The organism is Thermorhabdus hydrogeniformans (genome assembly GCF_049310025.1).
Lineage (GTDB): Bacteria > Bacillota > Thermosediminibacteria > Thermosediminibacterales > Tepidanaerobacteraceae > JBJYKD01.
Genome location: NZ_JBJYKD010000007.1, coordinates 1 through 55,210, shown reverse-complemented (window position 1 = coordinate 55,210; position 55,210 = coordinate 1). Strand labels below are relative to the sequence as shown.

Here is a 55,210-nt window from a genome sequence, read left to right as displayed (position 1 = left end):
GAGGACCCTCTCGACGGTCTCCGGATCAATACCGTCCCGGTCATACTTGTTCAAGAAGGCTTCCACCTTACCGCGCCGGATTCCCCATCTATCGCATACAAATTCCACCATCTGCGCCGTGTCTTCCAGTGAAATTTTATCCGGTAAAAGCACCACGTTTATCCCGTCGCTTTCCCGGAGGGCCGCTTCCGTTGATGAAAAAAATACCCCGGCATTGGTGTCGACAATGATGTGTTCAAACTCGCCCCTGAGTGCCCCGATAATGGCGGAAAAATGCCGACCTTTAAATCTCTCAAATTCCTCCATCGGGATGCCCGTCAGAACCCGCAGGCCGCGTTTTTCCCGCATATACCCCTTCACGACATCCGCCGAAAGCACACCCCTCTCCGCTGCGTCGTATATACCCGCCAGGTCCTGCAATTCTATGTCCAAGACTTTATGTATGTGCGGCATACCTTCTTTGAAGTCGAGAAGCGCGACTTTTTCGGACCTTTTCGCAAGAGCCAGCGCCTGGGCTACCGCAAGAACGGTTTTTCCCACTCCTCCCCCGGCGCTCCACCAGGTAATAACTCTGCCTTTATCCGCCGTCAATTACAACACCTCTTTCTGTTCGCCCTTAAGCTTTTCTTTTATTTCCCGAAGATACTCTTTCGCCTTCTCCGGCGATGCCCTGGTGTCCTTTATTTCATCCAGCAGCTTTTGAGTCTCTTCCAGACGCCTCTTGTTTCTAATATCCAGAAACTTCTGATAATCAAATGTTTCCAGGTCCCATTTATTTCTCAAGGCCTCAACAACAAAGCCTTCCGGATTTTTAATTTCATTCCTTTCAAGTGAGTCTTTAAGATACATCACCGCTTTTTTGACGGCATCGGGACCATATTCTAAAACCAGCATGTTGAAAAACGAAAGCTTATCTCTCCCGGTCGCCTGCTGAAAGATTTTATTAATCTCAACAACAACCCCAGCCGAAGGCTGGGAATCTTTTTCGTTTTCTTCAATAACAACCCCGGCCTCGGGCCGGGTGTCTTTTCCACCTTTCGGCGGGTTGTTGTTATTTATATATTTTTCTGTTTGTATATTCTTCTGTTTGTGTTCTGAAAAATTTTCATATACCCCACTGAAAAATTTACAGATACTATCTGAAAAATTTTCAGATACCCCCCTATCTGAAATATTTTCAGATACCCCTTCAACTTCTAATTCCTCATTTTCTTCTTCAATCGGGTTAGCTGTATTATCTTTACTGTTCAGGATCTCTATAATTGCATCAAAAAGAGGAGAAAAATCGTAGTAGTTCGTATCTTTTCTGCCTGTCCTATCCAAACGATTTTGAAGAATAAGGTACCCTTTCTCAACTAACGAGTTTTTATAATTGTGCAAGGTCCTTTCGCTCACGCCTGTATATGCTGCCATTTTTCGCAAAGAAGGCCGCGGCAGTTCGGTGGTCCATTTATGCCTGAGAATCTGGGCCACAAACCAGCACTCGCCGACGCCGAGATTAAGTTCTCTCTGACAGGAGAATATGGCGTCCGGTATAGAAGCTATTCCGTTACGGGCTATTATTTCACCGAACCTTGAAAAGTAGCTATTGCCCATTATTAATCATCCTCAGTAATTTAATTACCAGCTGCTAAAAAGGCTGTATTGCCGATGATATTCGGCAGCAATTGGGTTTATCCAAATGCATTCTTTCCTTTTTTTGCCGTACATGGTTGTAGTTTCTATTATGTCTATGGACCAGCCGCTTAACACCCGGTCGTAAAGTTCATTGGGATATCCTGAAATGAAAGCCGGCCCCTTATGATTTTTAAGAGTTTCTAACAATTCCTCATGCTTTTCGGTTGTCATTTCGTTCTTGTACCGTTTACCGGCGGTCCTGGTTTGTATCATATATGGCGGATCGGCATATATAAGGACCTCCGGATAATTGTATTCCTTAATAAGCTTTACGGCATCCATATTTTCTATTTGAGCATATTTCAGCCGCCGTGTTATCTCTAATACAATCTGCGGCAGCTTTAAAAATTCGTTGTTGCGGCTTACCCGGAGACTTGCCCGTTTACTGTTGTTCCATCCCGGCCTTCGATATAAATCGGTTCCATAAGACTGCCAGCAGCGCACTAAAAAGCGGCGCGCATCTTCCAGAGGATCACCGGTTTGTTCGCAGCTCTGTTGGTATTCTTCCCGGGACCACGGCGTACACTCTATCAACCGTGCCAATTCTTCAGGACGGTCTCGTATAACACGAAATAGATTAACTACATTACTGTCTATGTCGTTTATTGTTTCTATACCGGCCGGCCTTTTTCTGAAAAACACCGCTCCGGAGCCAAAAAACGGCTCCAAATATACCTGATGCGGTGGAAAGTGCTGTATGATCCAGTCCGCTATGGACCATTTAGCCCCGGGATATCGCAAAACAGGATCCAAAATATCATCTCCTTTATGAACTCATTTGCTTCCTTTAAGCTGCAGGGTATAATCTTTAACAACATACATCCCAGCCCCCAGGGAAAAAATAAATAAATATAAAAAAAACAGCAGCAGAAGCTGTGCGATACTGTGGATAAGTAGAGCATCATGCGAGACTTATCCAAGGGCCTGTGGAGCTTGTGGACAAGTCGAGCCTGTGAGACTTGTCCACAAATCCATCAGGTCCGGCAGTATCCACAGCTAATCATCGATCTTTTTATCCAGAAAAACCACATTATCCGCCACCACTTCCGTAGTCCTGGACTTTTTTCCTTCTCCATTTTCCCATGTTTTTGTCTGTATCCTGCCGCAAACCCCTACCATCCTGCCTTTTTTCAAGTTGTCCCCGCATATTTCGGCCAGCTTTCTCCATGCCGTAACGGGTATAAAATCCGTTTCTTTTTCTCCTTCGCTGTTCTTATAATTCCTGTCCACGGCAAGCGTAAAAGCACATACTGAAATATCATTCACCTTCTTCAATTCAGGGTCTCTGGTCAGCCTTCCAACGAGCGTAACGTTATTGATCATATCTGTTCCTCCTTAACCTATTCTTGCGTTCCCTGTATTCTTCTTTAACATAAGACTCGCAGCCAAGATGGTAGTATTGGCCAAAATAAGGGCATTGACTGCATGTTATCTTCCCGACAGGCTCAACCGTTATTTTTACGGCCACCTTGCTGTGATAAACAGGCCCTATCGTTTTGTATAATGTCCGCAAAATAAATCTGTCAATATTCGGCTCTACAATAAAACCTTCCCCTATCCCGAGAACCAGGGTATCATTGTTATAATACTTCCGTAAAAATTCAACACCCCTTCCCTCCGTCCAGTCATTGTAAAAAGCAATCCTTTCGGCGGCTTTTAAACAATCAGGAGAAGCACTGTATCCGCACGGCCTTTCCGTATAACTTTTCCATAAACAATACAACTCCCCGGCAAGCTGCCTTGAGGGAGTTTTTAAAAACTGTCGTTCCTTCTCCTCAATTTCCCGTTCCAGCTCCGCAAGATGGATGTCACGTTCAATATCTGTCAAGGCATCGGACATAATACCGCTCCTTTCTTTATTTCCGCCTTGCGGCGGGTTGTTGTTTTTTATGAAGGATTTCCCAAAATGCCGCCAGACGAAAAGAGCTAGAAATTTTTTGGCAAAAAAACGGCTATAAAATCAAAACTGATTGTATTTATAAAGATTTATATGAAAATCCTGATATCATCGGACATAAATAACTTAAAGTCACTTTTAAATAAATACTCTGATGTTTTTATCGTTATATCCGAGCCTTTATCGGTATTCCAAATAAAATCAATCAAGCTTTTATCTTTAATGTCTCTATCTATGATCAAAATTCTATAATATTTACCATATCGGGAAAAAATTAAACCTTCTTCAATGTTCAAAAAAGAGATTAATCCATAAGGAAAAGTTCTCGCCCTTCTATGACATATGGCTTTTAGAGGATTATAATCATTTTTGATATCCACAAAAAACATAACCGGTTTTACGTTAAAATCAGAGAATCCCTTCTCTTTATCGTAGTAATTGTCTTTAAAAAACTTGAGATCATTGTTATCTATCAGTTCCAGATCAGGAACCTTATCCAAAAATTGACTATACAAACTGCTTTTAAACATTTTAATGCCTTCCCCATCCGAGAGAACAAGCACCCCATAAGTAAACATCTCGTAACTAAAAACCATTTCTGTTTCTTTAAGTTTAAAAGGAATTTTTAGATTCAGCAGGTCATGAACGCTCATTTGAGGCCTCTCCTTTCCCCCCTTCCGGCGGGTTGTTGTTTTAAGTCAAAATAAATGAGCCTTTTCCCATTATGAGGATTACAGGCTCAATTCTTCTTCCAGCAGCTTTTTAAGACTTTCATGTATTGTTTTTCCCATTCTTCCCCCCGGCTCATAATGCATTAGCGTTATTATTTCATTGGCCGCTCTCATATATTTCTGTTCCTTAAAGGCTTGTTTTATACTTGCCAGCGCCCTGGCAGCACATTGCTCATCAAATGTCCTTTTATAATAAAATAACGACCTTTCGTCTTTTGCAGGTTTATATCTTAAAAGTTCTTTGTAAAAAACGTATATTGCCTCTTTAGCCTGCAAGTTCTTCTCGTCTCCCTTGTCATTAAACCAGTCGTCATGCTTTTCCAATATAGAGAAAAGCCTCCTGTCCACTCCTATCACCTCTCGATTTTAATGTGCTTGCGCTGATACCCGGCGATAAGTAAACCTTCCCCTGTTTTTGCGTTGGCCGGAAGATTTGTCTGGTTTTATCATCTTTTGCAATATTCTTTGGGATAAAATCACATAATCCCTCAGAATTTCATTACAGCCGCATAGATCCATACTTTGAACCATTTTTGTTAAGTCGTAATCTTGCAAAATATCATAAATGCTGTTTAAATCCTTAATTAAGCCATGTTTCAAGGTTTAATACCTCCCTTAGATTTTGTATCTTAAAAGGACAAAATAAAAAAGCCTATCGGCTCCTATAGGCACACTTATAGTGTGGTCAATTACCTTGCGCTTTTGTCTACCTTTTTACTGATTCGTTTTAGCTGAGTATGAATGGACCTATAATCACATCCAATTATCTCAGCGATTTCTTTTGGGCTTTTACCTTGACGGCTTAATATGTATATTTGTTCTTGCTGCGGGCTTAAGCCAATCGGTAATCCTTTTTCTCCCTGGCGTTTAATCTTTTTTACGTTCCTCACGGCCTTCTGAAAAACATCAAATGCCGTTTTTGGTGATATACCCAAGATTTCGGCTATTTCTCGGTAGTTATACCGCTGCCGTAGCTCCGCAATTTCCCGTTGTCTGTCCGTCAAAAGCACCAGTTCATTCTCCGACAATGACCCGAATTCATACAGTACCTTGGTTTTCAGGACCCTCCTCGTATCCTCCAGGTCCCGTATCATACCGCCCATAATTTCCCTATCGGCAACGGTGCCCTGATAATCGTCAGCCTTCATCCTTTCACGCACCTTTTTCAAGGCCAAAGCCCCTTCTCTATACTGCTCCTCCATCTCAGACCAGCTGGCCCATCTTTTCTCCATCCTTCTTCTCCTTTCCCACCAAAATACTTAACTTCCATCCTTCAGGCACACTTTCAAGCCTCACAGGCTTAATCTGCATCAGTTTTTCTGCCAGGTTAAAAATCATGCTTTTATTTTTTACCGGAGCAAATTCAACCCATGAATTCATATCATGCCACCCCCTGTTTTAACCGCCGAAGCAGCGTAAGCGTTTGACACAGCGTTTTTTCACCGGGTTTTTAGCGGGCGTCCTGGTCTTTATTCTCCATATCCTTTTTTATCTCCATGGCTAAAATCCGGGCCAGGGCCAGCATATTAGGCCGGAGTATTCTTTCCAGTTGTTCCCGGGTCATGCCTTCCGGCGGCCCGGATTCCATTTCGATTATCTTTGGTATCATCTAAGTACCCCCTTCATAAGAACACTTGAAGGAAATTAATGTAAGATAGAGAATATATATTTTAGGCGGATTCGTCTTCTATTAGGTCCTTGACGCTCACATTTAAGGTTTTAGCGATTTTTTTTAATAAATTTAATGATGGGCTATAACGACCGTTTTCAAGTGCAGAAATATATTCTCTAGAAACTCCAACTGTATTTGCTAATTCTTTTTGAGTTAAACCTACTGACTCTCTCGTTTCTTTTATTCTTAGCAATGTATCACCCCACTTTGATTACTATTGTAAAGTATAACTTCGCTAAAATCAATTTATATGTAATGTCATAATTCACAATTTAAATTTAATTTCTCGATATTTCTTTAACTTTCTTTAAATATCTTGTCTTTTTTACACAATCCACTTATAATAAATGTGAAGTATAATATTACAAGTTTATTAAGAGGAGTAAGTATGGATATAGGAAAAAGATTAAAAGAAATAAGAAAATCTAAAACCATTACTATAACTGCTTTATCTAAAAAAATTGGTTTAACTCGTGAGTATTTAAGTAATATTGAGCGTAATATCAATACACCGTCCTTACAAACCCTCCAGAAAATCTGCGACGCGCTCGGCATAACGCTTGCCGAATTCTTTTCTGAAGAAGAACGTCAAATCCCTCCAGAAATATCCTCACTCATGAAAGAAGTTAAAAACCTTACACCTGAGCAGGCCGAACTTCTCGCAAGGTTTATACAGACTATGAAGGACCAGAAAGGAGAATAATAATGACAGAACGCGAACTCCTTGAACTTTTAGTAGATAAAGTAACCTCCATGGAGGAAAAAGTCCGGCGTGTAGAAGAATCTCAAATACGAATGGAGGATGAATTAGTTGCTAAGGTCAAAGCTCTTTTCGACGCCCGCGAAGTCCAGTTAGACGTAAACGACCGCGTTCTTGACTCTCTCTCCCGAATTGAAGGAAAGCTGGACCGGCTCTCCCTTAAGGTCGCTTATCATGACAGTATGTTAAAAGAGTTAAGTAAAGCTTGACAAATACAGTTCGTCTTTTGTCTCCATAGCCAGTTTCCGGGCCAGTGCCAGCATATTAGGCCGGGGTATTCTTTCCAGTTGTTCCCGGGTCATACCTTCCGGCGGCCGGGATTCCATTTCAACTATTTTAGGTATCATGGCTTCTTTTCTCCCTTTCAAAGTTATGCGGTTTGCTTAATTTTTGTTGAGCAGCTCTCAACATTTACTTCAAAAAAAATTTCCTTGATATCAGCTTCAAGTATCTTACTAATTTTAATGGCCTTTTCTAATGTCATTTTGATGTCACCATTTTCAAGTTGACAATAACCGCTTTTATCCTTGTATCCCAGTAGTTTAGCCATCTGTTCTTGTGTTAAACCTTTAGCTTTTCTAAGCTCTTTGAGTTTATGTAGATTCAATTTTATACCTCCTCTGTTGAATTCTGCTCAACTTCATCTATTATTATAGTAGAGTATAATTAAACTGTCAATAGATTTTCAATATAAATTGAAGTTTTTTAAACTATATTTACAGAAAAAATAGACAGGTTTATAATAAAATCAGTTTAGTAATTTTAAACATGAGGGTGTTGAAATGCCAACATTAGGCGAAAGAATAAAACAACTTAGACTTGAAAAAGAAATGACTCAGGAAGAATTCGGAAAATTATTCGGAGTAACAAAATATGCAGTTTCTTTATATGAAAGTGATAAAAGCACTCCTAATGATGAAATTAAGAAAAAAATAGCTGAATATTTTCAGGTTACTCTTGACTGGTTAATGGGAGTTTCCAATATTCGCAACCCTGCCGAGAAAATCACCGACTCCATCTCTGACGATCCAGAGCTGGCGAAGTTCTGGGATGAACTAAAGAATCGGGAGGATTTAAAATTACTCTTTAAACAGATTAAAGACATGCCTCCCGGCGATATCAAGAAGATAATCCGCATAATCAAGGCCATCGAAGATGAAGAAGCCGCACATGATGATTTATAAATTCGTTAATATTAGTCAAAGGAGGATTTCGATGGATAATGAAATGCTAAACCTTATGACAAAGCTGTATGCTGAAATGCAAAAAGGATTTAATCGAGTAGATGAAAGATTTAATCAGGTGAACCAAAGAATGGATCAGGTAAACCAAAGAATTGACGAGCTTGAAAAAATCGTACTTAAAATCGAAAAGGAGCATGGTGAGAAACTTTCAGCGCTATTCGACGGATACAAACAGAATAGTGATAAACTGGATCGAATCGAAGCCGAAGTATCAACACATGAGGAAATAATACTGCGCCGTATAAGATAGCAAAAGGAGGACGGCGGAATGTTTGAGCTTCTAGATGAGCCACTATTCAGGGCTTTAGTGGATGGTAATATACCATTTCATGAAGTTATGAATGCATTCGGGATACGGGTTACCATTGCAAACCTCCCGCCTGCTGTATATGGTTTTACATATATGAGCAAAAAGGGTAATTACCATTTGGCTCTTAACGGCAATATAAATTATGAAACTCAATGCAAAGTTTTTATTCATGAGATAAAGCATATTATAAATGATATACCAAAAGCAGGGTATGTTATCGGGCTGGACATGCAGCATGAATATTTCGAGATCGAAGCAGATAAAGTAGCAGAAAGTTGCAGTCGGTATAATGCTAAAGTCGGGTAGATGACAATGAGGTTAGAAAAGCTTGAACATCCCGAAAATGAGCCGCTGGTTGAGGATGCCGGAAGAGTTAGCAAAGTATAAGATGAATACCTATTGATACCAAATAAGTTTTTATTTAACCCCTACAGTAGCTATGAGCCATGCAACGTTTGTAATCCCCCTTACTAAAAACTATCTTAGAGTTCAGTGAAGAGGGGGAAATATGTCACTGAAAGAGATAAAAAAATTATCAGATAAAGTTTTACTCTATAAAGAATGGGAAGAAAGTTCGAGTGGTCATATGGAAATAACTTATTGGGTAAAAATTATTCCTGGATCTAATAGCGATTTTATTTTCGAAGAAGGCAAAAAAATAGAATATTTCATTCATCCCAAAACCAAAAAAAGCATTAGCCGATATGAGATCAGTTTGAAGGCTTTTATGGATTTTGTTAGACAACATGGTCAACGTATAACATAGCAATTAATTAAAATATTTATCTTTGTTTAGCTTATTTTTATTTTTTCTTGTTAAAAGAATATTATGTTTTATTTATTATTTATCAAGGATAGGTTTTTTATTTAGACGATGTTTACAGGAGGGAATTTTATGCCCAAATTTCAAGTATTAAGGATGTCACCTTTAGATATATTATTAGACGCTAAAAATCCACGATTTATCATCCCACCAGATACAAGTCAAGATAATATTAGACTTTATTTATTGGAATATGAAGAAGTAGCTTCTCTAGCAAAAAGTATTATAGATTACGGCGGTTTGATGCCAGGTGAAAGGGTTATAGTCTGCAAAGAAAATGATTATTATGTGGTTTTAGAGGGAAACCGAAGAATATGCGCTTGTCAACTACTTCTTAATCCTGACTTAATTCCGGATAAATTTAATAAAGACATACCGCGTATTACCCAAGAAACCCTTGATAATATATCACAAATCGAAGTTGATGCGGCTAATTCAAGGGAAGAAGCGCAAAGCACATTAGCTTTTAGGCATATTGAAGGAGCTAAGAAATGGTCTACAATTTCAAAATACAAATTCTTTACTAATTCATTCAATAATGGCAAATCTATTGATGAAATTTCCGAATTAACTAGAATTAAAGAATCTAAGGTAGAACAGGGAATAAAAGAATATAACCTTTTAATGTATGCTTTAGAATTACCTTTTTGGTCTGAGGAAGATAAATCAAAATTAAATTTACAGGGAATAAAAGTCACGCCATATCTCCGCATTTTTGCAGCAAAAAATAAAGAATATAATATGACGGGAGCACAGTTATTGAAAATTAATTATGATGAAAACACTCTTAAACCAAAGTCTGACCTAAATGAGGATGTATTTAAAACCGCAATTTATTTAATTGCAAAAGCAGCATTTGTAGACAACAGTATTAATACGCGTAATGATTTTACTGATGTTCCTGGTTTAATTGATTTATTAAATGAAAATAATATAATTCCACAAAACGATAATAAAATTAATTCCGGGATGAAAAAGCCTAACGATATACCTAATGAATCAAATATTCCAAAAAATAACTCTTTTGATATTAAAGGTCCTAAAGATGATCAAATTAAGGACTCAGAACAATTGCCTAAGTCAAATAATCAAACAAAAGATAAAGAAAAAGATAAAGGCTCATCTCCTTCTCCACCTCGCTTTTTCGAAAATCTCACATGGGCAGGTGTAGATAAAAACGATCCCGAAAATACCGGTTTAATTGCTTGCGCGGATGAAATCAAAAGACTCTCTCAGTATGGGCACTATTCAAAATATCCAATTTCTACGGCAATGCTGTTACGATCACTGATAGAGCATACGCTTAAATATTATGCTAAAAAAACAGGTTTTTGGAAAAGAATTAAACCTAACCCCGATGACAAGGACCCAAAATTAGAATATATAATACAAATGTTTACGAAAAATAAGAGTAATCTTTTTTCTGATGAGGTCGAGAGAATATTTTCCACTGTGTTTGAAAATAACTCGTTAAAAGATTTTTTAGATTGCATTGTTCATCAAACCCAAAATACAAGAGCCACAAAAGAAATTCTTGAATCAATAGCAAAAGCAGGATTATTCGCCTTTATAAATGCCATTTTAAATTTATAATAGCCGCTGGCCAAATCTAAAACACTATGCTATAATGAACTTGGCAACATTTATAGCAGGTGATTTTTAATGGGAGTAATTTCTCCCCTCCGATATCCTGGGGGCAAACGCAAATTATTCAAATACATAAAGAATTTAATTGAATATAATAATCTACGCGGTTGCGTTTATGTAGAACCTTATGCTGGGGGTGCCGGCCTTGCACTGTCTTTACTTTTTAAAGACGTAGTCAATAACTTAATATTGAATGATATTGACAGATCTATTTACGCTTTTTGGTATTCCGTTTTATACCATACTGATGAATTATGCGACCTAATTTGGCAAACTCCCGTTAACATGGACCAATGGTATATACAAAAGGAAATTCAAAGAAATAAATATGCTCATAATTTGCTATCACTGGGTTTTTCAACTTTATTCTTAAATAGAGTTAATCGATCCGGCATTATTAAAGGAGGAGTTATTGGGGGGAAAAATCAATCCGGCAAGTATAAAATTGACTGTAGATTCAATAAAAAAGATTTAATTCATAGGATACAAAAAATAGCTAATTACAAAAGCAAAATACAAGTGCATAATCTAGATGCGATCGAATTTATAAATATTGTAGTTACAAACTTACCTATGAATTCTTTCATATTTTTAGACCCGCCCTATTATAAGAAAGGACCGGAATTATATGAAAATCATTATAAACACAACGATCACGTAAAATTAGCAGTAGAAATCACCACCAAGATTAAACAACCGTGGATTGTAACATATGATAACGTTGAAATTATTAGAGACCTTTATAAAGATTATAAGCAGAATGAGTTTGATTTAAATTATACAGCGAACTTAAAATATGCTGGGAAAGAAATAATGATATATAGTAATTCTGTAGTTCCTATTGATTTCAAGAAACGTGTTTTTAATTAGCGGGCAACCGCTTTTTTCTTTCAGCTTCTTATAGAACAAACGTTTATGAATCTAAAAATATACACAAAATGTTATTGAAAAGGAGTCTTTCTTATGAAAGAAATTCTTAATTTACGCAGTCCAAAATCACAAACCAGAAACATCAAGTATGCCGTGGCTCTCTGCCGGGTTTCCACCGAGGATCAGTTCACAAAAGGCCTTTCCATCCCGGAACAGCGCCAGCGAATTCAGAAGTGGGCGGACGAACATAACGTAACTATTTTAAAATGGGTTGAGCTCCACCATTCCGCTTACCGCGGGCTGGATGAAGAGCCTGAAGTTCTTGAACTCCTGGAGTTTGCAAAAAATAATGAAAGGGTATCTCTATTTCTGGTCGATGAAAAAAGCCGGTTTGCCCGCAGAAAATATCTTCGGGTCGTCTGGCAGGAAGAGTTGCGCCGGCACGGTGTAACGGTCATCGGAGTCAGCGAGCCGCTATATGACCGCAACTCAATCCACGGCATCTGGCTGGAAGGCATTTCTGAGACCAAAGACGAGGCCCGGAGTATCGAAACAGCCTATCATACCGTAAAAGGCATGACAAGAAACGCCGGCACCCGGGACCCTGAGACGGGTTACTGCTATAAAAACGGCGGAATCGCTCCGGATGGATACATAAATAAGCGGGTTATCAGGGGGAAAGATTCCAGAGGGAAAGACATTGTCAAACTTTTATGGGAAATAGACGAAGAAAGAGCCTGGATAATTCGACACATTGTGCTTGACCTCTGGTTGCGGCAGAAAATGCCCCTTAAACAAATAAGAGACCATTTAAACGGAAAAGGCGGAAAATATCTGAACAGATACGGGAAACCCTGGTCGGTTACGACCATTCGCGAAATATGTATGCGTGCACTGGAAGGAGTATATTCGGGCCTCTACTACTGGAACCGCACCGGTCGGGATCTTCGCGGAACCGGCCAGAAATGGAAGGATTCGGACGACTGGGTTGTCATAGAAAATGCCCATCCTTCAATAATTACTCCTGATGAATGGAAAGAACTAAAGGAGGTTATGGGACCATTGGTTGTAGAGAGAAAGAAAAATATAAAACCAACAAGAGCAGAGGACAGCCCATATCTGTTCTCAGGTGAAAACGCCGTCGGGGAGCCCATGTTTGTATGTCTCAACTGCGGCGGCTACATCAACAGTCAACAGGTAGCAAAAAACTATTATTACATATGCTCCAGCTATAAAAATAAAGGCCGGGCCGGCTGTGCCAAAGGTGTTGCCATCAGGAAGGAAGAACTAGAAACTAAAGTCCTGGCCGCAATAAAGGCTCACTTCACCCCCGCACGAATAAAGGTAATGGTAGAGGAGATAAATGAAATTATAAATGAAGAAAATAAAGACCTAGACCAGGCTGAAAAACATCTTCGCAAATCTATCACGGAAATAGAAAACTCCATAAACAATATTATGTCCGCCATACAGCAGGGAAAAGGATCCAAAGTTATCCCCTTACTTCTCGAACAGCTTGAAAAGCTCCAGGAGGAAAAACTGGCCCTGGAGGCGGAACTGCAGGAACTGCAGAAAGAATCGCCGGAAGCAAAAAGAATTGAGGAAGCCGCAATCCTTGCGAGGTTGCATAATTTAGAATCGGTTTTAGCGGCCTCTACGGCCACTAACAGGGAAAAAAGGATGGCCGTAAGGTATTTCATACGTCAATTGCGTTTTAACCCCGACACAGGCGAAGTATATATCTATTTCTGGCAGGACCCCACAGGACGGGACATAAAACGATTGAAGCTTGTTAAAACCCAAACTGAACAAAATAAAAAAGAAGATGTTCATCCATCTTCTTTTGAAAATATATCTGACAATTTTATGATTTTCGATGGTGCCGGGAACCGGAATCGAACCGGTATGGGTATTTCTACCCGCAGGATTTTAAGTCCTGTGCGTCTGCCTGTTCCGCCACCCCGGCATTCTAAATTTAATGATACAAATGGAGGCGGCACCCAGATTCGAACTGGGGATAAAGGTTTTGCAGACCTCTGCCTTACCACTTGGCTATGCCGCCTTATATACAAAATGGAGCGGAAGACGGGATTTGAACCCGCGACCCTCGCCTTGGCAAGGCGATGCTCTACCCCTGAGCCACTTCCGCACATTTATGGTGCCTTGGGGCGGAATCGAACCACCGACACGAGGATTTTCAGTCCTCTGCTCTACCGACTGAGCTACCAAGGCACTTTATATGGCGACCCAGAAGGGATTCGAACCCTCGACCTCCAACGTGACAGGCTGGCGTTCTAAACCAACTGAACTACTGGGCCGCGTATTTGGTGGGCGAAACAGGGCTCGAACCTGTGACCCCGTGCTTGTAAGGCACGTGCTCTCCCAGCTGAGCTATCCGCCCCTAAGACAATACTTAGTATACCTTAGAATATAACCGGTGTCAAAAATCATTAGATATTATTATCAGGATTTATTTGTTTTATTCGCTTTATATCTCATTATTTCTCCAATTATCTGGCCGCATTAATGAAAAGCTATGTCCAGCGCTGATTTTGCGCCTTTGCGTTGGTGATTGAACATTAAAACACAACCCTGCATTAATATCTGCAGGGTTTCCGCCTGTGACCCGGTGATTGAGCCGGGTATTAACTTCAATATCAAGGTCGTTTTTTACGCTTTACCCGCCCTTTATCTTTTTTTATCTTTCTTTATTCTGCCATCCTTTTTGTCCATTGTTTCTTCAGCAAGGTTAATCATTTTTCTAATCATGTTGCCGCCTATCTTCCCCACTTCCCGGGTGGTCATGTTCTCCCAGCCGCGTTTTTCAATGTCGTCATCCAGGTGAAGCTCTTCAGCCACCTCTTCCTTTAAACTTTCCAGTTCATCTTCTGCCTTGGGATTAACCGGTCTGTTGCGCCGGGGCATAGGTTGAATTCCCTCCTAGGTAAATATTTTAGGTCACCTTTAGTATTTGTATCCCAGGCTCAGATTTATGCAAAATAATATGCGCTATTTGCGGCGCCTTTCTAGTTCTTCCGCTATTTCCTTTAGTGAAATGCCGTCATAGCGCAATGCAATTAATAAATGAAATATCAGATCGGCAGTTTCGTATATGGTGTCGCTTTTGCTGCCGCTCATTGAGGCTATTATAACCTCCGAGGCCTCCTCACCAATCTTTTTTAATATTCTTTCCCTGCCCTCCTTATAAAGTTTCGCCACATAAGAACCCTCGGGCATCTCTCTAAATCGCGAATCGATAATATTTACCAGTTCTTCAAGAATCTTTATATGATTGTCCTGGCATATCGTTCCTGTTGAATCGGCTTCGGTTCGGAACCTCATATTTCCCACCTGCTCTTCTTTCACTGCAAGGCTCCGGAAAAAGCATGACCTGTGGCCGGTATGACATGCCGGGCCTTTAGGTTCCACCTTTAAAAGCAGAGCATCCTGATCGCAGTCATACATGATCCTTTTTACATCCTGGAAATTCCCACTGGTTTCACCCTTTTGCCATAGGGTTTTTCGCTCGCGGCTATAGAACCATGCTCTTCCCGTTTCTATGGTCCTGGCAAGCGCTTCCCTGTTCATATACGCCACCATCAATACTTCTCCGGTATTATCATCCTGGACCACCGCCGGGATTAAACCTTTTTCATCAAAATTTATCTCTTCAATGCCCATCATAGTCTTACTTCAATCCCTTCCGACCGTAAAAATTCTTTAACTTCCCTTATGCTGTAAACGCCGTAATGGAACACCGATGCGGCCAGGGCTGCATCGGCCATTCCTTTTGTAAAAACATCTAAGAAGTGTTCTAGTTTTCCGGCTCCTCCCGATGCTATCACCGGCACATTAACCATCCCCGCAACGGTCTTTGTGAGTTCCACATCATAACCGTCTTTTGTCCCATCTGCATCCATACTTGTGAGGAGTATTTCCCCGGCTCCGAGATTCACGGCTTTCTTTATCCATTCCAGGGCATCCATACCCGTGGCCGTCCGCCCGCCGTTGATGTAAACCTCCCATTTATCGCCGATTTTCCTGGTATCGCAGGCCAGGACTATGCATTGACTGCCGAAACGCTTTGCCCCTTCAAAAATCAATTCTGGGTTTTTGACAGCAGCAGTGTTCAGAGAGACCTTGTCGGCACCTGCCATGAGGATCTCCCGGATGTCTTCAATGCTCGAGATACCTCCGCCCACCGTGAAGGGTATGAAAATCTTTCTGGCGGCCCTTTTTACCATTTCTACGGTGGTCTTCCGACCTTCAGCCGATGCGGTTATATCCAGAAAAACAACCTCATCGGCTCCTTCCATGTCATAATAAGCAGCCAGTTCCACCGGATCTCCCGCATCGCGCAAATTAATGAAATTGGTCCCTTTGACCACCCTGCCGCCTCTTACGTCCAGACATGGTATAATCCTCTTTTTTAGCATGGCATATATCATCCTTCTTCATAATCAACTTTGCATCTTATCATCATGGAAACAAGGTATATTCACTCTTCAAATGTTTCTATAATTTTAGCCAGTTTCAAAACGCCGTTATAGAGGGCCTTTCCAATGACAACCCCCTCCAGGCCCTTTGTTTCGAACGGCCTCAATCTTTCTAAATCTTCCAATGAAGCAATTCCCCCTGAAGCGATAACAAGAAATCTTCCGACACTCAATATATTTTTAAGTCCTTCCATATCCGGCCCTGACATCATTCCATCTCTGGAAATATCAGTATATATCACTCGCTGTATCCCATATTCTGAAATCTTCGCCAAAAACTCCCGGAGGGTTACACCGGATGTCCGGGTCCATCCTCTGGTTGCAACCATATTTTTCCTGGCGTCAATTCCCACTGCAATCCTGCCGGGGCCAAAAATGGCAACAGCCTGACGAACCATAGAAGGTGATTCTATGACCGCCGAACCCAATACCAGGCGGTTTATCCCAGCATCCAAATACTTCCTAACCGTATCCATATCCCTGAGGCCCCCGCCCAATTGTATATTTGCCTTTACAGCCTCCCGAATTTCAAGGATAACGTCCATGTTTTGAGGGCTGCCAACTTTCGCGCCATCCAGGTCCACCACATGTATCCATTTGGCACCTTGCCTTTCCCATTTTTTTGCCACTTCTACCGGATTTTCGTAATACACCGTTTCCCTGGCAAAATCGCCCTGGACAAGCCTTACGCATTGGCCTCCCCTTATATCGATGGCAGGGTATATGATCATCTCGACATCTCTCCAAAATTCTTTAAGATTTGAAGGCCGAACCGGCTGCTTTTTTCAGGATGAAATTGAACCCCGTAAATATTTTCCTTTTCCACGCATGAGACAAATGGAGCACCGTAATCGGTGATACCTGTCGCCACGTCTTCCTCGGGGTCACAATAGTAAGAATGAACGAAATAAAAATCCGTGTTATCGGGTATACCCGAAAGAAGCTGGGAATTTTTTACCTTTTTCACGCCATTCCAGCCGATATGGGGAACTTTAAGCTTTATATATTTTTCGTCAAATTTCTTAACCGAACCCTTTATGAGATCGAGGCCTTTAAAATAACCGCCTTCGAAGCTCTCGCTGAATAAAAGCTGCATTCCGAGGCAGATGCCCAGAAATGGCATTCCAATTGCCACGGCTTCCTTGATAACATCCACCCAGGCCGATTCCGTAAGGTTTTTGATGGCATCCCCAAACGCCCCTACACCGGGCAGCACCAGCCCGTTTACATTTGTAAGGTCCTCGGGGCATTTCATCAATTTGACCCTAAAACCAAGTTCTTCAAAGGCCTTTTTTACGCTCATAAGGTTGCCCATCCCGTAATCTATGATGCCTATCACGGGTCAGCCCCCCTTTCAAATCACGTACTTCAGGCATCCAAAAGACGCCCTCAAGTTTTAAAACTCTTGTCCAAAAAGAGAAACACTCTTAATATACTACAACACTCCTTTGGTGGAAGGAATTCCATTTTCTCTTTCATCAAAGCTCACAGCATCCCTCAAAGACCTGCCGAAAGCCTTGAAAAGAGATTCTATAATGTGATGGGTATTTTCCCCCCGCACCACTTCCAAGTGAAGTGTGATACGCGCATTGTTTACAAAAGCCCCGAAAAATTCTTTCACCAGTTCCACGTCAAAATTACCCGTTCTCTCTTGAACAAATTCGGCTTTAAAAAAAAGAAAGGGCCTGCCGCTGATATCCACGCAAGAAAAGCCAAGAGCTTCATCCATTGGCACGTAAAAACTCCCGTACCGGCGGATACCCCGTTTTTCTCCAAGGGCTTTTAAAAATGCCTGTCCCAGGACTATCCCCGTGTCTTCCACCAGGTGGTGAAAGTCCACGTCAATATCCCCCGATGCCTTTACATCCAGATCGAACAGGGCATGGCGCGAAAAAAGGGTCAGCATGTGGTTGAAAAAACCCACCGGTGTATTTATCTTTGAACGGCCCACGCCATCGAGATTAATCCTGACCTCTATCTGGGTCTCTTCGGTCCTTCTCGAGGTTTCCGCAATCCTTTCCATGATTCACCTCTTTTTTATTATTTTATTAAATTTATAAATTTATCAAATTGATGAAATTTATATTGATGAGAATCCAATTTTTATTGCTTAAAAAATGTTTAACAATCTAACCTAAAATTTCTCTAAGGGCGGAAATGAGGGCCCTATTTTGTTCCGGAGTACCCACGCAAAACCGCAAAGTGTTTTCCAGTTTCTCCCCATTTAACCGCCTGGTAAGGATACCCCTTTCCAGCAGCTTTTTATACACCACATCCCTCGGCTTTTCGAACCTGCATAAAAAGAAATTGGTGGAACTTGAATAGGCTGTAACGCCAGCTATGCTGTCAAGATCTTTTTTCATTTCTTCCCGGGACTTTACCAGTTCGTCTCTCAAGTGCTCTACCCATTCCAGGCTCTTCAACATCTCCACTGCGGCAATCTGAGAAAAGAGGCTGACGTTGTAAGGGAGTTTTACTTTATAAAGCTGTTCAATGATGTCTTCGTCAGCTATGGCATAACCAACTCTCAGTCCCGCCAGTGAAAATACTTTTGAAAAAGTACGTATAACAACCACGTGGGGGTATTTAGACAGGCGGTTGACAAAGGTCTTGCCTCCAAATTCGTAGTAGGCTTCGTCAACAGCTACTATCCCGTTGAAATACTCTATTAGATCCAGGATTTTCTCTTCACTGAAATAATCACCGGTGGGATTATTGGGATAACACAAAAACATCATCTGAGGCCGGTCTTTGCTAAAACAACTCTTGATTCTGTCTACATCCAAATCCCAGATCCACCTGTTGTTCTTTTGCTCCAGCAATAATGGAACTTTTACCACTTTGGCCCCCGAAACGGTGGCAAAGATTTCATAACTTGAAAAGGCGGGAACCGGAATAATCACTTCCCGGCCCGGACCGGCAAAAGCAAAAACCAGATCGCTTATAATCTCGTCGGACCCGCTCCCCACAAAAATTTGGCCGGGCCGGACCCCCGTGTATTTTGCAAGCTCTTCACGAAGCTCATCACAACTGGGGTCGTAATAATAATTAAACCTTTCGCCTTTCAGCCTCCGCCATATGCGCTCCTTTATCTCCATTGGAATATCGTAGGGGCTTTCATTGGCGTCCAGCTTTATTTTGCATATCTCTTTTGAAGGTTTATATGGTTCAAGATCGATTATATCCGGCCTCACATATTTCAGCGGTGAATTCATTAAAATCTCTCCTTTTTCGCGCTTTCTATTTTTTCAATAAAGTCTGCAATCATGGAGGATTTCAATCGGTAACTGACCTGATTGGCAATAAGCCGTGCGCTTATCAAACAAATTTCCTCCTCTACCTTAAGGCGGTTTTCCCTGAGCGTGTTTCCGGTTGCAACTATATCCACGATGGCGTCGGAAAGCCCCAGCAAAGGTGCCAGTTCTACAGAACCGTTTAATTTAATAATTTCCACCGGCTGGGTTTTTTTTAAAAAGAAATTCTCCGCAATGCGAGGATATTTTGTGGCAACTTTATATATAGGCACCATGGGATCGCGGCCTTCGGGGGCAGCCACCACCATTCTGCACTGTGCCAACTCTAAATCCATAAGCTCAAATACATCTTTTTTATCCTCCAACAACACGTCTTTTCCTGCAATACCCAGGTCTGATACTCCGTGCTCCACAAACGTCGGTACATCCGCAGGTTTTGCCAGAATCAACCTCATGCCGCAATCTCTATATTCAAAAACCAGCTTTCGAGAATCCTCTCTTATATCATCGAAGTTCAAACCCATTTTCTTAAAAAGTCTCAGGGTCTCTTTTAAAATTCGCCCCTTCGACAGGGCTATAGTCAACAGATCCAATTTTACTCCCCTTTGCTGTTTCTTTTTCATTAAAATTATTATAACATAATATATTTACGCCGTCGTATTATCCTTTTTGCAAAATATTATTCTACCTTCCTGATTATTTTCACACAACAGGTTTTCCCGGTATTTTTCGGACGGTATGAGTTTTACCACGTATCCTTTTTCCCGCAATTCCTCGGCCTTTTTCAGCGCCTCTAAAAAACTCTGCCGGTCGTAAAAAAGGTAATAAGGCTTATATAAATCAAGGGCATCCTTTTTTAAAGTAGAAAGCAATGCCTCCTCCGCAAGGGCAAAACCCGTGGCAGGGCGCTTTCCGTTGAATTTATCCATCAGATTATCATAGCGTCCCCCACCACCCAGCGGAAAACCGCTACCCGGTGAATAAATTTCAAAGACTATACCGGTGTAATAGTCCATCCCTCTGGAAAGGCTCAGGTCAAAAGTAAACTTTATATCTTTGAAATTCCTCAACATCTCCGCCAGCGCGGTGAGCTCGTGAAGGGCATTCCGGCACTTATCGTTTAGGGCACAGCCATTCAAACTCAACAGCACCTCAGATCCCCCAAAAAACCTGCTTAAAGAAAGCAGAAGCTTTTTTACATGGGGACCGGCGGGTAATTCTTTTATTTTATTTTCCAGCAAAACAAAATTCTTATCGCACAGGGCCCGGACTATCTCCTGCCTCTCGCCCGCCTCAAGCCCCGTTTCATCGATCAAACCTTCCAAGAATTTCATGTGACCTATATTTATTACAAAATCCCTGATTCCTATTTCCTTTAATATGCATGAAGCCAGCAGAATTATCTCCACATCCGACTCGATACCGTCGACGCCTATAAGTTCGGCTCCGACCTGAAAAAATTCCTGATTGCGCCCTTTTCTCGGTTCTTGAGAGCGAAATACATTGGAAATATAACAAAACCTGAGAGGCAGGCGATGGTCACTGTAATGAGTCGCCACCATGCGGGCAATGGATGTGGTTATATCCGGTCTTAAGGCCAGCACCCCGCCCTGGCGGTCAAAAAATTTGAAAATCCTTTCGGAAAAACCGGGATTATTGCTTGAAAGAAAAGTCTCCAGGTATTCAAAAGACGGAGTTATTACCTCTTCATAACCCCATTTTTCAAAAATATCATATATTATTTTTTCAATTTGTCTCTTTCTGCGAACCATTGGCGGTAAGAAATCCTTGACCCCCGCGGGCCTTCGAAAAATGCTGTCCATATCTTCTTCACCACTTTAATATATTAAATTGTTAATGAATTAAATTGATAATATCATATTCTTTTTCCTGCGGTCAATCGTCTAAAACCGCCTGTGAGACGATTTTTACCTGATATTATGAGTCACATGCGGATTTTTCTCATATACTAACATTATCTGATAAATACTCGATTTACCTATATCCCCTCCGCAAAAGGTTCATCTAAAGACGTAAAAAAGTGCGCCCCTGTTTAACAAAGTATTTTTTTGATTTTGTCTAGATTGCTTTTCGATTGATTATAGAAACGGTTTCTGTTATAATGAAAATGAATTTTAACAGACAATAAAGAAGGGAGTTGTATTCATTGAAGGAAAAAGTAAAGGAAGTGCTTGAAAGAATTCGCCCCTCTTTGCAAGCCGACGGCGGAGATGTGGAACTGGTAGACGTTGATGAATCCGCCGGTATAGTCAAAGTAAAACTTACAGGTTCATGCTTCGGATGCCCTTTTGCCACCATGACCCTGAAAAACGGTATAGAGCAGGCTTTAAAAGAAGAGGTACCCGGGGTAAAAGAGGTGCAGCAAGTATAAAAAAGCAGCTAAAAAGCTGCTTTTTATTTATTATTATGGGCATTATTATGGACCGGTTTTGTCATACAAATGATAGGTTTCATTGACCGTTATTATAAACGCATTGCTTTCGTTCAGGTCTGCCATACCGTCATATTCTATGACAGTCAGGGAGGCATTGCTGATTTTAAACTTCCAGAAAAAATCATCTTTGAGGTTGAGTATGGATGCCAGTAATGCCCGGACGGGCCCCGCATGGGTGACAATTAATATGCGCTTGTCGACATGATTCCTCGCTATTTTTTTAATAAAATTAGAAGTTCTGAACAGTAGTTCAGACAGATTTTCTCCTCCGGGCGGCTTCGTGTGAAATGGATCCCGCCTCCATTTTTCTAACTCATCAGGCCATTTCCTCTCTATTTCATTGAAGGTAAGGCCCTCCCATATCCCGAAACACAATTCCCTCATTTCTTTGACCGGCTGGACACCGAGGCAGTGGGGGCGGGCTATTATTTCGGCTGTTTCCATGGCCCTTTGCAGGTCGCTCGAATATATGACATCTATTTTTTCCTTTTTTAATCTTTCGGACAGCTTCCTTGCCTGGAATCTGCCGGTATCGTTTAATGGTACATCGGATTGGCCCTGGTACTTGAATTCTTTGTTCCACATGGTTTCTCCATGTCTTACAATAAAAAACCTTGACAACTCCATCATCCTCTTTTAAACGATAAAATGGCATATATGAAAAGGGCAACCACTTCACTCACTTCATTAATGGCTCCATACGTATCTCCCGTCATTCCGCCCAGTTGTCTCACTGTATATACTATAAAGAAAAAAGCGCTCACAAAAACCGCAAGGGCTGCCATCAAGCCGTAAACACCGGCAACTAAAAAAACAGCCGTAAGCCCAATGGCACTGGATACTATAAAGTGCCGCGGGCTTTTATAGCTAAAAAAAACTTTACCGAGGCCTTTATCTCTTGCATAGGGGAAAAACACTATCGCCATTGTCATTATCCAGCGGCTTATAACGGGATAAGTAATAAGAGCTGAGCGAACGAATTCCTTTGAAAGTGAATTGATAAGCGAATACTTTAGTAAAATCAAAAGCGCAATGCCCAGAGCTCCGTAGGTGCCGATGCGGCTGTCTTTCATTGCTAAAAGTTTTTTCTCTCGGTCCCCTCCGCAGAAAAGCCCGTCCATGGTATCGGCAAACCCGTCAATGTGCATTCCACCGGTAATGATTGTAGCTGCCGTAACTATTAGAACTGAAATAACTTGACCCGATAAAAATTTATGCCCCACGGTATAAACTATTGTTAAAATTCCCCCGATAAAAGCCCCCACCAGAGGAAAGAAGGCGATCGACGAGCCCATTTTTCTTTCATCAAAGGCCACCTGCGGCAAGGGAATCCTGGTTAAAAACAACATGGCCACATAAAGTCCCATGAAACTTCTCCTTTATTCCCGGAGTATTATAAACATTCACACTTTTACCGTATTCTGGATTTGTAAAAACAGCATACCTGATGATAATAATTGTTCAAAAATTTAACTCAACAAGGAGAATGCTCATAAATGTTTGCATAATCTTATTATCGTTAATATATATCCGCCAATAGAGTTAATATACATCCACCAATAGATAAAGTTCTCCGACTATCAATGAAATAATTGAAGTTAAAATACTCAGAACCACAGTAGTTTTTATATCTTCCGGCATTATTTCTCTCAACTTTTCTCCCAAATAAGCTCTGAAATGCGGTCTGCCGAAATAGTAGTTTAAGCCGCCCAGCCTTACGCCCAGCACTCCGGCGGTTATCGACTCTGGAATCCCGCCGTTAGGGCTTTCGTGTTTTTTTGCATCCGAAAGGACCGTTTTCAGGCCTCGTCTTGCGTCCAGCCCCAGGATGGCTGCAGCCGCAAGCATCAAAATTCCCCCGATGCGGGCCGGTATGTAGTTCAAAAGATCATCGGCCCGGGCTGAAAACCATCCCATGTGCAGATATCTTTCATTTTTATATCCCACCATAGAGTCAAGGGTGCTGGCCGCTTTAAAAGCCATGGCCAGAGGCGGCCCTCCAATAAACGCATAAAACAAGGGCGAGATTATGCCGTCCACAGTATTTTCAGCGACGGTCTCCACAGTGGCCCTGCATATTTCGTCCACCGGGAGGTCCCGAGTGTCGCGGCCCACAATACCACTTAACAGTGCCCTTGCCTTTTCAATATTACCTTTTTTAAGTTCGCCGTATATCTTAAGGGCTTCGTCGGCAAGATTTCTTGCAGCAAGACACGTATAAAGCAACCAGGTTGAAACTGCATGCCCCAACCAGATGTTTAAATGGTAAGCATATTTTATCACAGAGAAAGTGATAATAAAAGCCGCAAGAGTGGTTACAAGCCACAGTATGATACCGGCGACTTTCAGGCCGGCGGGTGTCTTGAAAATCTGCCGGAGGGCTTTTTCCAGTACGCCAATCAATTTTCCCGTCAACACCACAGGATGGCTGGGCCGGCGGGGATCGCCAAGGATTAAATCCAGTAAAAATGCCACTAAAATAATTACTTCCATATTTAATACCTCTGGCAATTTTTATCTATTTTATTTAAGAACAGGATCGATTTGATGGCTGCGGGAGCAAATCATGAAATCTCTGAGAGCGGCGATCAGTTTTTCATTTGCCTCTCTGCCCTTAACCGCCACTCTGAAAAAGCTGTCGTTCAGAAATTCAAAATTGCTGCACTGCCTTATAAGAATACCCTGCCTCTTGAGGCTTTCAGCCAGCTGCGAGGCATTAAATCCACCCGTAATCCTTACAAAAATAAAATTCGCCTCGGGTCGAAAAGGTTCAAGTCCAGGAACCTTTCTCAATTCCTTCCAAAGCCATTCCTTTTCCTGGGAAATAAACTCCCTGGTCCTTTGTATGTAAGATTTGTCTTTTAAAACCGCGGCACCCACAAAACCCGCAAAAGTATTGATGTTCCAGGGGTCTTTAAACTGATACATCTTTTCGACAATCCGCCGGCAGGCCAGAGCAAAACCTATCCGGAGGCCCGGGAGGGCGAAAAACTTTGTAAGGGACTTAAGTATAATCAGGTTCTGATGAGTTTCTATCTGTTCAACCATGCTCTGACTTTTTTCTACAAAATCCATAAAGGCCTCGTCAATCAATAGGTAGGCTCCTCTGTTCTTCAATTCGTCCAGAATCATGGTCAATTCTTCTTTTGAGGTGAGTTTCCCCGTGGGATTATTGGGATTGCAAATTACCAGTACGGATTTTTCGGTAACCCGGTGCTTTATCCTATCGAATAAAGTCGGGGTCCATTTGAAATCATTTTCTGTCATATCTACCAGCTCGATTTTTATTTGCCTGCTTTTGCAGGTCAAGGCATATTCGGAAAAAGTTGGAGACGGTATGACGACTTTTGTCGGTCTTATGACATCCAGTATTATGTGCACCAGTTCTGCGGAACCGTTGCCCGGTATTAAATTTTCCGCATTTGTTCCATAATACTCAGCCGCGGCCTGTTTTAACTCATTTTGCTCTGTGTCGGGATAGTAAACGATGTCATCTATGTGATCTGTTATAATATTTCTCACGTAATCCGGAAACCCCAGGGGATTGATATTGGCACTGAAATCCAGGATGTCGCGGTACGCTATGTTGATTTCCCTTGCTGCTTTATAGACGTTGCCACCATGGAAACGGGTAATCATGATAACATCTCCCCTATGATGTATTGGAAACATGTTTTTGCTGCAAAACTTACAAAATGGCCGCATCACATTTATTATTCTTTCCGATCAACACTCTGGGTCCGGAGCTGTCGGTCTTGGTTCTTATAATCCTGTAATTTTTTCCGTGTTTTTTCATTATTTTATTTAACTCCGAAAAAAACTCTTTCGGCAATATATAATCTTTACGAAAAAAAACTCCTATCGCAGAACCGCTGTGAGCCACATTTACTCCAAGGGCATTGTATTTCTCCCCGATTTCTATGATATCAGACAAATGAGGTTTAAACAAAATCCTCTGGTGAGCCATGGCGCTTTTTATCATGGCATCCCCGAGAAGGCTTATATCATTCTTATCGAACGCATTTCTTGCAAGCTCGAGAGCTTCCCTTACCTGCGGTTCTTTTCTCATGTTCAATTCCTTTAAATCCTCACGATTATTGAATTTACGGGTATCCACCATCTCTCCGGTATCTATGATATAAACCTCTAAACCCGGAAGTTCGCCCAGCCTTTCGCGCCATTTCCCCTCGATATGATCAAAAATCATCACCCCGCCGTACATTATGCCGTCACTGGGTTCTATGGACAGGGCTATATCGGCAATAGCGGCAGGTGAAATTTTCTCACCCAGAGCCGCCGACACCGCAAGGCATGTGGCCGTTATATCGGCGGTGCTGGAAGATAAACCTATACCCCGGGGAATTTGCGAGTTAATGGCTAGGGTTACGGAAAAGTTGCCGGCCCCGAAATATTCCAGGGTTTTTTGGGCCGCCCGTCGGGCTTTAATATTATCAGTACTGTTATGGCGATTAATTGAATTGACAAAATGGCTTTTTTCAATTGAAAGCTCCACTGAAACTTCGGAATAAAGGGCTATGGGGCACGTTATCAAAAAATTCCGGGTTCCCAAGACCCCCTGCACAATTTCTCCGCAGCTTCCTGGACAACGGGCTTTACCTATCATAAAAACTCCTTCTTAACAAACCGCATTTTTTTGATTATTTTATCTTTAAAGGTATACCCGAAATCATAAAGAAGACCTCGTCGGCGGCGTTTGCCATCATCTGGTTAGTTTCCCCCAGCAAGTCCCTGTAAAGCCTGCCAAGAGGATATTCTGGCACAATGCCGAGACCCACTTCATTGGAGACAATTATGACCTCCTGCTTCATGCTTTTCGCCGCTTCTATTAATGACCGGACCTCCTTCAGAAGATCTTTTCTCAACCCTTCCCACAATTCGGGATTTTCTGCTTCTTCCAGGGGCAGCCAGTTGCACACCAGAAGGGCCAGACAATCTATCAACACAACTTTAAAATTCACGAATTTTTCGCCATTCTCTATCTCCCTTAAAGCCTTTGATACATACCTGGGCTCTTCAATGGTCTCCCAGTGGATGGGCCTTCTCTCCCGGTGCAGTGCTATTCTCCTGGCCATCTCCTCATCCAGTGCCTGGGCGGTGGCGACATAAACGACCTTCTGCCCCGATTCCATCGCCTTTTTCTCGGCAAACCGGCTCTTGCCGCTCCTGGCCCCCCCGGTGATAAAGGTGATTTTCACTTTTCTTCCCCTCTTTCCGATTATAGCCTGTAGTCTCTGTTTTTCTTCTTTAAGAGCAGGTAGAGAAAAAACGGCCCGCCGAACAGCGCAGTCAGTATTCCCACCGGCAATTCCGTAGGCGCAATCACCACCCTGGACAATGTATCGGCCAGCATGAGATAAAGGCCTCCTACAAGAGCCGAAAACCAGAAAAGTCTGCGGTGATCAGGTCCTATGGTAATCCTGGAGACGTGAGGAATAATCAAACCCACAAAACCGATGACCCCGCTCACCGCCACGGCCGAAGCCGTCAGAAGGGCCGCCGAGGTCAGGCTTATTTTCTTCAAGTGTTCGGTATCCACACCGGTAAAAAAGGCCGTATCTTCGCCCAGCTGCAGTATGTTTAAAGCCCGTAAATTTAACGCGCCAAGAGCCAAGCCTGCAATTCCATAAGGCAGATTCAAAAGCACTTCGCTCCACCCCTGGGATGAAAAACTGCCCAGCAGCCAGAAGTATATCTGGTGCAGTTTTTGGTCGCTGAAATACATGAAAAAAGACACCAGTGCTGAAATAAAGCTGCTAACGGCAATACCTGATAGCAGCAGGGTAAAGGAATAAGTTCTCCCACCAACGCCGGCTATGCTGTAAACTATAAAAATCGTCGCAAAAGCTCCAAGAAAGGCAAAAAATGGCACTGAGCCCACCCCGATAATTCTGAGGCCGGAAAAAAACATGATGGCAAGGGTAGCTCCCAGAGAAGCCCCGGCCGACGCCCCTATAACGTATGGGTCTGCCATGGGGTTTCTAAAAATACCCTGGTAAATGACTCCCGCTGCCGAAAGCTCCGCCCCGACCAAAAAGGAAAGTGCGATTCGCGGGAGTCTCAATTGCAGTATTATGGCTTCTTCGGATTTTGACCAGGACACAGGTATTCCAGGACCGATAAAAGGCAGGCGGTGAAGCAATATTTTTATAATCCGGCCGGGATCGATGTCAACCGAACCTGTCCGCAGCGAAAAAATGCCGCCTAAAATTATGGCGCTAATAACCATCATATATATCCTGCTATATCTAAAATCCATTTTTTTAGAAATTATGTTTTCTGCCAAATCCTGCCCACGAGACCTCCCGGTCATGCCATTGCCTCCAGTTATTTTTTAAACAGCTCGGGGTGAATAATTTCCGCAAACCGCTCAAGTCCGTCAACCAATCTGGGCGTAGCCCGCTGGACTATGTCTTCATCCACATAAAAGACTTTTTTGTTTTTTATGGCGCTGATATTTTCCCACCCCGGCCGCTTCAATATATCATCAGCCGATTGGCGGGTGGAACCGTGGTGCGAGAAAATTATAATATCGGGATTCTTGGCGATAATCATCTCCTGGCTGTACTGCGGGTACTGCTTATCCGCATCGGCGGCTATATTTTGCCCCCCCGCCTTCTCTATAATGTCATTGACAAAAGTGCCGGGTCCAGCAGTAGTGTATGGTGAAGGCCATACTTCGTAATACACTTTAAGCCGCTGTTTCTCGGCAAGGCCTGCCACCCTGCCCTCCACATTATTAATTCGGGCTTTTAAAGAACTTACCAGCTCCTTGGCCTGCACAAGTCTTCCGGTGGCTGTACCTATTATTTCAATACTGTTTAACATATCCTGGATATTCCCGGGATTGAGTACTATAACCGGCACATTGAGCTTTTCCAGTTGCTCCACCGGCTTTTGGTGCATCCCGGTGGCCAGAACCAGGTCCGGTTTAAGGGAAATCACCTTTTCCATATTGGGGTCCGCAAAACCGCCGATTTTTTCCTTTGTCTTGGCCTCATCGGGGTAATCGCAATAATCGGTAACCCCGACCACCTTTTCCCCAAGGCCCAGTGCAAAAAGGATCTCGGTATTGCTCGGAGCCAGGGATATGATCCTTTCCGGTAGCTTTTCTATCGTGACATCCCGGCCCATCTGGTCTTTTACCGTAAGCGGGTATACGGCCTCTTTATTATTATCCTGTGATGATATTTCCTCTGCTTTTTTCCCGCCGTTATTCAAACTGCCACATCCGGCGACCAAAGCCGCTACCAAAACTATTACAAATATGCATATGAGCGACCGTAAAACCTTATTTTTCATGATTGTAATCCAACGGCATTCCCCGCCGTTTTGATTTTTACCTCCTGATTTTAAGTTTTGGTTGAAATTTAAAATAAAATAACCCGGCCTTCCTTTGAAAAAACCGGGTTAACGCTTACCAGCATACGTACTCCCCCTTTCCTTCGAAGGCTCGTACCTGTTATCAACAGGCAGGTTTCCTGGCTTCCGGATCATCTTGCCTGCGCCTTCCCGGTTTCCCAGTGGCATTAGCAGTTCATCCCCGGTTACAGTGGCGGGACCGCTCAGGATTTTCACCTGATTCCCTTTTAACCTCGGCGGCACCTGTTGATGCAATAAATTTTACTCTATTATACTCCAAACCGCCCATTTTAACAAGTAGAGGATTTCCTCATAAATATAAGGAGCCTAATTCAAAGCCTTTTAGAATTCCCTAACCGGCATGGCCCTTTCTGAAGTACTTAAGAAATATGTCCCACGCCAGAAAAATAAATATTAGAAAAACCGCCACGGCGACCAATTTATACTCCAAAGGCAGCCCAAGGAGCAACCGCATATTGTCGTACATTTTTATATAAAATACAATCCAGAAAACGGCCCACAAAAAATCGCCAATCAAAGAAAAAAGCACGTATGAAAAAAAATCAATGCGAAACAGGCCAGCAGCCCATATGGCCGGTGTTCTGGTTATACCTATCCAGCGGCTGACCATATTCGTAAGACCACCATATCTGTTAAACCAGTTTTTTATTTTATATATATCCTCATCCTTTATCTTCAAAAATATGTTTAACCTTTTTATAATCGGCCTGCCCCCGTAATACACCAGATAATAGGCTAGGATGTTCCCCGATAAATTGCCTGCTGTAGCAATTATGATGACATTAATCAAAGACATCTTTTTTATTTTAACGAAGTAGGCCGCCGCCATGAAAAGTAACTGAACGGGCAGCGGCAATCCCGTCCCTTCAGCCAGCAAACTAAGATAAAGGCCGAAGTAACCGTATTTAATTATAAGCTCGCTGGCATACCCCCAGAGAGTGGACATGCATATCACCCAGAGCTAATTATACACAAACGAAGCCCAAGTTTAAATACACTTAATTTTTTATAAAAATCAAATCTTTCCTCAAAAACATATAGACCCGATTTTTATAATCGATAGCAAATTCGGTGATGTGTATTGCCCCAGGCAACAACATCACCGAATTTCTACTCTATAGACCCATAAACAACCTATCCTTTATACCTTTAAGCGCCCTGGCATGGCGGGATTCATCTTTCGCAGCTTCATCAAATACATCATGAGCTTCGTCGATATTATTTTGTTTTGCCAGGACGGCGGCTTCTCTTTTGGTGCGGTTGGAGTTTTGCTCACCATTTATGGCTTTTTCCAGGTTGTCCCTGGTGGTACCTACCTCCCCGTTTAACTCCGCAAATCGTGCAGCATGGGCTGCTTCTTCCCACGCAATGGTTTTGAATACCTCCGCCACCTCCGCAAATCCTTCTCTCTGAGCCTGACGGGCCGCTGCCAGGTACCAACCCACTTCCATACATTCACCCTGATAATTTTGGGTGACCGCTGCCTCCACCGCCGTCCCTTTTGTCGTTCCCAGTTGATTTTCAACAATTAAGTTTAGTTCCATCAGGCGTCCTCCTTTTATTAAATTCCAAATTAAAATTGAATAAAAATTTGTATCAATCTATGGTATAATTTTTATATTGGTTTGTCCCATTTTATTATGTTTTACTTCGCCATCTTTTTCATTAAATGCTCATTTTCACGGTTTGCTGAGCCGTAAAGCATTTCCCAACCATGAAGCTTGACTTTTTTTAAAAAGACCGGTTGTTTTGCGGCTTCAATTTTGAATCTTTTATAGAGAGAGGGATACTTCTCCGTATTTTTATGTCGTTGTCCCTTTCAATTTTAAACATTTTTTCCCCATAAGCTCACCTCAAGAATATTTTGTCCCAAAAAAACAATATTATTCCAGGATCTACAGAAAGGAGGAATTCGCCTTGATAGAGCTTTTTAATGTCACGAAAAGATATGGAAACAAGACGGCGGTTAACAATATATCTCTTTTCGTAAAAAGGGGTGAAATCCTGGGGCTGCTGGGGCCGAACGGGGCCGGTAAATCCACCACGATGAGACTCATAACGGGATACATTCATCCCAGTTCGGGCCTTGTAAGGGTCGCGGGATATGATGTGGCAAAACAGCCGGTAGCCGCTAAAAGGCATATCGGTTACTTGCCTGAAACCCCTCCCCTTTATAAAGAAATGACCGTCAGAGATTTTTTAAACTTTGCCGCCGAATTAAAAGGGTATAAAGGCAAAGATAAAAATTCCAGGATTATTAAGGCCATGGAAGAAGTTGGAATATCAGACGTCAAAAACCGCCTGATCGGTCACATTTCCCGGGGATACCGCCAGCGCGTAGGTCTCGCCCAGGCTCTGATAGGAGAACCGGAAGTCTTGATACTGGACGAACCCACGGTGGGTCTCGATCCTCAACAGATTATAGAAATTCGCCAGCTCATAAAGAACCTTGCCGGCAGGAGGACCGTCATTCTAAGTTCACATATCCTGCCTGAAGTAAGCAGTCTGTGCCACAGGGTGGCTATTATCAATAAGGGAAGGCTTATCGCAGAGGATACCCCGCAGAATTTAAGCCATGCCCTCATGGGTCGCCAGGAAATTAAACTGGAGGTAAAAGGGCCCCAGGATGAGGTTGTGGCAGCCCTCCAGAATATCCCCGGGGTTAATAGCGTCTCCGTCAAAACCGGTTTCGGCGGCGGGAATCACACCTATGTCGTCAGTGCCGAAAAGGAAAGGGATGTGCGGGAGTCTGTGTTTTATGCCATGGCTCAAAAAGGATTTCCCATACTGGAGATGAAATCCTCTTATATGTCTTTAGAAGATATCTTCCTGGAGCTGGTTACAGAAGAACCGGCTGCCGGACCCACAGGGGAGGTGCAAAAAGGATGAGAATTGTTTATGCCATTTTCAAAAAAGAAATGAATGGGTATCTCCTATCACCGCTGGCCTATGCGATTATAGCCGTTGTCCTGGGTCTGGCGGGGTATTTCTTCTCCGTAAATCTTTTCGTATCACGCATCGCGGACCTTACGGGACTCTTTATGAATCTTGCCGTCATTCTGATTTTTGCGTCTCCAATGCTTACGATGAAGCTGATGGCCGGTGAAGAGCAGGAGGGCACCATGGAGTTTCTTCTCACATCCCCCATTACCATACCTCAGCTGGTAATCGGGAAATACCTGGCTTCTCTGGGGCTGTTCTTGATACTCATAGTTATGACACTGATATTTCCGGGGATTTTGGTTTTCATTTCCACGCCGGACAAAGGTGTGATCCTGACTTCTTACCTGGGGTTTTTCCTTCTCGCAGCCATGTATCTTGCTGTTGGGATAATGTGTTCGTCTTTTACCGGCAGTCAGCTTATAGCCGGTATGTCCGGCTTCGGCATTTTGCTCATCATGTGGGTAATGGGCTGGCTCTCCGGAAATATGTCAGGCCCTTTGGAGAAGCTTGCCAGGAATATCTCCATACCCGAGCATTACGGGGATTTTTTGCGGGGAATTGTTGATACAACCCATATTACATACTTTCTGAGCATCATCGCATTTTCGCTTATCATATCGATGATCGGCGTTGCAAAAAAAACCTGGTCTTAGATAGGAGGTGCAAGATGAGGTTTAAAAAATTCTCCACTGCATTTATAGTTATCGCACTCCTTACCGCTCTCACAGGCGTAAATTATGCCGGTCAAAAGTTTCACCGGCGGTGGGATTTTACAAAACTCAAGCGCTTCACCCTTTCCGATAAAACCAGGGAAATCATTTCGGGCTTAAAAGAACCGGTAAAAATCACGGCTTTTATTGCGGAAGGCAGCGGTACGGGGAGTGACATAAAAAATCTATTAAAGGAATACGATTTTGCATCTGAAAAAATTAAAGTAGAATTTTTTGACCCCGAAAAGAACCCCGCCATGGCCAAAAAATACAATGTGCAGGATTATAATACCATTGTTGTGGAGGATCTGAAGCACCGGCGTATCATCAGCCCCTACAACCTCTACTCCCCCGGAAGCAAGCCATATTTAATGGATTTCAACGGCGAACAGGCGGTTACCCGTGCAATTCTGGATTTAAACCAGCAAACCCGAGGCGGTATATATTTTCTAAAAGGTCACGGTGAAGCCAGCCTGATATCGGATCTGGACAGATTCAATTCATATTTAAAGGGCGAGGGATATGTGACCAACCAGCTGGACCTGGCCGTCGAGGCCAAAATTCCCGGCGATGCAAGTCTCATCGTTGTTGCCGGGCCTCAAAAAGATATCGCCGATGAGGAAAGAAAAACCCTGGAAAACTATTTAAAAAACGGCGGTAAACTGTTAATTCTTTTTGGGCCCACCGATCCCGGTGTTTCTATGAACGGGTGGAAAAATTTACTTTCGTCGCTGGGATTAAAAGCTCACGATGATCTCGTCGTGGACCCGGCAAGATCTTTTTACTCGGACCCACTTACTCCGGTTCCCATGGCGGAATATCATCAAACTACTCAAATATTGCTGGATAAAAAACTAACGGTCATTTTCCCCTACAGCCGGAGCATGGAGCCTTTAAAAAATATGCCGCCAGGCCTTCAGGTAAGGTCGCTCCTGGTAACCAGCGACAGTGCTTTTGGAGAAACCGACCTGGCACAAAATCAGGTAAAGCCCGACAAGGACGACATAGCCGGACCTCTGCACCTTGCGTATGCCGTTTCAAAGCCTGCAAACTCCAACTCTAAAGAAGCGCCGGTGGAACCCAATACTTTAACGGCAGCCGATGAGGATACCGGCGAACCCGTAGCCGTGGTGGTGGGTAATGTCGCATTTTTAAGCCCCGAATCCCTGGGCCTCGCGGGCAATCTGGATTTTGCATCCGGCGCCATTGGCTGGCTTATGCAGAGCACCAATATGCTGAACATCCCCGCCAGGTCTGAGGAGCCGGCCTTTGTCAACCTGACGGGAGATATGGCGCGGATTATCTTTTACTCCACGGTTGTGGGCCTGCCGTCGATTATAGTAATAGTCGGGTTTATTATCTGGTGGAAGAGAAGAAATCTATAAATTTCAAGAGCCGGGCGTAAACCCCCGCTCTTTTATTAATTTGCCGGAACAGTGGAGGTTTATAAATGATTATTGCAAAATCCGCTCAAAGCATTTTAAGCATCATACTGATGATTTCAACAGGATACATTTTGACTGCCAGAGGATGGTTTGATGAAAATTCATCGGAACTGCTTGTTAAATTGGTGGTAAAGCTATCCTTCCCATTAATGCTGATACAGAATATTATGAGCAACTTCAATAAGGACAATCTCCTAAACGCTTCCAGGGGCCTTATTGTTCCTTTTTTATCGATGACGCTGTGTTATTTAATGGGCGCAGCCTTTTCACGGATTTTAAAAGTAAAAAAAGAGAGGCAGGGTGTTTTTAAATTAATGTTTTTCACCTCAAATACCATTTACATGGGATTACCGGTGAACATCGCGTTGTTCGGTGAAAAGAGTCTGCCTTACGCGCTGCTTTATTATATCGCCAACACAATCTTTTTCTGGACCCTGGGGATTTATATAATTGATCAGAATGGCAGTCAAAAATATTACAAAATTTTTTCGGTTGAATCCATAAAGAGAATCTTTTCCCCGTCATTAACGGCTTTCTTTTTGGCCACAGTTTTAATACTGCTGAATATAAAGCTTCCTCCATTTTTAATGGATACTTTTAAATACATGGGCAATTTGACCACCCCGCTCTCTATGCTCTTTATCGGAATAACAATTCGCTCTATAGATTTAAAGCAGGTACGATTTGACAGGGATATGGCCGGAGTACTTTTTGGCAGGTTTTTTGTTTCACCTCTAACCATTTTGCTCATATCTCTCGCTTTTCCCCTGCCGAAACTCATGAGAGATGTATTCATTATCCAGGCGTCTATGCCGGTTATGACAAATACCGCCATAATTACCAGAGCATATAATACCGACTATGAATACGCAGCAATCATGGTTACAATAACAACCATCGTCTCGGTCTTAATAATTCCTTTTTATATGCTGCTCTTAAACAACATATAATTAAAGTAAAAAGGCACTCCATCAAAGTGCCTGAATACAAATAATTATTGATATATTAATTAAAACTTTTGTATTTGTTTAATAACACCTTCCACCATCTGCCTTATTTCTGCCGGATCTTCCATGCTCAGGGCTTTTCGTGCGATTTGCTCTGCCTCGTCGTAGGTGAGCGAGCGTATTATTTTCTTAACCTGGGGAATTGAGGAGGCGCTCATCGAAAACTCGTCAAGCCCCATGCCGAGCAGTATGGGCGTAGCGGCGGCATCTCCCGCCATCTCTCCGCACATGCCTGTCCACTTGCCGGCCTTGTGAGAGGCGTCAATTACATTTTTTATCAGCCTGAGTACGGCCGGATGGAAGGGTTCGTATAAATTTGTTATGCGCTCATTCATTCGGTCTACGGCGAGGGTATACTGAATCAGGTCGTTGGTGCCAATGCTGAAAAAATCCACTTCCTTTGCCATAATATCTGCCGCCAGCGCCGCCGAAGGGATTTCCACCATTATGCCCACCTGAATGTTTTCGTCAAAGGGCACGCCCTCGGCTCTTAACTCCCTCCTTGCCTCATCAAGAACGGCGTTAGCCCTGCGAATTTCTTCAACCCTTGAAACCATCGGGTACATAATGCGTATATTGCCGTAATGACTGGCCCTCAAAATTGCCCGCAGCTGAGTTTTTAATATGTGAGGGCGGTCGAGGCACATGCGTATGGCCCGCCATCCAAGAAACGGATTCATCTCGTCGGGCATGTCCAAGTAAGGCAGTTTCTTATCCCCGCCGATATCAAGGGTCCTTATGATGATAGGCCGCGGCGCCATGGCTTCGGCCACCGCTCTGTAGGCCTCAAATTGCTCGTCTTCGGCGGGTAAGGACTCCCTGTCCATATATAAAAACTCTGTACGATACAGGCCGACCCCTTCAGCTCCATTTTCGAGAGCCCCTTTCACATCCTTTGGAGTACCGATATTGGCGGAAATCTCTACGCGCCTGGTTTTATCGCGGGTCTCCGCCGGGAGGTCTTTAAGCTGCTTTAACTCGTGCCGGTATTTGATGTAATCCCGTTTTAACCTCTCATATTCTCTTAAAGTGGCTTCATCCGGATTTATATATACAGTTCCTTTATTGCCATCGACTATGACACTGTCTCCGGTTTTGGCCAGCTCGGAAATGTTGGTGAGGCCTACCACAGCAGGGATTTCCAGAGATCGGGCCATAATGGCGGTATGAGAAGTGCGGCCTCCCATGTCTGTGGCAAAAGCCAGAACTTTGTCCTTATTCATCTGGGCCGTATCCGAAGGGGTAAGGTCTCTGGCAATGACAATGACTTCTTCAGATATGTCCGCCAGCGTTTCAATGGGGAGTCCGAGGATATTTTTTATAATTCTGCCTCCGACATCCCTGACATCGGCGGCCCTTTCCCGTAAATACTCGTCGTTCATATTTTTAAATATTTCAATATAAGCTTCCGTGACCTGGGAAACAGCGTTCTCCGCTTTTATTTTTTCGTTTTTTATTTTTGCCCTTATTTCGTCTAAAAACACCGGGTCTTCCAGTACCAGCAGGTGGGCTCCAAAAATTTCCGCTTTGCCCGAACCCAGTTCCCTTTCAGCCTTTTCTTTTATTTTTACCAGCTGGGCTCTGGATTTATTGATGGCTTCTTCCAGCCGTTTTATTTCCGCGTCGATTTTATCTTCTGCTATGTTGTTTCTGTCAATAACTGCCTTTTGTTCTTTTAAAACATAAGCCTTCCCTATCTGGATACCGGGAGATGCCGCAATTCCCTTGTACATAAATAACCCCCTCTAATCCTGTTCTTTTTTTATGATGTTTTCTACTTCCTTTGCAATGCGATAAGGTTTTGTTATAATTCGGATGGGCAGAGAAAGGATAAACTTTGTGATATCCCCTTCCAATTCTTTAGTCATTCTGTAAGGTTTTGTCAAAATTCTCTCTATAAAGTCCACTGCATATTTTTCCAGCAGCTTTTCTCTTTTAATCTCTATTTCACTGCCGCATTCGGTACATTTCACACTTTTCAGCGTATTTCCCACGTACTTCACCACATGGGGTGTATCCCTGTTGCAGTGAAGGCAAAAAAGTTCTGCTTCCATTTTGGAGGTCATCAAAATCCCCCCCCCCTTCTCTGGAGATGAACATCTCGAGCCAAGCATGTCTATCTCTTGTAGCTCAAACTTTAGTTCCAAATTACGACATTTTAATTATCTTATATTTATATTATCGCTAAATTAAAAAAGTATCAACCGGATTTTAAAAAAAAGGGGGGCGTTGCCCCCTTTTACAATATTCGCAGCTTTATTTTTGTCTAATCTACATCTTGTGTACCGGCACCCCCAGCAGGTCGAAGGCCGCCTCCATGAGCGTCTCCGAAAGGGTTGGGTGTGCGTGTATTGTATCGGCCAGTTCTTCGGCGGTGCATTCCAGCCTTATGGCCATGGCAGCCTCGGCGATGAGCTCCGTGGCGTTAGGGCCTATGATGTGAACTCCAAGTATTTCGTTCCATCTGGTATCGGATATTATTTTTACAAACCCCTGCCTCGCTCCTAGGGTCAGGGCTTTGCCGCTGGCCACAAAGGGGAACTTGCCTATTTTTATCTGTCCCTTGTAGATTTCCCTTGCCTCCTGTTCGGTCAGCCCCACCGATGCCATTTCCGGTTCGGTGTAGATGCAGCTGGGTACCGCCCTGTAGTCCATTTTTTTGTCTTCTCCCAGGGCGTTTTTCACGGCGGTTATGCCCTGGTGTGAGGCCACGTGGGCCAGCATGTATTTTCCCGTGACGTCACCTATGGCGTAGATGTTTTCGATGCTGGTCCTGAGGTGGTCGTCAACGGCGACTCCGTTTTTTTGGATATCAATGCCCAGGTCTTTGAAGGCTTCGATGTCAGCTTTCCTTCCTACGGCCATAAGGACTTTTTCCGAGGTGACGGATTTTATGCCTTCGCCTGTTTCGAAGGTGGTCTTGAGGTCGCCGCCGTTTTTTTCTATCGTGTGTACTTTTGCCCCGGTGTATATCCTTATGCCCTTTTTTTCAAGGATTTTTTTGAGTTCTGCCGCGACTTCCTGATCCTGGCGGGGGAGTATCCGGGGGAGCATTTCCACTATTGTCACTTGGGCTCCAAGGGTACTGTAAATATATCCCAGTTCCACACCGATAACCCCGCCTCCGATTATCAGGATGGATCCGGGAAGTTCCTGGAGGCACAGGGCTTCGTCGCTGGTTATTACTCCGGGAAGGTCACGGCCGGGTACGGGGATGTCCGCAGGAAGCGAGCCGGTGGCCAGTATGATTTTTTCTGCGGTTATGGTTTGTTCTGTTGCGTCGTAGGTTATCTTTACGGTGTTTTTGTCCAGAAGTTTTGCGGTTCCCCTGTAGGTGGCAACGCCGCTGGCCTTGAGGAGGTTTTCCACTCCTTTTGTAAGTGTCTTTACTATTGTGTCTTTGTTTTGCTGCATTACCCGCCAGTCGGTGTGAAAGTTGTCTACGTTTATGCCGAATTTTTTTGCCTCTTTGATCCAGGTAAGAAGGTTTGCGCTGTGGATTAGGGCCTTGGTGGGGATGCAGCCCCGGTTCAGGCATGTGCCGCCCAGTTTGTCTTTTTCTATGAGGGCTACTTTTGCCTTGTTTTTGCCGGCGTATATGGCGGCGACGTAACCCCCGGGGCCGCCGCCGATGATGGCTATGTCGTACTGCATGTAAAACAGCCTCCTTTACATCAGCATTTGCAGGGGTTCTTCCAGAATTTGTTTTATTCTCTGGAGGAATCTTGCTCCCTGGGCGCCGTCAATCACCCGGTGGTCGCACGATAATGTCAGGTTCATCATGGGCCGTATGACGATCGAGTCGTCAATTACAACGGGCTTTTTCATTATCTTGCCCACAGCCAGGATGGCGCTTTCGGGCTGGTTTATTATGGCTGCAAAGTTTTCTATGTCGTACATGCCAAGGTTGGTGATGGTGAATGTACCGCCATGGTAGTCGTCGGGCATGAGTTTTCCGGTCCTCGCTTTTTCTATAAGTTCTTTTGTTTCTCTGGCTATGCTGCCAAGGCCTTTTTTGTCGGCGTCTTTTACCACGGGGACTATCAGGCCGTTGTCCAGTGCCACGGCCAGGCCGATGTTTATTTCCTGTTTTATAATGATCTGTTCTTCTGTGAAGCTTGAGTTTATTACCGGGTTTTCTTTCAGGGCTACGGCCGCGGCTTTTATGAGGATGTCGCTGAAGGTGAGTTTTACTTTGTATTGTTTTTCTATGGCCGGTATGAGTTTTTCTCTGAGCTCTACGGCTTTGGTCATATCCACATCCAGTGAGAGGTAAATGTGAGGTGCGGTGGCCTTGCTCTTTGTCATTTTTTCGGCTATGATTTTTCTCATGCCGGTGACCGGTATGGTTTGTTTTATGGCGGCGAATGCGTGATCTTCCCTGATCTGCAGGCCTAAAAGGTCTTGTTTTGTTATCCTCTCTCCGGGGGCTTTTTCAATGGCGGTCAAATCGATTCCCTGTTCTCCGGCCATTTTCTTTGCCAGAGGCGTGGCTTTTATTTTCCGGCTTTCCATATAGTCTCTGACGTCTTTTTCGACTATGCGGCCGTCGGGGCCGGTGGGGGTGACTTTTGACAGGTCTATGTCGTTTTCTCTGGCGATGCGCTTTGCCGCCGGGGAGGCTTTTATTTTGCGCTCGATTTCCTCAGAGTCTTCTTGAGGTTGCTGTGTCTGCTCCCGCCTGGATGGCGACTGTTCGGAAGGTTCTGCAGCAGCGGGTTCAGCCGTATTTTCTTCTTTCGGCGGGGGAAGGGGTTCATCGGCAGCAGCTATTATGGCTATGTCCTGCCCCACGGGTACTACGGCCCCTTCGGGTACCAGAATTTTTCGCACTATGCCCGATGCGGGGGCTTCTTCTTCCAGGTTCACTTTGTCAGTCTGTATTTCCAGGAGCGCCTCACCTTTTTCTACGGCTTCTCCTTCGCTTTTGAGCCATTTTATGATGGTGCCCTCTTCCATGGTGAGGCCGAGTTTTGGCATTTTTACTATGGTGGCCATGGTAGCCCTCCTTTTCCTTAGTATCTATTTTATCTCAGTGTTTCTTTTATTCCTTTTATTATGTCTTCCACCTGGGGTACGGCGTGCTTCTCGAGGTTCGGGTTGTAGGGGATGGGTATGTCGAGGCCCGCCAGGCGCTTTATCGGGGCGTCCAGGTAGTCGAAAGCGGAGCTTCCTGCAATACCCGCGGCCACTTCCGCTCCCCAGCCGAAGCTTATGGGGTCGTCTTCCACTATTACCACCCGGCCGGTTTTTTTTACGGATTTTATGATTGTGTCCATGTCCAGGGGCTTCAGCGTCCTGGGGTCCACTATTTCCACGTCTACGCCTTCTTTTTCGAGTTCTTTTGCGGCCTCCAGGGCACGAATCACCATGATGGAGCCGGCTACCACGGTGACGTCTTTGCCTTTTCTTTTGATGTCTGCCCGGCCCAGGGGTATGATATAGTCTTCGTCGGGGACTTCGCCCTTCACCCTGTAGAGCAGTTTGTGTTCTGCAAATACCACCGGGTTGTCGTCTCTTATGGAGGCTTTTATGAGGCCCTTTACGTCATACGGAGTCGACGGCATTACGACTTTGAGCCCCGGAAAGTGGGCGAAGACCGCCGGGAAGCTCTGGGAGTGCTGGGCAGCGGCTCCTGTCCCGGAGCCCATGGGTCCCCTTATGACCATGGGAACTTTTGCCTTGCCGCCGAACATGTAGCGGTTTTTCGCCCCCTGGTTTACTATCTGGTCCATGGCGATGGTGAAAAAGTCGAAAAACATGATTTCGGCTACGGGCCTCATGCCGCAGAGGGCCGCTCCCACCGCGGCACCGGCTATGGCTGCTTCGGAGATGGGCGTGTCTTTTATTCTTTCTTCGCCGAATTCGTCAAAGAGGCCTTTGGTCACTCCAAAGGCGCCGCCGTAAAGGCCCACGTCTTCGCCCAGGATAAACACTCTCTCGTCTCTCAACATTTCTTCTCTTAAGCCCTCTCGCAGGGCTTCTATATACAGTTTTTCCGGCATTTTATCTCCTCCACATGGCAGTTTTTAAATTTTGTCTTTATGCGTAAACGCCGTCCATGATATCTTCCACTCTGGGTTCGGGGCTGTTTTTGGCGTATTCTATGGCCTCCTGGATGGCTTTTTCTACTTCCCTTTCTATTCTGTCCAGCTCTTCCGGTGTGGCCGTGCATTCCTGAACAAGTTTTGCCCTGTAGCGCTTTATGGGGCATTTTTGTTTCCATTCTTCTATTTCTTCCTTTGTCCTGTATACATTGGCGTCGCTCTTGGAGTGGCCCATCCAGCGGTAGGTCTTTGCTTCTACGATGGAGGGGCCTTCTCCTCTCCTTGCCCTGTCTACGGCTTTTTTTACGACTTCATATACCGCTTCCACATCGTTGCCGTCAACGACTTCGCCGGGTATTCCGTAAGCCGCCGCCCTGTCGGCTACGTTTTTTACCGCGCTTGCTTTGGCAAAGGGTACGGACATGCCGTAGAGGTTGTTTTCGCAGACGTAGACCACCGGCAGTTTCCACACGGAGGCCAGGTTCACCGATTCATGGAAGCACCCCTGGTTTGACGCACCGTCGCCGAAGAAGCATACCGTAACTTTGCCGTCTTTTTTCATTTTTGAGGCAAGAGCGGCGCCGGTGGCTATGGGGATTCCTCCGCCAACGATGCCGTTGGCACCCAGGTTGCCGCTTTCAAGGTCGGCTATGTGCATGGATCCCCCACGGCCGCGGCAATAGCCGGTCTCCTTACCCAGCAGCTCCGCAAACATCTGGGGGAGCTTGCCGCCTTTTGCAATGCAGTGGCCATGGCCCCTGTGAGTGCTGGTTATCATGTCGCCTTCTTCCAGAGCGGCTACGGCACCCACTGCAGAGGCTTCTTCGCCTACCGAAAGGTGGCAGGTGCCCCATATGAGGTTGGCCTTAAAAAGCCTGTCTACTTCCAGTTCAAAACACCTTATCTCATACATCTTCCGATACATCCACAATTTTTTCTCTTTCGTGAGTGACATGCAGATCATCTCCTTAAAAAGATTAAGGCTTGGCGAACATTTGTCATAAATTGTTTCATCTGATTATTTTAAGCAATTTTTATGCCAACTATTTCAGGCGAAAGCTAAGGGGCTTTTCCGCCCCCTGCACTTTATTTTCCTCTTTATATGCCATTATTTTATGAGCCTATCCTGCATCCTCCTGAGTTGCAGAATTAGCGAATTCTCATCCAATTCCACCATCTCATAAGTAATCGTCTGACCTTTTTTGACATCCCGCTTAAGAACGACCTTATCATTGACAAGGCCTATGGGGAGTGCGTTCTCCTTTTTGGCGTTTTCATACGTGTCGATTACTCCATAAACCGTGTAACCTCCGATACCGTCCAGGTGATCCCCTGCCTTCAGGTCCTTTTTGGCCACCGCCACCGTCTCGGAAACCGGTGCGCCTTTGGGAGCGATGGTAGGTTCATGGTAGATGTAAGCCCTGGCCGCTGATAACGGTGTTTCAATGCTGGTGAGATGATAGGGCCTGTAAAAAACGTAATTGGGTCCTTCCCCCATGGAGAGATAAGCCATCTCTTCCCTGACCGCCCGTAGCTTTGAAGTTACAATCACAAAAACCCCAGGTGCGATTCCGTTGACGTATTCTACAACCTGATAGCGGTCAAGAATACCTCCCTGTTCTTTTAAACTCAGTAATTTAGGCAATTCTTTGACAGTGGCTTTGGGGCCGATCATGCCCCTCTTTGTAGGCAAAAATCCCAGAGCATTGGAAACAGCGGTCATTTCTACCATTGTTTTTGTTCCATCCACAAAAGATGCCAGCATTTTTGGATTCATCTTCTGAGCCTGAGCCTTTTCTCTTACGGTGTCGGGATTGGCATCCAGATTCAAAGGGTTATTTTTGCCCTTTCCCGCCACCAGCACTTCAAATCCCATGGCGTCGGCAAAATCGTATAATTCTTTTATGGCACCGGGCTCATCGCCGGCAGAAACTGTGTATACCACTCCGGCGCTGTCGGCCATCTTTTTCAATATAGGGCCTACCGTCACGTCGGTTTCTACGTTTAACATGACAATATGTTTACCGTTATAGATGGATTCTAAAGCCAGCTGAGCACCTACTTCCGGCACGCCGGTGGCGTCTATCACCACATCAACCGGAAGCGTCTTTACAGCCACATCGATGTCATCGGTGATCACGTATTTGCCTCTGCTTATTGCCTCTTCAGCTTCCGACGGGGTCTCTGCCCTGGTTATATCATCGTGGGCTATCCCCGCCAAAATATACGCTTCCCTGGCTCTTTCTAGATTTATGTCGGAAATCACCACCGGGCGCAGACCTTTCATGCAGAACATCTGGCTGGTCATGCCCCTGCCCATCTGCCCTGCGCCCACCAGGCTTACATTTATTCTTTTACCGCTTTCCTCCAGTTGTTTTAGTTTTGTGTTTAAATTTAACATTTTTCCATCTCCCATATAAAGATTTTATAATGACAATATATATATCAAAAGCTTTATGGCTTTTGCACAGGATTTACCTATAATATATCTATCCTTAATATTTCTGCAATATATCTATCCTTCGATAATTATTTTCTCTCCAAGGTTTACTCGGGGAGGCTCGTCACCTTTAAGGTGAATATCCCCGGGCAACTCGGGCGAGGTCCTACCGTCAAACTTCAGACAGGTATGGCCCATTCTCCGGATGTTTTTATTGGCCACATCGCCCACGGCCGTCACGGTATACCGCCTGTCCCCTATGCTTAAATTGTCTCCCACTCTTACGTCTTCCAAAAGTTCTCCGCCGGTATGGAGTACGGAAATATCCTGAAGTTCCAGAGGAGCATTCTTGTTAAACAGTACCATAATTCTCTGACTCAAAAATTCTTCTACAAGTTCACCTATGGCCGTTACTGTAGCTTCATATTTTTTCATCTTTCCACTCCTTCAAGAGCTATGGCGCCTTGCGGCGCCATAGCTCGTTATTTTTTATTACATAACTATCCGGTATATAATCCAAAGCTGAACAGATAGGCAATTAAAACAGCTATTGGGCCGGTTATCAACCTTGAAATCAGTATGGCGCCAACGCCTACCTCTACCGTTTCAGGTTCTGCCTCTCCCAAACTGAGGCCCACGGGGATGAAGTCGCACCCCACCTGGGGGTTTATGGCAAATAAGGCCGGGAGGGCAAACTGTGGAGGTACATTGCCTTTGCCAATTTCAACCCCCACCAGTACCCCTACCACTTGGGCAATGACTGCACCGGGGCCAAGCAGCGGAGATAAAACCGGCAATGCACATATGACAGAAATTATCAGCAGGCCTGGAAGCGTGCCAGCCATGGGAGATATCCCGCGAGCTATCCATTCTCCAACGCCGGATTTTAATATAATACCTATCAGGGTGGCCACAAAAGCCATGAACGGGAGAATATTCTTTATTATCTGTTCGATGGTCTCACGGCCGGATTGATAGAATATGCCGACAACTCCACCCATACCCCGACCGATCCTCTCGATTATACCCGCCTTACGGCCGCTCCCGTTGTTGCTGAACTGCCTCGATACCTCTTTCGGTGAATCACCTGCGGCCGTGGTTGAAACGGCTTTTTCCGCTTCTTCTCCGGATTCCAGGGCTATATTTTCCACCTTCACGCCGGATACATAGATATCCTCTTTAATATACTGCGCCAGCGGTCCTACTTGACCCACCGGGGTTAGATTAATGGTTGGAATGCGCTTTTTCGGGTATACACCGCAGCGGGCAGTTCCTCCGCAATCAATAACGACACAACAAATCTGGTCTTCCGGCACCGATGATTTAAAGCCGTCAAAGGCTGTACCCCCGGTGAGCTCCGCTATTTTCTGAGCTACGGGGTCAATACCTCCCCCGGTCACGGATACGATTTTATCTTTCCCCTCGGTGGGTTTTATTACAAGCGGGCCTCCCCAGCCGCCGGGACCTTTTTCAATCTTTACGGCTCTGTATCCCATTTATATTTCCCCTCCTCTAACCAGATCTCTTTGTCTCATCATCCTGAGGGTAAGCCTCTCGGTGACAATACCCCGGATGAATATAACTATTAAACCAACTATAAAATACCTGATGGCCAGTTCACCCAGAGGCAGGCCCAGTTGTTGTATGCCCTGGGCTATGCCCATGTAGACAAAGAGTTCGGCTGGATTTGCATGGGGAAATAATCCCAGGATCGGGTGAACGAAGGATACGGCGGCATCGTAAAATGCAGGTTTATATTTTTCCGGCAAAAACCTTCCGAAGGTGTATGCCATGGGGTTGGTCAGGAAGAACACCGCCAGGAACGGCAGTACGGTATAGCGCAGCAAAGTATACTTGCCCGCAGTCCGTGCTATTCCGTTTATCCTCTCCTGGCCGACAAATTTGACAAGTGCGTTAACCGCGGTCATTAAAGTAATAAGAGTGGGCAGTATGCCGCCCGCAAGGCCTAAAAATGTTTTCCCACCTTCCTGGAATAGGCCTATGAAGGCCTGGGCGAAATTAGCCAATATTTCCACTTTTTTCTACCTCCATACTTGTTTAAAAATTTGACTCAAACCGTTATACAGCTTTCACCACCCGCTTTTTCTCGACACCTCCCCTCCATAGCATTTTATGAATGTTTGACACCGTCTCCCTCATATTGCTTTTTGAGAGAATCGGCGGCAATCAAAAGAGAATTTTGAGTGACTCTATCATAATCACCGGCGGTATGTGAAATTTCCCAGTAATATAAATCTTTTATACCTTTCAACGGTCTGAACCTCGCAAAAACTGAAATTCCTGACATTCTCTGGGCGTCGACTATTCTCCCCCGCCTGTCAGCCGCAAGAATAACTATGGCTCCCGCCCCCAGCCTGCCTTTAACTGTCCCGACCCCAACCCTGCCGTGCTTTTTCATTTCTTTTAATTTTCTCTGAAAATTTTTTATCTGAAAATATGTTAAAACCCCTTGCAACACCCACATGAATCCCATTATCACCAGGATCTTAATCCACATGACTTCCTCCGGTTTATCCAATTAAATTTTGCCCAGGAGAAAATTGCCGGTTTTTTCATCGGTGATGAGCACATCAAGAAGATTTCCTTTGAGCGCAGCCAGAATGGCTTCGTGCTTGTCCGGCCCACCGGCCACTCCTATGACCAGCGGAATTTTTTTAATGCTCTCTATGGAAACGCCAATTACTCTCTGGTTTAGCTGAACGGGGCACAGGTCGCCATTTTTATCCAGAAACCGGGAACACATATCGCATACTGCTCCGCCCTTTTTCAACTCCTCCAGCACCGTCTCCGAAAAGTAACCCGTTTCCCGCATTGTGGAACTGGGATTCAAGGGAGAACCGATTCCGATTATAGCTACACTGGCGTTTTGAGCCACTTCCAGAACCTGCTTGATATTCTTATCGGATAAAATGGTGTCTCTAACCTGTATGCTGTCAACTATCGCCGGTGCGTGCAGCAGCTGCCAGCTGCCGTTAAAAGCCCGGGCCAAATTTATTACAATCTGATTTGAATGTACATCAAGCCGGGTCTGCCCTACACCTCCGACCAGCGGAACAAACGTAACATTCAGCTTCGGCGCACTTTTTAAAAATTCCGGTATATAAGCCAGAGTCGTTCCCCATGAGACTCCAACAACATCCTTATCCTTCAATGCTCTAACCAGAAAGGCGGCAGCGGCTTCCGCCAGGAGCCGCTTGAGCCCTTCTCCTTCCTCAAAGGGGGTTATAACCGCCTCTTTCAGCCCGAAAGTCTTTTCCAGCGTGTCTTCAAGTTTTGTAAAGCTTCCTTCATAGCTGATCTTTATCTCTACTATCCCTTCTTCACGGGCTTTTTGCAGGAGTCTGGACACCGAAGGTCTGGATACGCCGAGCTTGTTCGCTATCTCCTGCTGGGTCTTGTTTTCCTCATAGTACATGTGGGCAATCCTTATTAGCAGTCTGGTATCTTTCCAGTTGCTCACCATTACATTTCTCCTTGGTTGAACATTTGTGCATATTATAATCATTCGTTCAATTTAATTATAACTCTATTATTTAAAATTTGTCAATAAAAGTGAAAAATATCACATTTGACTCTTGTAAAAACAGGGATTTGCCTAAAAAAAAGGAATAGATCGCTCTATTCCTGCGAAAGAATTTATTTTTTCTCCTTCTAATCACTGTTTATTCCCTTCCAGAGATAATGATGGCCCTAGCGTTTTTATCCTTTGTAATGATTATACCCAGTTCATCGCCGGGTTTAATATCGGCCAATCCCACATCGTATTCCGCATAATCATACCCGGAAGGGGAGACTCCAATTTTTTCCTGGTAATGGATAACAGCTTCGGGCAATACATATATATCCGGACCGGCCTTTATTTGCGCATCACGCGAGTCCATATATTCCCTTTCTATGTGTATTATTCTTTGTTCCACATCAATGCTTTTAACCCTGCCGTAAATAAACACTTCTCCTCTGGCAGGATCGGCTTCGGAAATCGGGGTGATTTTTCTGGATACGCTGCTAATCAACCATATGCTTTTTTCACCGGTGCCGAAAGGCTGAATCAGCCGTACGGTATAGTATCTGTCACCGTGCTTAACTTCTACATAAGCTTCGCCGGTGCCCGAACCTCCGCCTTTGTCATGTTTTGAAACGAGTTTGTAATCATCCGACGGTAAAAACCCGAGGGCTCCTCCTTCTTTTCTGGCTGTTTCCACCGGATCGTAAAGAAATTCTTTTTCCCCGCTTTCGGCCTGTTGTCTTAATCGCTCCTGCCGGTTTTTGCTCACATATACCGGCCCGAGCCTTACCTTTCTAAAATAGTAGCCCTGATTCTCGCTGTCGTACGGAACCCCGTCCACGAGAATTCTCACTTTATTTATCCCTTCCAGTTGTGTCATGGTAAGAACCATGGAGTCGATAAAAAGCGGAGATTTGTCAAGAAATTCTCTCTCTTGTCCTTTAAAGTTCACGACTATTGTATCATCTCTTCTCTCAACGGAAGCAAAACTCATATCCTGCCGTATCACCGGGAGGTCGCCGGGCTCCTCAGGGCCTTTAATTAATTCTCTCAGGATGGTCTCATAAAAAGGGCCGTCCGCCGGTAATTCCCTTTCTTCGAGTACCAGCTGCCTGCCGTTGTTGTCTAAAAAATAAAGTGCGACTTTTTGGAGCTTTTTAGAGCCGCTGTCATCCTGATATGTCTTAAATCTCGCCGTACATCCTGCCGCAATAAAAAGCATTAATAAATATACAAGAAAATTTCTGGGTAGTCTTGGCATATCTATTACCTCCCCGGATTTTTTAGGCTCATTTTTATTATAACATAAATAAATCCCGTTACCCAGAATAATACTAATTTTAGTAGAAACTATCAGGAGGAGGAAAATGGAAAAGCAAAAAAAATCTTCAAAAGACAAAGGGGAAGCCAGGCAGGAAACGGCTCTTGAACTGGCAGTTCGAAAACAGGATTTAGACAGGGTGAGAGGAAAAAGAAAGGTCCTGGACCCTGAGCGGGGACCGGAAAATAAGAAGTAGAGGTTTTTATTCAAATTCAAGGCCCTGCCTCTGTGTATTGGGAGGAGGCTAAATTTTAACCAAAAAGGGCAGGTCGACATACCCTGCCCTCCTGCCGAATTAGCTAAGATTTTTTTGGAACCTTCTTCCAATCTTCCAGAAAGCGCTCTATCCCAATATCTGTCAGGGGGTGCTTTACCATTTGTTGAAGCACCTTGAAAGGCACCGTTGCGATGTGGGCTCCGGCTTTGGCGGCATTTATCACGTCCATGGGGGTTCTTATACTGGCCGCAATTATCTGGGTGGAAATGTCGTGATATCCAAAAATCTCGGCAATATCTGAAATCAGTGCTATACCGTCCTGGCTGATATCGGTGAATCTGCCCACGAACGGGCTTACGAAAGTCGCTCCCGCCCTGGCGGCGAGCAGCGCCTGATTGGGTGAAAAAATCAGAGTCACGTTCGTCTTTATTCCTCTTTTACTCAGTTCCTTTACGGCTTTAAGGCCCTCCCAGACCATAGGAATTTTTATGACGACATTGGGGTGCCAGGAGGCAATGTCCACGGCCTCTTTAATCATGCCTTCAGCATCCAGGCTTATCACTTCGGCGCTTACAGGACCGTCCACTATTGAGGTTATTTCCAGAATTGTTTCCTTAAAATCCCTTCCCTCTTTGGAGATCAGCGTCGGATTTGTAGTTACGCCCGAAATCACCCCGAGAGACGCAGCCTCCCGGATTTCGTTTACATTGGCGGTATCCAAAAAAAATTTCATAATTCATTACCTCCGTAAGTGTCGACTTTTTAAATATTTTATACCTTTTTTTAAAATATTTCCAGAGAACAATCGGTTAAATGGGATTTTTTGACCTTGAAATAATTTCGCAATCGGCCTTGTTTATAAGCGGCTAAAAATCGCGAGGTGGTACCATGAGGAATCTCCCTGTCGCAGGATAAGTGAATAATTGGTCTTGAAGCTAACACCCTTCTTCCGGATAGAAAAAACAATTGCAGGCTGACGTTTCATATCTCCGCAAATTTTAATTTTTATACGGTATGGTGTAGAGGGTCACTTTCTGTCAAAATATATATTTTTGCCGCTGGCTGAAAGCGGGATCCCCAGCACCACTTCTCCTTCTATAAGACCCATTTTTCGGGCCACAACACCTATGCGGTACATTATGCGGTTATCGACGTTGAGAATGCTGGCGGTCTTTACCGCGGAACCCACGGCTATCCCAAGATCCACAAGCCTCCAGGCGCAAAGGGGGCCGGCGAATTCAGGGCCTTCGGAAAGAGCCGGTAATTTGGCACATTCGGGATAACCGCAGGCGCCGCAGTTGAGCCCTGCAGTTTTAGCCTCCTTTAAAGAGACCAGCAATACAGCAGCTGAATCCTCCACGTTTTTGCCATCCCGGTCATAATTTACTTTTCCTTTTTCCCTGCCGTACGCCGCCATCTCTTTGCCCAGGGCTGTCAGCTGCTCGCCTTCCACTATTTTTATTTCAACATAATCCCTGCCCGCCGTTTTGGGGGCTGTTCTGGCAGAAATTGCCATCAGTTCCGCAGCCATTTTTATTGCATTTTTCATGATCATACCTCCCAAGTTATTTTTACTATAATATTTTTACCTGTTCGGAGATACTGCCCTGCTTACATTTTATCCTGGCAAGGCGTTTTTTTAACTCTTCTATCTCGTTTTTTGCCGAAAACCCAAGCAAGCCTTTGTTTTTATACGCTATCTCCAGGGCTCTTTGAGCGGCCACAGCGGCCTTTTTGTAATCTTTAAGTCTGTGCTCGTAAAACTTGGCCAGTTCCACCAGCGCAAAAACACTGTGTATGTTGTCCCGGGCCATTTTTATCCACAGTTTCTCCGCGTCATTCCACTTTCCCAGTCGTTTGTAAAGCAGGGAAAGTTGCAAATAAGCCCGTTCTTTTACTCCGGGGACGTTAAGGGCTCTGTTGTAGCAGATTATGCTTTCCTCTATCATCCCCATATCTTCATATAGTCTTCCCAGGCAATAGTAGTCCTGACCAAGCAAGTCCCCTGAACAAAATGGATTTTCAAGGGCCGCGGCCATCCTTACCGTCAGGGTTACCAGGGAAAGGATATCCATGCGGTTATGGTGAAATATAGGCTGAAGAGGATAGGGGTTTTTCTCTCTTAAATAGCGAAAATATATGGAGGGTATTTCAAAACTCGGAACGTCCCCTTCTCTGTGCAGGGAAAAAAGTTTGGTTTCCAGAGAAGAAAGGCTTACGCTTTCCAGCCGCTCCCTGTAGAGCCGCCGGGCGGACCACAACAGGTCCAGGTGCAGCGGCTTTTCAACGTGGTTTTCCATACGGTTTATCAGGAACCTGGCCGAAAGAAGCGGTATGTCGTAAGCTCTACCGTTAAAACTGATTATGGCTTCAAAGCCTTTAAGAAGATTCCCCAGACTGAACAAAACCGCCGGCTCTTCATCGAGGTCCATCATAAAATACTGGTTAAGTTTAAAACCGGTGCAGTCAAAAAAACCCACGCCTATCAAGAAAGCATAAGTTCCCGAACCGCCGGCAAGGCCGGTGGTTTCCGTATCAATAAACACAGACCTGTTAAAATTAAGGCGAGCATAGCCGTCGTCTTTTGCCAGGAGCTTCAGTGCCTCGGGCGAAATATTGCGAATTTCACCGAGCTCTATTCCTCCATGGCAGAAAGACCAGTCATAATTATTCTGAACCAGCAGATGCCGGCCGTATGGAGTGTTAACAATCCTGCCGCCCGTCAGCCGGCATAAATCCTCCCCCCAGCCGTTGTCGAGCCCTTCTGAAGTTTGAAAGTCGCCGGGCTTTTCTCCGAGGGAGGAATCCGGCGCTTTTTTATGTAACTCTTTTCCGCTGATAAAGGCCTTCAATTTTTCCGAGAGGTTCAATCCGAAAGCACCTCTTTGATTATTCTTAACGCAAAAGTCTTGCTCCCGTGACCCACTTCTTCAAAAGGCCCCACGCAGGAAGGACACCCGTCTTCACAGCCGCATTCCATTATCACCTGTCTTGCAGCTCTCAAAAGGGTTTCATCAAGTTCATACAGCTTTTCGGAAAACCCCACACCGCCGGGATAATTATCGTAAATATATATGGTGGGTTTGCCGGTGAAAGGGGACCTTATCTGGACAACGCCACGTATATCTCTGGGGTCGCACATCAGAAACAGGGGAGCCACATTCGTCATGACATTGCAGAGGCCCAGAATGCCCGACTCCAGTTCTCCACCGGTCAGTCCGTCGATCTCACCGGGCACAGCCATCCAGAAGGCGGTGGTATGCATCTCCTCCGGCGGCAGGTGGATAGGGCCCGAACCCACATTTTCATGGGTGAAGAGCTTAATCTTTTTAAACATGGTGGCCAGGCTGGTAACCATCACCTCTCCAAAGCTTTTTTCCAGCTTTTTGTTATGTCCCTCCTTGAATACGTCCAGCACCTTAATTTCGACAGCCAGATTCGCATCGGTGTAGTAATCCACGCTGACTTTTCTCACATAAGCCTTTTTTTCCTCATAATCAAGTTTTTCCACCTGGTACTGCTGCCCGTCGTGGATGTAGATGGCTTCCTCGTGGATCATCATAGGCGCGCTGGATCTGTCCACTTCCCCTATAACCCGGGCGCCTTCGGTGATGTCCACCACTACGAAGTTTTCAGCGGATGCGCTGCGCAGACTGACCTCTTCGGCGGGAAAAGCCTCGGCCATCCAGTGCCAGCGGCCGCCCACATGGCGCAGGATTCTTTCCCCCTCCAGGAAAGCCAGGATTTCATCTATTGCCTGGCCACCGAAAAACTCTCCGTCTTCAAATGGCAGCTCAAAGGCGGCGCACTTTATGTGGCTGACCAGTATGTAAAGGTTGTCGGGATTTATGAGGCCGTGTTCGGGCGGCGAACCGAAAAAATAGTCGGGATGTTCTATTATAAACTGGTCCAGCGGGTTGCTGGAAGCCACCAGGATGGAAGCTGATACCGACGAACGTCGGCCCGCCCTCCCCGCCTGCTGCCACGTGCTGGAAATCGTGCCCGGGTAACCGGTGATTATGCTGACATCCAGGTTTCCGATATCTATTCCGAGCTCCAGGGCGTTGGTGCTGACGACTCCCAGAATTTTTCCTTCTCTCAAACCCCTTTCAATTTCCCTGCGTTCCCTGGGCAAATATCCTCCCCGGTAACCCCTTATGCACCCTTCCCCGCCGGGGATTTTTTTCATTCCTTCTTTGATGTATGTGACCAGAACCTCTACTGCCAGGCGGCTCCTGGCAAAGGTTATGGTTTGAATGCGGTTTTTTAAAAATTCAAGGGCAAGATTTTTGGCTTCTATAATACTGCTTCTGCGGATTCCGAGCTGACGGTTGACAACCAGAGGGTTGTAAAATATTATATTTTTTTCGCCGGAAGGGGCACCGTTTTTATCGATAAGGACCATTTCCCTTCCCGTAAGTTTTTCCGAAAGTTCTTTGGGATTGGCTATGGTGGCCGAGCAGCATATAAATACGGGGTTAGAACCGTAAAACCTGCAAATGCGGTGAAGTCGGCGGAGCACATTGGCCGTGTGACTGCCGAAAACTCCGCGATAGGTATGCACCTCGTCTATGATAACATATTTTAAATTCGAAAACAGCTTGATCCACTTGGTGTGATGCGGAAGGATGCCGGTGTGAAGCATGTCGGGATTTGTTACAACTATGTGGCCGTCTCTTCGAATGGCCACCCGCGCGCCGGGTGGCGTATCGCCGTCATATGTAAATGTTTTTATATCCTCACCCATCCCGTCCACCATATCCATAAGTTCGGATACCTGATCCTGGGAAAGGGCTTTTGTGGGAAAGAGATATATGGCTCTGGAATTTCTGTCTCTTAAAAGGGTGTTCAGCACCGGCAGATTGTAGCAGAGGGTTTTCCCCGAAGCCGTGGGGGTTACCACAATGATATTGCGCCCTTTTTCCACCTCGTCTAGAGCCATTCGCTGGTGAGAGTAAAGTTTATATATGCCTTTCTTCCTTAAGACATTTACGAGTCTTTCATCGAGATAATCGGGAAAAGGCTCATATTCGCCCGGTTTTGGGGGGATAATCTCCCAGTGAGTTATATTGTCCATGACATTTTTTGAGGTTTTCAACCGGTCAAGCACCTGTTCCAGATTCATAATATTTTCGGGGTGGAAGCAAACTTTCCACCCCTGGCTTCCCTCCCCACGACGCAAGCTCCAAATCGGTAATCTAAAAAGTTAACATCTTCGGGCTTGCACTGGCTTTCTGCCTTTTTCCTCCCGGACCGTAACAACAGTAAAACATATTAAATTACGGTTTGATTTTACCATATCATTTTTTTATCGGCAATACGAAATGCGCCGGGGGCAAAACAAAACCTTCGGCATAAAACCGCAGTTTAACCCTCGCCGAGGGTTGTTTTACCCTATCCCTCATCCGAACTTACATCCGTGCGATGAAGAAGAGGAATCGGATGAGGAACCTCCGCCTGTACAGAAAGCGGAAACCGCCTTCCTGGTATTGGTGCCCCTGCACCTGGGGCACTCCATTTTGCCGTTGTTTTCCGAAATCTTCAGCAGTTCTTCAAATCTGTGTCCGCAATCCATACAGTAAAATTCATATATTGGCACCTTTAAAACCTCCCATACATTGAAAAAATTTAATTGTCTTAGCATATATTATATAATAATTTCGCTGACAATAAAAGAGTGTAATTGCTATGTTTTGTATCTCCCATAAATATTTTGCGATTTATATAGAAAAATAATATTAGACAGCATAAAGCTTGGGAGGGAAAAAGTATGGTGAGTAAAATGCAGCTTCAGGCGGTTGGAGAAACGTGCCCCGGTTATATTTACTCGGGCGACGTGTCGTGGATGCCCGTAGAGGGCAAGGAAAATAGGATTGTCAGCTGCGAGACGTGTATTCACTGGGAGGAAGGAAGGTGCAATATCGATCTTTTTGACAAAGTTCTTACGGGGTTGGACCAGACTTGATGCGACTGAGGAGGGGTTCATTATGGCTCTCAAGAAAAAGCTTTTTGCCCGGAGGAGGACTTTTGCCCGGGAAGAAATAGGTGCAAATATTTATAAACCGGCGGGAAGACCTCATCCCCGGGAGGCGGTATCTCAAACAGCGCAACTGGAGAGCCACCAGCCGGGGACCCGAAAGGATGTCAAAATCAAGATGGAAGACAAACAGAATTAGAAATACTTTACATTTATATTTTTCCCGATTCCTCTAAGGATGTCAATTATATCTTTTACAATGTTTGATTCTAGTGTAGAAACCCTACTTTTTTACTTCTTTTCCCGAACCTTGAAAATTTCATAAGGAATGTTTTGGAAA

The 55,210-nt window shown here is 44.5% G+C and carries 67 protein-coding genes, 6 tRNA genes, 1 pseudogene and 1 riboswitch (1 of these 75 cut by a window edge); of the genes and pseudogenes, 17 read left to right on the top strand and 57 right to left on the bottom strand.

Translation table 11 applies throughout. The features are described 5' to 3' along the window. The 12 genes from ACKX14_RS05075 to ACKX14_RS05020 all read right to left on the bottom strand — a co-directional run. Positions 1–591, bottom strand: the 5' portion of a protein-coding gene (locus ACKX14_RS05075) for a CpaE/TadZ family protein (RefSeq protein ID WP_422445296.1). The gene continues 195 nt to the left of window position 1, outside the view; the window shows 591 of its 786 coding nt (coding positions 1–591); the start codon lies at positions 589–591; the stop codon falls past the left edge of the window. Then, complete coding sequence (locus tag ACKX14_RS05070; protein ID WP_422445294.1) at positions 592–1,380, bottom strand: hypothetical protein; 789 nt, start codon at positions 1,378–1,380, stop codon at positions 592–594. 240 nt (positions 1,381–1,620) lie between these two features. Continuing rightward, positions 1,621–2,430 (bottom strand): DNA adenine methylase, encoded by an 810-nt coding sequence (locus ACKX14_RS05065; protein ID WP_422445292.1) that lies wholly within the window; start codon positions 2,428–2,430, stop codon positions 1,621–1,623. A gap of 243 nt (positions 2,431–2,673) precedes the next feature. After that, positions 2,674–3,000, bottom strand: coding sequence for a single-stranded DNA-binding protein (locus ACKX14_RS05060; protein ID WP_422445290.1), 327 nt, complete (start codon positions 2,998–3,000; stop codon positions 2,674–2,676). Beyond that, positions 2,990–3,517, bottom strand: coding sequence for a hypothetical protein (locus ACKX14_RS05055; RefSeq protein ID WP_422445289.1), 528 nt, complete (start codon positions 3,515–3,517; stop codon positions 2,990–2,992). Before ACKX14_RS05055 ends, ACKX14_RS05060 begins: the two co-directional genes overlap by 11 nt. A 146-nt stretch (positions 3,518–3,663) precedes the next feature. Further along, positions 3,664–4,227, bottom strand: a complete 564-nt coding sequence (locus ACKX14_RS05050) for a hypothetical protein (protein ID WP_422445287.1) — start codon at positions 4,225–4,227, stop codon at positions 3,664–3,666. 78 nt (positions 4,228–4,305) lie between these two features. After that, complete coding sequence (locus ACKX14_RS05045; protein ID WP_422445285.1) at positions 4,306–4,653, bottom strand: hypothetical protein; 348 nt, start codon at positions 4,651–4,653, stop codon at positions 4,306–4,308. Positions 4,654–4,671: 18 nt separating this feature from the next. Beyond that, positions 4,672–4,905, bottom strand: coding sequence for a hypothetical protein (locus tag ACKX14_RS05040; RefSeq protein WP_422445283.1), 234 nt, complete (start codon positions 4,903–4,905; stop codon positions 4,672–4,674). An 89-nt stretch (positions 4,906–4,994) separates the two neighbouring features. Then, positions 4,995–5,537: a sigma factor-like helix-turn-helix DNA-binding protein gene (locus ACKX14_RS05035; protein WP_422445281.1), complete on the bottom strand. Its 543-nt coding sequence runs from the start codon at positions 5,535–5,537 to the stop codon at positions 4,995–4,997. Next, the gene (locus ACKX14_RS05030) at positions 5,509–5,685 is read right to left on the bottom strand and encodes a hypothetical protein (protein WP_422445279.1); all 177 of its coding nucleotides are present in this window, start codon (positions 5,683–5,685) and stop codon (positions 5,509–5,511) included. Before ACKX14_RS05030 ends, ACKX14_RS05035 begins: the two co-directional genes overlap by 29 nt. Before the next feature lie 70 nt (positions 5,686–5,755). Next, positions 5,756–5,914: a hypothetical protein gene (locus tag ACKX14_RS05025; RefSeq protein WP_422445277.1), complete on the bottom strand. Its 159-nt coding sequence runs from the start codon at positions 5,912–5,914 to the stop codon at positions 5,756–5,758. 61 nt (positions 5,915–5,975) lie between these two features. Next, the gene (locus ACKX14_RS05020; protein WP_422445275.1) at positions 5,976–6,170 is read right to left on the bottom strand and encodes a helix-turn-helix transcriptional regulator; all 195 of its coding nucleotides are present in this window, start codon (positions 6,168–6,170) and stop codon (positions 5,976–5,978) included. A 195-nt stretch (positions 6,171–6,365) separates the two neighbouring features. Here ACKX14_RS05020 and ACKX14_RS05015 point away from each other — a divergent pair, with 195 nt between their 5' ends. Then, a complete protein-coding gene (locus tag ACKX14_RS05015) occupies positions 6,366–6,680 on the top strand; it encodes a helix-turn-helix domain-containing protein (protein WP_422445273.1) in 315 nt (104 codons plus the stop codon). Between the two features lie 2 nt (positions 6,681–6,682). Next, on the top strand, positions 6,683–6,946 hold the full coding sequence (locus tag ACKX14_RS05010; RefSeq protein WP_422445271.1) for a hypothetical protein: 264 nt from the start codon (positions 6,683–6,685) through the stop codon (positions 6,944–6,946). On the opposite strand, the gene ACKX14_RS05005 is transcribed toward ACKX14_RS05010, so the two are convergent. Next, positions 6,932–7,084: a hypothetical protein gene (locus tag ACKX14_RS05005; RefSeq protein ID WP_422445269.1), complete on the bottom strand. Its 153-nt coding sequence runs from the start codon at positions 7,082–7,084 to the stop codon at positions 6,932–6,934. The two genes, ACKX14_RS05010 and ACKX14_RS05005, sit on opposite strands and share 15 nt — an antisense overlap. Positions 7,085–7,107: 23 nt before the next feature. Next, positions 7,108–7,344 carry a helix-turn-helix transcriptional regulator gene (locus ACKX14_RS05000; RefSeq protein ID WP_422445267.1) on the bottom strand — a complete coding sequence of 79 codons (237 nt, stop codon included), beginning with the start codon at positions 7,342–7,344 and terminating at the stop codon, positions 7,108–7,110. A gap of 175 nt (positions 7,345–7,519) precedes the next feature. On the opposite strand from ACKX14_RS05000, the gene ACKX14_RS04995 reads away from it, so the two are divergent. The 7 genes and pseudogenes from ACKX14_RS04995 to ACKX14_RS04965 form a co-directional block, all read left to right on the top strand. Then, a complete protein-coding gene (locus ACKX14_RS04995) occupies positions 7,520–7,921 on the top strand; it encodes a helix-turn-helix domain-containing protein (RefSeq protein ID WP_422445265.1) in 402 nt (133 codons plus the stop codon). 31 nt (positions 7,922–7,952) lie between these two features. Further along, on the top strand, positions 7,953–8,231 hold the full coding sequence (locus ACKX14_RS04990) for a hypothetical protein (RefSeq protein WP_422445263.1): 279 nt from the start codon (positions 7,953–7,955) through the stop codon (positions 8,229–8,231). An 18-nt stretch (positions 8,232–8,249) separates the two neighbouring features. Beyond that, positions 8,250–8,597: a hypothetical protein gene (locus ACKX14_RS04985; protein WP_422445261.1), complete on the top strand. Its 348-nt coding sequence runs from the start codon at positions 8,250–8,252 to the stop codon at positions 8,595–8,597. A 202-nt stretch (positions 8,598–8,799) separates the two neighbouring features. Continuing rightward, a complete protein-coding gene (locus ACKX14_RS04980) occupies positions 8,800–9,057 on the top strand; it encodes a hypothetical protein (protein ID WP_422445259.1) in 258 nt (85 codons plus the stop codon). A gap of 129 nt (positions 9,058–9,186) precedes the next feature. Next, a complete protein-coding gene (locus ACKX14_RS04975; protein WP_422445257.1) occupies positions 9,187–10,707 on the top strand; it encodes a ParB/Srx family N-terminal domain-containing protein in 1,521 nt (506 codons plus the stop codon). A 69-nt stretch (positions 10,708–10,776) separates the two neighbouring features. Further along, complete coding sequence (locus ACKX14_RS04970; RefSeq protein ID WP_422445255.1) at positions 10,777–11,631, top strand: DNA adenine methylase; 855 nt, start codon at positions 10,777–10,779, stop codon at positions 11,629–11,631. Between the two features lie 93 nt (positions 11,632–11,724). Further along, positions 11,725–12,936, top strand: a pseudogene (locus ACKX14_RS04965) (recombinase family protein); the annotation flags it as partial. 572 nt (positions 12,937–13,508) lie between these two features. Here ACKX14_RS04965 and ACKX14_RS04960 read toward each other — a convergent pair. From ACKX14_RS04960 to hisZ, 15 genes are all read right to left on the bottom strand, one after another. After that, positions 13,509–13,597 (bottom strand) — tRNA-Leu (locus ACKX14_RS04960). Between the two features lie 22 nt (positions 13,598–13,619). Then, positions 13,620–13,693 (bottom strand) — tRNA-Cys (locus ACKX14_RS04955). Positions 13,694–13,705: 12 nt separating this feature from the next. Beyond that, a tRNA-Gly gene (locus ACKX14_RS04950) sits at positions 13,706–13,780 on the bottom strand. Positions 13,781–13,787: 7 nt separating this feature from the next. Continuing rightward, positions 13,788–13,863, bottom strand: a tRNA-Phe gene (locus tag ACKX14_RS04945). An 8-nt stretch (positions 13,864–13,871) separates the two neighbouring features. Beyond that, a tRNA-Asp gene (locus ACKX14_RS04940) sits at positions 13,872–13,949 on the bottom strand. Positions 13,950–13,956: 7 nt separating this feature from the next. Then, positions 13,957–14,032: transfer RNA gene (locus ACKX14_RS04935), tRNA-Val, on the bottom strand. A gap of 287 nt (positions 14,033–14,319) precedes the next feature. Next, positions 14,320–14,556 carry an alpha/beta-type small acid-soluble spore protein gene (locus ACKX14_RS04930; protein WP_422445253.1) on the bottom strand — a complete coding sequence of 79 codons (237 nt, stop codon included), beginning with the start codon at positions 14,554–14,556 and terminating at the stop codon, positions 14,320–14,322. Between the two features lie 84 nt (positions 14,557–14,640). Beyond that, positions 14,641–15,315, bottom strand: coding sequence for a bifunctional phosphoribosyl-AMP cyclohydrolase/phosphoribosyl-ATP diphosphatase HisIE (gene hisIE / locus ACKX14_RS04925; protein ID WP_422445251.1), 675 nt, complete (start codon positions 15,313–15,315; stop codon positions 14,641–14,643). After that, positions 15,312–16,067: an imidazole glycerol phosphate synthase subunit HisF gene (gene hisF, locus ACKX14_RS04920; RefSeq protein ID WP_422445249.1), complete on the bottom strand. Its 756-nt coding sequence runs from the start codon at positions 16,065–16,067 to the stop codon at positions 15,312–15,314. Before hisF ends, hisIE begins: the two co-directional genes overlap by 4 nt. A gap of 62 nt (positions 16,068–16,129) precedes the next feature. Next, positions 16,130–16,858 carry a 1-(5-phosphoribosyl)-5-[(5-phosphoribosylamino)methylideneamino]imidazole-4-carboxamide isomerase gene (gene hisA / locus ACKX14_RS04915; RefSeq protein WP_422445247.1) on the bottom strand — a complete coding sequence of 243 codons (729 nt, stop codon included), beginning with the start codon at positions 16,856–16,858 and terminating at the stop codon, positions 16,130–16,132. Continuing rightward, positions 16,855–17,466 (bottom strand): imidazole glycerol phosphate synthase subunit HisH, encoded by a 612-nt coding sequence (hisH, locus tag ACKX14_RS04910; RefSeq protein ID WP_422445245.1) that lies wholly within the window; start codon positions 17,464–17,466, stop codon positions 16,855–16,857. Before hisH ends, hisA begins: the two co-directional genes overlap by 4 nt. A 96-nt stretch (positions 17,467–17,562) precedes the next feature. Continuing rightward, complete coding sequence (hisB, locus tag ACKX14_RS04905) at positions 17,563–18,150, bottom strand: imidazoleglycerol-phosphate dehydratase HisB (RefSeq protein WP_422445243.1); 588 nt, start codon at positions 18,148–18,150, stop codon at positions 17,563–17,565. A gap of 106 nt (positions 18,151–18,256) precedes the next feature. After that, on the bottom strand, positions 18,257–19,342 hold the full coding sequence (gene hisC / locus ACKX14_RS04900; RefSeq protein WP_422445241.1) for a histidinol-phosphate transaminase: 1,086 nt from the start codon (positions 19,340–19,342) through the stop codon (positions 18,257–18,259). After that, positions 19,342–19,974 (bottom strand): ATP phosphoribosyltransferase, encoded by a 633-nt coding sequence (gene hisG / locus ACKX14_RS04895; protein ID WP_422445239.1) that lies wholly within the window; start codon positions 19,972–19,974, stop codon positions 19,342–19,344. Before hisG ends, hisC begins: the two co-directional genes overlap by 1 nt. Before the next feature lie 54 nt (positions 19,975–20,028). Continuing rightward, a complete protein-coding gene (gene hisZ, locus ACKX14_RS04890) occupies positions 20,029–21,204 on the bottom strand; it encodes an ATP phosphoribosyltransferase regulatory subunit (protein WP_422445237.1) in 1,176 nt (391 codons plus the stop codon). A gap of 344 nt (positions 21,205–21,548) precedes the next feature. Here hisZ and ACKX14_RS04885 point away from each other — a divergent pair, with 344 nt between their 5' ends. Continuing rightward, a complete protein-coding gene (locus tag ACKX14_RS04885; protein ID WP_422445235.1) occupies positions 21,549–21,773 on the top strand; it encodes a NifU family protein in 225 nt (74 codons plus the stop codon). 45 nt (positions 21,774–21,818) lie between these two features. Here ACKX14_RS04885 and cobC read toward each other — a convergent pair whose 3' ends face one another. The 10 genes from cobC to ACKX14_RS04835 all read right to left on the bottom strand — a co-directional run bounded on the left by cobC (position 21,819) and on the right by ACKX14_RS04835 (position 30,781). Further along, positions 21,819–22,457 (bottom strand): alpha-ribazole phosphatase, encoded by a 639-nt coding sequence (cobC, locus tag ACKX14_RS04880; protein ID WP_422445233.1) that lies wholly within the window; start codon positions 22,455–22,457, stop codon positions 21,819–21,821. A gap of 5 nt (positions 22,458–22,462) precedes the next feature. Then, the gene (cobS, locus tag ACKX14_RS04875) at positions 22,463–23,203 is read right to left on the bottom strand and encodes an adenosylcobinamide-GDP ribazoletransferase (protein WP_422445231.1); all 741 of its coding nucleotides are present in this window, start codon (positions 23,201–23,203) and stop codon (positions 22,463–22,465) included. Positions 23,204–23,378: 175 nt separating this feature from the next. Beyond that, positions 23,379–24,329 (bottom strand): adenosylcobinamide-phosphate synthase CbiB, encoded by a 951-nt coding sequence (cbiB, locus tag ACKX14_RS04870; RefSeq protein WP_422445229.1) that lies wholly within the window; start codon positions 24,327–24,329, stop codon positions 23,379–23,381. 30 nt (positions 24,330–24,359) lie between these two features. Continuing rightward, positions 24,360–25,475 carry a threonine-phosphate decarboxylase CobD gene (cobD, locus tag ACKX14_RS04865; protein ID WP_422445227.1) on the bottom strand — a complete coding sequence of 372 codons (1,116 nt, stop codon included), beginning with the start codon at positions 25,473–25,475 and terminating at the stop codon, positions 24,360–24,362. Between the two features lie 49 nt (positions 25,476–25,524). After that, positions 25,525–26,460 (bottom strand): GHMP family kinase ATP-binding protein, encoded by a 936-nt coding sequence (locus ACKX14_RS04860; protein ID WP_422445225.1) that lies wholly within the window; start codon positions 26,458–26,460, stop codon positions 25,525–25,527. A 34-nt stretch (positions 26,461–26,494) separates the two neighbouring features. Then, positions 26,495–27,052 (bottom strand): bifunctional adenosylcobinamide kinase/adenosylcobinamide-phosphate guanylyltransferase, encoded by a 558-nt coding sequence (cobU, locus tag ACKX14_RS04855; RefSeq protein ID WP_422445223.1) that lies wholly within the window; start codon positions 27,050–27,052, stop codon positions 26,495–26,497. A gap of 20 nt (positions 27,053–27,072) precedes the next feature. Continuing rightward, complete coding sequence (locus ACKX14_RS04850) at positions 27,073–28,167, bottom strand: FecCD family ABC transporter permease (protein WP_422445221.1); 1,095 nt, start codon at positions 28,165–28,167, stop codon at positions 27,073–27,075. Positions 28,168–28,181: 14 nt separating this feature from the next. Beyond that, complete coding sequence (locus ACKX14_RS04845; protein ID WP_422445219.1) at positions 28,182–29,156, bottom strand: ABC transporter substrate-binding protein; 975 nt, start codon at positions 29,154–29,156, stop codon at positions 28,182–28,184. A 152-nt stretch (positions 29,157–29,308) separates the two neighbouring features. Continuing rightward, positions 29,309–29,478: riboswitch (cobalamin riboswitch) on the bottom strand. A 90-nt stretch (positions 29,479–29,568) separates the two neighbouring features. Then, entirely contained in the window at positions 29,569–30,183 is a 615-nt protein-coding gene (locus ACKX14_RS04840; RefSeq protein WP_422445217.1) for a DedA family protein, read from the bottom strand. Between the two features lie 169 nt (positions 30,184–30,352). Next, the gene (locus ACKX14_RS04835; protein ID WP_422445215.1) at positions 30,353–30,781 is read right to left on the bottom strand and encodes a ferritin-like domain-containing protein; all 429 of its coding nucleotides are present in this window, start codon (positions 30,779–30,781) and stop codon (positions 30,353–30,355) included. Between the two features lie 373 nt (positions 30,782–31,154). Here ACKX14_RS04835 and ACKX14_RS04830 point away from each other — a divergent pair, with 373 nt between their 5' ends. The 4 genes from ACKX14_RS04830 (at position 31,155) to ACKX14_RS04815 (ending at position 35,285) form a co-directional block, all read left to right on the top strand. Then, positions 31,155–32,126, top strand: a complete 972-nt coding sequence (locus tag ACKX14_RS04830; protein ID WP_422445213.1) for an ABC transporter ATP-binding protein — start codon at positions 31,155–31,157, stop codon at positions 32,124–32,126. After that, positions 32,123–32,833, top strand: coding sequence for an ABC transporter permease (locus ACKX14_RS04825; protein WP_422445211.1), 711 nt, complete (start codon positions 32,123–32,125; stop codon positions 32,831–32,833). Before ACKX14_RS04830 ends, ACKX14_RS04825 begins: the two co-directional genes overlap by 4 nt. 14 nt (positions 32,834–32,847) lie before the next feature. Next, a complete protein-coding gene (locus ACKX14_RS04820) occupies positions 32,848–34,275 on the top strand; it encodes a GldG family protein (protein WP_422445209.1) in 1,428 nt (475 codons plus the stop codon). A 65-nt stretch (positions 34,276–34,340) separates the two neighbouring features. Then, a complete protein-coding gene (locus tag ACKX14_RS04815) occupies positions 34,341–35,285 on the top strand; it encodes an AEC family transporter (RefSeq protein ID WP_422445207.1) in 945 nt (314 codons plus the stop codon). 59 nt (positions 35,286–35,344) lie between these two features. Here the strand turns inward: ACKX14_RS04815 and ptsP are convergent, their stop codons facing one another. From ptsP to ACKX14_RS04750, 13 genes are all read right to left on the bottom strand, one after another. Further along, complete coding sequence (gene ptsP, locus ACKX14_RS04810; RefSeq protein WP_422445205.1) at positions 35,345–37,075, bottom strand: phosphoenolpyruvate--protein phosphotransferase; 1,731 nt, start codon at positions 37,073–37,075, stop codon at positions 35,345–35,347. 12 nt (positions 37,076–37,087) lie between these two features. Beyond that, a complete protein-coding gene (locus tag ACKX14_RS04805) occupies positions 37,088–37,408 on the bottom strand; it encodes a bh protein (RefSeq protein WP_422445203.1) in 321 nt (106 codons plus the stop codon). A 205-nt stretch (positions 37,409–37,613) separates the two neighbouring features. Then, on the bottom strand, positions 37,614–38,996 hold the full coding sequence (lpdA, locus tag ACKX14_RS04800; RefSeq protein WP_422445201.1) for a dihydrolipoyl dehydrogenase: 1,383 nt from the start codon (positions 38,994–38,996) through the stop codon (positions 37,614–37,616). Between the two features lie 15 nt (positions 38,997–39,011). Continuing rightward, positions 39,012–40,340, bottom strand: coding sequence for a dihydrolipoamide acetyltransferase family protein (locus tag ACKX14_RS04795; RefSeq protein ID WP_422445199.1), 1,329 nt, complete (start codon positions 40,338–40,340; stop codon positions 39,012–39,014). Between the two features lie 29 nt (positions 40,341–40,369). Continuing rightward, on the bottom strand, positions 40,370–41,347 hold the full coding sequence (locus tag ACKX14_RS04790; protein ID WP_422445197.1) for an alpha-ketoacid dehydrogenase subunit beta: 978 nt from the start codon (positions 41,345–41,347) through the stop codon (positions 40,370–40,372). Positions 41,348–41,384: 37 nt separating this feature from the next. After that, positions 41,385–42,344: a thiamine pyrophosphate-dependent dehydrogenase E1 component subunit alpha gene (locus ACKX14_RS04785; protein WP_422445195.1), complete on the bottom strand. Its 960-nt coding sequence runs from the start codon at positions 42,342–42,344 to the stop codon at positions 41,385–41,387. 153 nt (positions 42,345–42,497) lie between these two features. After that, entirely contained in the window at positions 42,498–43,790 is a 1,293-nt protein-coding gene (locus ACKX14_RS04780) for an NAD(P)H-dependent oxidoreductase (RefSeq protein ID WP_422445193.1), read from the bottom strand. Between the two features lie 114 nt (positions 43,791–43,904). Then, positions 43,905–44,264: a PTS glucitol/sorbitol transporter subunit IIA gene (locus ACKX14_RS04775; protein WP_422445191.1), complete on the bottom strand. Its 360-nt coding sequence runs from the start codon at positions 44,262–44,264 to the stop codon at positions 43,905–43,907. A gap of 65 nt (positions 44,265–44,329) precedes the next feature. Further along, positions 44,330–45,325, bottom strand: a complete 996-nt coding sequence (gene srlE / locus ACKX14_RS04770) for a PTS glucitol/sorbitol transporter subunit IIB (RefSeq protein WP_422445189.1) — start codon at positions 45,323–45,325, stop codon at positions 44,330–44,332. Next, entirely contained in the window at positions 45,326–45,865 is a 540-nt protein-coding gene (srlA, locus tag ACKX14_RS04765; RefSeq protein WP_422445187.1) for a PTS glucitol/sorbitol transporter subunit IIC, read from the bottom strand. It abuts the gene before it with no gap. A 95-nt stretch (positions 45,866–45,960) separates the two neighbouring features. Beyond that, positions 45,961–46,347 carry a transcriptional regulator GutM gene (locus ACKX14_RS04760; RefSeq protein WP_422445185.1) on the bottom strand — a complete coding sequence of 129 codons (387 nt, stop codon included), beginning with the start codon at positions 46,345–46,347 and terminating at the stop codon, positions 45,961–45,963. A gap of 21 nt (positions 46,348–46,368) precedes the next feature. Beyond that, positions 46,369–47,313 carry a sugar-binding transcriptional regulator gene (locus tag ACKX14_RS04755; protein WP_422445183.1) on the bottom strand — a complete coding sequence of 315 codons (945 nt, stop codon included), beginning with the start codon at positions 47,311–47,313 and terminating at the stop codon, positions 46,369–46,371. A gap of 199 nt (positions 47,314–47,512) precedes the next feature. Further along, a complete protein-coding gene (locus ACKX14_RS04750; RefSeq protein ID WP_422445181.1) occupies positions 47,513–48,616 on the bottom strand; it encodes a GerMN domain-containing protein in 1,104 nt (367 codons plus the stop codon). Between the two features lie 106 nt (positions 48,617–48,722). Between ACKX14_RS04750 and ACKX14_RS04745 the strand changes: the two genes are divergently transcribed. Continuing rightward, entirely contained in the window at positions 48,723–48,872 is a 150-nt protein-coding gene (locus ACKX14_RS04745) for a hypothetical protein (protein ID WP_422445179.1), read from the top strand. 103 nt (positions 48,873–48,975) lie between these two features. Here the strand turns inward: ACKX14_RS04745 and fsa are convergent, their stop codons facing one another. The 5 genes from fsa to ACKX14_RS04720 all read right to left on the bottom strand — a co-directional run bounded on the left by fsa (position 48,976) and on the right by ACKX14_RS04720 (position 54,492). Further along, positions 48,976–49,626, bottom strand: coding sequence for a fructose-6-phosphate aldolase (gene fsa / locus ACKX14_RS04740; protein ID WP_422445177.1), 651 nt, complete (start codon positions 49,624–49,626; stop codon positions 48,976–48,978). Positions 49,627–49,920: 294 nt separating this feature from the next. After that, on the bottom strand, positions 49,921–50,442 hold the full coding sequence (locus tag ACKX14_RS04735) for a ferredoxin domain-containing protein (protein WP_422445175.1): 522 nt from the start codon (positions 50,440–50,442) through the stop codon (positions 49,921–49,923). Between the two features lie 25 nt (positions 50,443–50,467). Beyond that, a complete protein-coding gene (locus ACKX14_RS04730) occupies positions 50,468–51,763 on the bottom strand; it encodes a ribonuclease H-like domain-containing protein (protein ID WP_422445173.1) in 1,296 nt (431 codons plus the stop codon). Then, complete coding sequence (locus ACKX14_RS04725) at positions 51,760–54,018, bottom strand: DEAD/DEAH box helicase (protein ID WP_422445441.1); 2,259 nt, start codon at positions 54,016–54,018, stop codon at positions 51,760–51,762. Before ACKX14_RS04725 ends, ACKX14_RS04730 begins: the two co-directional genes overlap by 4 nt. 276 nt (positions 54,019–54,294) lie before the next feature. Continuing rightward, positions 54,295–54,492, bottom strand: coding sequence for an FmdB family zinc ribbon protein (locus tag ACKX14_RS04720; protein ID WP_422445171.1), 198 nt, complete (start codon positions 54,490–54,492; stop codon positions 54,295–54,297). Positions 54,493–54,663: 171 nt separating this feature from the next. Here ACKX14_RS04720 and ACKX14_RS04715 point away from each other — a divergent pair, with 171 nt between their 5' ends. Further along, complete coding sequence (locus ACKX14_RS04715; RefSeq protein ID WP_422445169.1) at positions 54,664–54,858, top strand: hypothetical protein; 195 nt, start codon at positions 54,664–54,666, stop codon at positions 54,856–54,858. A gap of 22 nt (positions 54,859–54,880) precedes the next feature. Further along, entirely contained in the window at positions 54,881–55,069 is a 189-nt protein-coding gene (locus ACKX14_RS04710; RefSeq protein WP_422445167.1) for a hypothetical protein, read from the top strand. Positions 55,070–55,210: the final 141 nt, after the last annotated feature.

Bases quoted from the DNA above. Each gene is read 5' to 3' on its own strand.
- ACKX14_RS05060 (WP_422445290.1), bottom strand. From the start codon at position 3,000: ATGATCAATAACGTTACGCTCGTTGGAAGGCTGACCAGAGACCCTGAA.
- ACKX14_RS05055 (WP_422445289.1), bottom strand. From the start codon at position 3,517: ATGTCCGATGCCTTGACAGATATTGAACGTGACATCCATCTTGCGGAG.
- ACKX14_RS05050 (WP_422445287.1), bottom strand. From the start codon at position 4,227: ATGAGCGTTCATGACCTGCTGAATCTAAAAATTCCTTTTAAACTTAAA.
- ACKX14_RS05035 (WP_422445281.1), bottom strand. From the start codon at position 5,537: ATGGAGAAAAGATGGGCCAGCTGGTCTGAGATGGAGGAGCAGTATAGA.
- ACKX14_RS05030 (WP_422445279.1), bottom strand. From the start codon at position 5,685: ATGAATTCATGGGTTGAATTTGCTCCGGTAAAAAATAAAAGCATGATT.
- ACKX14_RS05025 (WP_422445277.1), bottom strand. From the start codon at position 5,914: ATGATACCAAAGATAATCGAAATGGAATCCGGGCCGCCGGAAGGCATG.
- ACKX14_RS05015 (WP_422445273.1), top strand. From the start codon at position 6,366: ATGGATATAGGAAAAAGATTAAAAGAAATAAGAAAATCTAAAACCATT.
- ACKX14_RS05010 (WP_422445271.1), top strand. From the start codon at position 6,683: ATGACAGAACGCGAACTCCTTGAACTTTTAGTAGATAAAGTAACCTCC.
- ACKX14_RS05005 (WP_422445269.1), bottom strand. From the start codon at position 7,084: ATGATACCTAAAATAGTTGAAATGGAATCCCGGCCGCCGGAAGGTATG.
- ACKX14_RS04995 (WP_422445265.1), top strand. From the start codon at position 7,520: ATGCCAACATTAGGCGAAAGAATAAAACAACTTAGACTTGAAAAAGAA.
- ACKX14_RS04990 (WP_422445263.1), top strand. From the start codon at position 7,953: ATGGATAATGAAATGCTAAACCTTATGACAAAGCTGTATGCTGAAATG.
- ACKX14_RS04985 (WP_422445261.1), top strand. From the start codon at position 8,250: ATGTTTGAGCTTCTAGATGAGCCACTATTCAGGGCTTTAGTGGATGGT.
- ACKX14_RS04980 (WP_422445259.1), top strand. From the start codon at position 8,800: ATGTCACTGAAAGAGATAAAAAAATTATCAGATAAAGTTTTACTCTAT.
- ACKX14_RS04975 (WP_422445257.1), top strand. From the start codon at position 9,187: ATGCCCAAATTTCAAGTATTAAGGATGTCACCTTTAGATATATTATTA.
- ACKX14_RS04970 (WP_422445255.1), top strand. From the start codon at position 10,777: ATGGGAGTAATTTCTCCCCTCCGATATCCTGGGGGCAAACGCAAATTA.
- ACKX14_RS04930 (WP_422445253.1), bottom strand. From the start codon at position 14,556: ATGCCCCGGCGCAACAGACCGGTTAATCCCAAGGCAGAAGATGAACTG.
- hisIE (WP_422445251.1), bottom strand. From the start codon at position 15,315: ATGATGGGCATTGAAGAGATAAATTTTGATGAAAAAGGTTTAATCCCG.
- hisF (WP_422445249.1), bottom strand. From the start codon at position 16,067: ATGCTAAAAAAGAGGATTATACCATGTCTGGACGTAAGAGGCGGCAGG.
- hisA (WP_422445247.1), bottom strand. From the start codon at position 16,858: ATGATCATATACCCTGCCATCGATATAAGGGGAGGCCAATGCGTAAGG.
- hisB (WP_422445243.1), bottom strand. From the start codon at position 18,150: ATGGAAAGGATTGCGGAAACCTCGAGAAGGACCGAAGAGACCCAGATA.
- hisC (WP_422445241.1), bottom strand. From the start codon at position 19,342: ATGAATTCACCGCTGAAATATGTGAGGCCGGATATAATCGATCTTGAA.
- hisZ (WP_422445237.1), bottom strand. From the start codon at position 21,204: ATGGACAGCATTTTTCGAAGGCCCGCGGGGGTCAAGGATTTCTTACCG.
- cobS (WP_422445231.1), bottom strand. From the start codon at position 23,203: ATGGGACTTTATGTGGCCATGTTGTTTTTAACCAGGATTCCCTTGCCG.
- cbiB (WP_422445229.1), bottom strand. From the start codon at position 24,329: ATGGAAGTAATTATTTTAGTGGCATTTTTACTGGATTTAATCCTTGGC.
- cobD (WP_422445227.1), bottom strand. From the start codon at position 25,475: ATGATTACCCGTTTCCATGGTGGCAACGTCTATAAAGCAGCAAGGGAA.
- ACKX14_RS04860 (WP_422445225.1), bottom strand. From the start codon at position 26,460: ATGATAGGTAAAGCCCGTTGTCCAGGAAGCTGCGGAGAAATTGTGCAG.
- ACKX14_RS04850 (WP_422445221.1), bottom strand. From the start codon at position 28,167: ATGACCGGGAGGTCTCGTGGGCAGGATTTGGCAGAAAACATAATTTCT.
- ACKX14_RS04845 (WP_422445219.1), bottom strand. From the start codon at position 29,156: ATGAAAAATAAGGTTTTACGGTCGCTCATATGCATATTTGTAATAGTT.
- ACKX14_RS04840 (WP_422445217.1), bottom strand. From the start codon at position 30,183: ATGTCCACTCTCTGGGGGTATGCCAGCGAGCTTATAATTAAATACGGT.
- ACKX14_RS04835 (WP_422445215.1), bottom strand. From the start codon at position 30,781: ATGGAACTAAACTTAATTGTTGAAAATCAACTGGGAACGACAAAAGGG.
- ACKX14_RS04825 (WP_422445211.1), top strand. From the start codon at position 32,123: ATGAGAATTGTTTATGCCATTTTCAAAAAAGAAATGAATGGGTATCTC.
- ACKX14_RS04820 (WP_422445209.1), top strand. From the start codon at position 32,848: ATGAGGTTTAAAAAATTCTCCACTGCATTTATAGTTATCGCACTCCTT.
- ACKX14_RS04815 (WP_422445207.1), top strand. From the start codon at position 34,341: ATGATTATTGCAAAATCCGCTCAAAGCATTTTAAGCATCATACTGATG.
- ptsP (WP_422445205.1), bottom strand. From the start codon at position 37,075: ATGTACAAGGGAATTGCGGCATCTCCCGGTATCCAGATAGGGAAGGCT.
- ACKX14_RS04805 (WP_422445203.1), bottom strand. From the start codon at position 37,408: ATGACCTCCAAAATGGAAGCAGAACTTTTTTGCCTTCACTGCAACAGG.
- lpdA (WP_422445201.1), bottom strand. From the start codon at position 38,996: ATGCAGTACGACATAGCCATCATCGGCGGCGGCCCCGGGGGTTACGTC.
- ACKX14_RS04795 (WP_422445199.1), bottom strand. From the start codon at position 40,340: ATGGCCACCATAGTAAAAATGCCAAAACTCGGCCTCACCATGGAAGAG.
- ACKX14_RS04790 (WP_422445197.1), bottom strand. From the start codon at position 41,347: ATGCCGGAAAAACTGTATATAGAAGCCCTGCGAGAGGGCTTAAGAGAA.
- ACKX14_RS04785 (WP_422445195.1), bottom strand. From the start codon at position 42,344: ATGTCACTCACGAAAGAGAAAAAATTGTGGATGTATCGGAAGATGTAT.
- ACKX14_RS04780 (WP_422445193.1), bottom strand. From the start codon at position 43,790: ATGTTAAATTTAAACACAAAACTAAAACAACTGGAGGAAAGCGGTAAA.
- ACKX14_RS04775 (WP_422445191.1), bottom strand. From the start codon at position 44,264: ATGAAAAAATATGAAGCTACAGTAACGGCCATAGGTGAACTTGTAGAA.
- srlE (WP_422445189.1), bottom strand. From the start codon at position 45,325: ATGGGATACAGAGCCGTAAAGATTGAAAAAGGTCCCGGCGGCTGGGGA.
- ACKX14_RS04760 (WP_422445185.1), bottom strand. From the start codon at position 46,347: ATGTGGATTAAGATCCTGGTGATAATGGGATTCATGTGGGTGTTGCAA.
- ACKX14_RS04755 (WP_422445183.1), bottom strand. From the start codon at position 47,313: ATGGTGAGCAACTGGAAAGATACCAGACTGCTAATAAGGATTGCCCAC.
- ACKX14_RS04750 (WP_422445181.1), bottom strand. From the start codon at position 48,616: ATGCCAAGACTACCCAGAAATTTTCTTGTATATTTATTAATGCTTTTT.
- ACKX14_RS04745 (WP_422445179.1), top strand. From the start codon at position 48,723: ATGGAAAAGCAAAAAAAATCTTCAAAAGACAAAGGGGAAGCCAGGCAG.
- fsa (WP_422445177.1), bottom strand. From the start codon at position 49,626: ATGAAATTTTTTTTGGATACCGCCAATGTAAACGAAATCCGGGAGGCT.
- ACKX14_RS04735 (WP_422445175.1), bottom strand. From the start codon at position 50,442: ATGAAAAATGCAATAAAAATGGCTGCGGAACTGATGGCAATTTCTGCC.
- ACKX14_RS04725 (WP_422445441.1), bottom strand. From the start codon at position 54,018: ATGAATCTGGAACAGGTGCTTGACCGGTTGAAAACCTCAAAAAATGTC.
- ACKX14_RS04715 (WP_422445169.1), top strand. From the start codon at position 54,664: ATGGTGAGTAAAATGCAGCTTCAGGCGGTTGGAGAAACGTGCCCCGGT.
- ACKX14_RS04710 (WP_422445167.1), top strand. From the start codon at position 54,881: ATGGCTCTCAAGAAAAAGCTTTTTGCCCGGAGGAGGACTTTTGCCCGG.